At 52.6% G+C, this 57,466-nt stretch carries 59 protein-coding genes, 1 other RNA gene and 1 pseudogene (2 of these 61 cut by a window edge); 28 read left to right on the top strand and 33 right to left on the bottom strand.

The annotated features are described in order from the left end of the window. The 3 genes from RAC89_RS04870 to galE all read left to right on the top strand — a co-directional run. Positions 1-238, top strand: partial view of a Gfo/Idh/MocA family protein gene (locus tag RAC89_RS04870; RefSeq protein ID WP_284640968.1) — the final stretch only. 1,055 nt of this gene lie to the left of the window's left edge; only the last 238 of its 1,293 coding nucleotides appear in the window; its start codon lies off the left edge, out of view; its stop codon occupies positions 236-238. Between the two features lie 168 nt (positions 239-406). Then, on the top strand, positions 407-1,321 hold the full coding sequence (locus tag RAC89_RS04865; protein WP_306612142.1) for a DHH family phosphoesterase: 915 nt from the start codon (positions 407-409) through the stop codon (positions 1,319-1,321). A 192-nt stretch (positions 1,322-1,513) separates the two neighbouring features. Further along, positions 1,514-2,524 (top strand): UDP-glucose 4-epimerase GalE, encoded by a 1,011-nt coding sequence (galE, locus tag RAC89_RS04860; protein ID WP_306612141.1) that lies wholly within the window; start codon positions 1,514-1,516, stop codon positions 2,522-2,524. Positions 2,525-2,542: 18 nt separating this feature from the next. Here galE and RAC89_RS04855 read toward each other — a convergent pair whose 3' ends face one another. Further along, positions 2,543-3,703 carry a THUMP domain-containing class I SAM-dependent RNA methyltransferase gene (locus RAC89_RS04855; protein WP_306612140.1) on the bottom strand — a complete coding sequence of 387 codons (1,161 nt, stop codon included), beginning with the start codon at positions 3,701-3,703 and terminating at the stop codon, positions 2,543-2,545. Positions 3,704-3,841: 138 nt separating this feature from the next. Here RAC89_RS04855 and RAC89_RS04850 point away from each other — a divergent pair, with 138 nt between their 5' ends. Next, positions 3,842-4,480: an O-methyltransferase gene (locus RAC89_RS04850; protein ID WP_306612139.1), complete on the top strand. Its 639-nt coding sequence runs from the start codon at positions 3,842-3,844 to the stop codon at positions 4,478-4,480. Positions 4,481-4,560: 80 nt separating this feature from the next. Here RAC89_RS04850 and lepB read toward each other — a convergent pair whose 3' ends face one another. From lepB to RAC89_RS04815, 7 genes are all read right to left on the bottom strand, one after another. Continuing rightward, positions 4,561-5,052 (bottom strand): signal peptidase I, encoded by a 492-nt coding sequence (lepB, locus tag RAC89_RS04845; protein WP_306612138.1) that lies wholly within the window; start codon positions 5,050-5,052, stop codon positions 4,561-4,563. Between the two features lie 27 nt (positions 5,053-5,079). Next, on the bottom strand, positions 5,080-5,286 hold the full coding sequence (locus RAC89_RS04840; protein WP_306612137.1) for a hypothetical protein: 207 nt from the start codon (positions 5,284-5,286) through the stop codon (positions 5,080-5,082). Between the two features lie 56 nt (positions 5,287-5,342). After that, positions 5,343-6,551: an MFS transporter gene (locus RAC89_RS04835; RefSeq protein ID WP_306612135.1), complete on the bottom strand. Its 1,209-nt coding sequence runs from the start codon at positions 6,549-6,551 to the stop codon at positions 5,343-5,345. Positions 6,552-6,761: 210 nt separating this feature from the next. Next, on the bottom strand, positions 6,762-7,514 hold the full coding sequence (locus RAC89_RS04830; RefSeq protein ID WP_306612133.1) for a metallophosphoesterase family protein: 753 nt from the start codon (positions 7,512-7,514) through the stop codon (positions 6,762-6,764). 50 nt (positions 7,515-7,564) lie between these two features. Beyond that, positions 7,565-8,533 carry an ABC transporter ATP-binding protein gene (locus RAC89_RS04825; protein WP_306612132.1) on the bottom strand — a complete coding sequence of 323 codons (969 nt, stop codon included), beginning with the start codon at positions 8,531-8,533 and terminating at the stop codon, positions 7,565-7,567. Positions 8,534-8,569: 36 nt separating this feature from the next. Further along, complete coding sequence (locus tag RAC89_RS04820) at positions 8,570-9,364, bottom strand: ABC transporter permease (protein ID WP_306612131.1); 795 nt, start codon at positions 9,362-9,364, stop codon at positions 8,570-8,572. Further along, positions 9,361-10,137: an ABC transporter permease gene (locus RAC89_RS04815; RefSeq protein WP_306612129.1), complete on the bottom strand. Its 777-nt coding sequence runs from the start codon at positions 10,135-10,137 to the stop codon at positions 9,361-9,363. The genes RAC89_RS04820 and RAC89_RS04815 overlap by 4 nt, the downstream gene beginning before the upstream one ends. Positions 10,138-10,487: 350 nt before the next feature. Between RAC89_RS04815 and RAC89_RS04810 the strand changes: the two genes are divergently transcribed. Together RAC89_RS04810 and RAC89_RS04805 are read left to right on the top strand one after the other, a co-directional pair. Then, positions 10,488-11,879 carry a CapA family protein gene (locus tag RAC89_RS04810; RefSeq protein WP_306612127.1) on the top strand — a complete coding sequence of 464 codons (1,392 nt, stop codon included), beginning with the start codon at positions 10,488-10,490 and terminating at the stop codon, positions 11,877-11,879. 435 nt (positions 11,880-12,314) lie between these two features. Continuing rightward, entirely contained in the window at positions 12,315-13,409 is a 1,095-nt protein-coding gene (locus RAC89_RS04805; protein ID WP_306612126.1) for a citrate synthase/methylcitrate synthase, read from the top strand. A gap of 46 nt (positions 13,410-13,455) precedes the next feature. Here RAC89_RS04805 and RAC89_RS04800 read toward each other — a convergent pair whose 3' ends face one another. Beyond that, entirely contained in the window at positions 13,456-15,165 is a 1,710-nt protein-coding gene (locus RAC89_RS04800) for a glycoside hydrolase family 2 protein (protein WP_306612125.1), read from the bottom strand. A 153-nt stretch (positions 15,166-15,318) separates the two neighbouring features. Between RAC89_RS04800 and RAC89_RS04795 the strand changes: the two genes are divergently transcribed. Continuing rightward, positions 15,319-16,152 (top strand): helix-turn-helix domain-containing protein, encoded by an 834-nt coding sequence (locus RAC89_RS04795; RefSeq protein ID WP_306612124.1) that lies wholly within the window; start codon positions 15,319-15,321, stop codon positions 16,150-16,152. 64 nt (positions 16,153-16,216) lie between these two features. After that, a complete protein-coding gene (locus RAC89_RS04790) occupies positions 16,217-16,846 on the top strand; it encodes a fumarylacetoacetate hydrolase family protein (protein ID WP_306612123.1) in 630 nt (209 codons plus the stop codon). Positions 16,847-16,912: 66 nt separating this feature from the next. On the opposite strand, the gene RAC89_RS04785 is transcribed toward RAC89_RS04790, so the two are convergent. Next, complete coding sequence (locus RAC89_RS04785) at positions 16,913-18,094, bottom strand: HD domain-containing phosphohydrolase (protein ID WP_284640951.1); 1,182 nt, start codon at positions 18,092-18,094, stop codon at positions 16,913-16,915. A 149-nt stretch (positions 18,095-18,243) separates the two neighbouring features. On the opposite strand from RAC89_RS04785, the gene RAC89_RS04780 reads away from it, so the two are divergent. Continuing rightward, positions 18,244-19,080, top strand: a complete 837-nt coding sequence (locus RAC89_RS04780; protein WP_373430004.1) for a DUF92 domain-containing protein — start codon at positions 18,244-18,246, stop codon at positions 19,078-19,080. A gap of 183 nt (positions 19,081-19,263) precedes the next feature. Here the strand turns inward: RAC89_RS04780 and RAC89_RS04775 are convergent, their stop codons facing one another. The 4 genes from RAC89_RS04775 to RAC89_RS04760 form a co-directional block, all read right to left on the bottom strand. Continuing rightward, entirely contained in the window at positions 19,264-21,723 is a 2,460-nt protein-coding gene (locus RAC89_RS04775) for a beta-propeller domain-containing protein (RefSeq protein WP_306612120.1), read from the bottom strand. A gap of 122 nt (positions 21,724-21,845) precedes the next feature. Beyond that, positions 21,846-22,133: a LapA family protein gene (locus RAC89_RS04770; RefSeq protein ID WP_306612118.1), complete on the bottom strand. Its 288-nt coding sequence runs from the start codon at positions 22,131-22,133 to the stop codon at positions 21,846-21,848. A 303-nt stretch (positions 22,134-22,436) separates the two neighbouring features. Further along, complete coding sequence (gene pepF / locus RAC89_RS04765; RefSeq protein ID WP_306616047.1) at positions 22,437-24,227, bottom strand: oligoendopeptidase F; 1,791 nt, start codon at positions 24,225-24,227, stop codon at positions 22,437-22,439. A gap of 217 nt (positions 24,228-24,444) precedes the next feature. Beyond that, the gene (locus RAC89_RS04760; RefSeq protein ID WP_306612116.1) at positions 24,445-24,627 is read right to left on the bottom strand and encodes a hypothetical protein; all 183 of its coding nucleotides are present in this window, start codon (positions 24,625-24,627) and stop codon (positions 24,445-24,447) included. Positions 24,628-24,778: 151 nt separating this feature from the next. Between RAC89_RS04760 and RAC89_RS04755 the strand changes: the two genes are divergently transcribed. Beyond that, on the top strand, positions 24,779-26,464 hold the full coding sequence (locus RAC89_RS04755; RefSeq protein ID WP_306612114.1) for a thiamine pyrophosphate-binding protein: 1,686 nt from the start codon (positions 24,779-24,781) through the stop codon (positions 26,462-26,464). Between the two features lie 48 nt (positions 26,465-26,512). On the opposite strand, the gene RAC89_RS04750 is transcribed toward RAC89_RS04755, so the two are convergent. Next, on the bottom strand, positions 26,513-27,310 hold the full coding sequence (locus tag RAC89_RS04750; RefSeq protein WP_306612112.1) for a TerC family protein: 798 nt from the start codon (positions 27,308-27,310) through the stop codon (positions 26,513-26,515). 281 nt (positions 27,311-27,591) lie between these two features. Then, positions 27,592-27,783 carry a hypothetical protein gene (locus tag RAC89_RS04745; RefSeq protein ID WP_306616046.1) on the bottom strand — a complete coding sequence of 64 codons (192 nt, stop codon included), beginning with the start codon at positions 27,781-27,783 and terminating at the stop codon, positions 27,592-27,594. A gap of 265 nt (positions 27,784-28,048) precedes the next feature. Here RAC89_RS04745 and RAC89_RS04740 point away from each other — a divergent pair, with 265 nt between their 5' ends. Beyond that, positions 28,049-28,759, top strand: a complete 711-nt coding sequence (locus RAC89_RS04740; protein WP_306612110.1) for a class I SAM-dependent methyltransferase — start codon at positions 28,049-28,051, stop codon at positions 28,757-28,759. Positions 28,760-28,845: 86 nt separating this feature from the next. Further along, a complete protein-coding gene (locus tag RAC89_RS04735; RefSeq protein WP_284640943.1) occupies positions 28,846-29,043 on the top strand; it encodes a cold shock domain-containing protein in 198 nt (65 codons plus the stop codon). 173 nt (positions 29,044-29,216) lie between these two features. Here the strand turns inward: RAC89_RS04735 and RAC89_RS04730 are convergent, their stop codons facing one another. The 6 genes from RAC89_RS04730 to RAC89_RS04705 form a co-directional block, all read right to left on the bottom strand. Next, positions 29,217-29,864 carry a nitroreductase family protein gene (locus tag RAC89_RS04730; RefSeq protein WP_306616045.1) on the bottom strand — a complete coding sequence of 216 codons (648 nt, stop codon included), beginning with the start codon at positions 29,862-29,864 and terminating at the stop codon, positions 29,217-29,219. Positions 29,865-30,036: 172 nt separating this feature from the next. Beyond that, positions 30,037-31,131: an efflux RND transporter periplasmic adaptor subunit gene (locus RAC89_RS04725; RefSeq protein WP_306612107.1), complete on the bottom strand. Its 1,095-nt coding sequence runs from the start codon at positions 31,129-31,131 to the stop codon at positions 30,037-30,039. 16 nt (positions 31,132-31,147) lie between these two features. Then, positions 31,148-32,539 carry an ABC transporter permease gene (locus RAC89_RS04720; protein WP_306612106.1) on the bottom strand — a complete coding sequence of 464 codons (1,392 nt, stop codon included), beginning with the start codon at positions 32,537-32,539 and terminating at the stop codon, positions 31,148-31,150. Next, positions 32,536-33,228, bottom strand: a complete 693-nt coding sequence (locus RAC89_RS04715; RefSeq protein WP_306612104.1) for an ABC transporter ATP-binding protein — start codon at positions 33,226-33,228, stop codon at positions 32,536-32,538. Before RAC89_RS04715 ends, RAC89_RS04720 begins: the two co-directional genes overlap by 4 nt. 158 nt (positions 33,229-33,386) lie before the next feature. Next, entirely contained in the window at positions 33,387-34,577 is a 1,191-nt protein-coding gene (locus RAC89_RS04710) for an MFS transporter (protein WP_306612103.1), read from the bottom strand. Further along, positions 34,578-35,939 (bottom strand): multi antimicrobial extrusion protein MatE, encoded by a 1,362-nt coding sequence (locus RAC89_RS04705; protein WP_306612101.1) that lies wholly within the window; start codon positions 35,937-35,939, stop codon positions 34,578-34,580. Positions 35,940-36,142: 203 nt separating this feature from the next. Here RAC89_RS04705 and RAC89_RS04700 point away from each other — a divergent pair, with 203 nt between their 5' ends. Genes RAC89_RS04700 through pfkA form a run of 4 tightly spaced genes read left to right on the top strand, consistent with a single transcriptional unit; the run spans position 36,143 to position 39,186 of the window. Beyond that, entirely contained in the window at positions 36,143-36,460 is a 318-nt protein-coding gene (locus RAC89_RS04700; protein ID WP_306612099.1) for a hypothetical protein, read from the top strand. Between the two features lie 37 nt (positions 36,461-36,497). After that, positions 36,498-37,109: a hypothetical protein gene (locus tag RAC89_RS04695; RefSeq protein ID WP_306612097.1), complete on the top strand. Its 612-nt coding sequence runs from the start codon at positions 36,498-36,500 to the stop codon at positions 37,107-37,109. Positions 37,110-37,146: 37 nt separating this feature from the next. Next, entirely contained in the window at positions 37,147-38,172 is a 1,026-nt protein-coding gene (locus tag RAC89_RS04690) for a tetraprenyl-beta-curcumene synthase family protein (RefSeq protein WP_284644916.1), read from the top strand. A 48-nt stretch (positions 38,173-38,220) separates the two neighbouring features. Then, positions 38,221-39,186 (top strand): 6-phosphofructokinase, encoded by a 966-nt coding sequence (gene pfkA / locus RAC89_RS04685; RefSeq protein WP_306612096.1) that lies wholly within the window; start codon positions 38,221-38,223, stop codon positions 39,184-39,186. A gap of 74 nt (positions 39,187-39,260) precedes the next feature. On the opposite strand, the gene RAC89_RS04680 is transcribed toward pfkA, so the two are convergent. Then, a complete protein-coding gene (locus RAC89_RS04680; protein WP_306612094.1) occupies positions 39,261-39,701 on the bottom strand; it encodes a peroxiredoxin in 441 nt (146 codons plus the stop codon). A 158-nt stretch (positions 39,702-39,859) separates the two neighbouring features. Here RAC89_RS04680 and RAC89_RS04675 point away from each other — a divergent pair, with 158 nt between their 5' ends. From RAC89_RS04675 to RAC89_RS04660, 4 genes are all read left to right on the top strand, one after another. Continuing rightward, positions 39,860-40,066, top strand: coding sequence for a DUF3906 family protein (locus RAC89_RS04675; RefSeq protein WP_306612092.1), 207 nt, complete (start codon positions 39,860-39,862; stop codon positions 40,064-40,066). A gap of 92 nt (positions 40,067-40,158) precedes the next feature. Further along, a complete protein-coding gene (locus RAC89_RS04670) occupies positions 40,159-40,692 on the top strand; it encodes an NADPH-dependent FMN reductase (RefSeq protein ID WP_306612090.1) in 534 nt (177 codons plus the stop codon). 95 nt (positions 40,693-40,787) lie between these two features. Further along, positions 40,788-41,489: a uracil-DNA glycosylase gene (locus RAC89_RS04665; RefSeq protein ID WP_306612089.1), complete on the top strand. Its 702-nt coding sequence runs from the start codon at positions 40,788-40,790 to the stop codon at positions 41,487-41,489. A 90-nt stretch (positions 41,490-41,579) separates the two neighbouring features. Beyond that, positions 41,580-42,788: an MFS transporter gene (locus RAC89_RS04660; RefSeq protein WP_306612087.1), complete on the top strand. Its 1,209-nt coding sequence runs from the start codon at positions 41,580-41,582 to the stop codon at positions 42,786-42,788. Positions 42,789-42,863: 75 nt separating this feature from the next. Here the strand turns inward: RAC89_RS04660 and tatA are convergent, their stop codons facing one another. From tatA to RAC89_RS04635, 5 genes are all read right to left on the bottom strand, one after another. Then, the gene (gene tatA, locus RAC89_RS04655) at positions 42,864-43,097 is read right to left on the bottom strand and encodes a twin-arginine translocase TatA/TatE family subunit (RefSeq protein ID WP_306612086.1); all 234 of its coding nucleotides are present in this window, start codon (positions 43,095-43,097) and stop codon (positions 42,864-42,866) included. Positions 43,098-43,217: 120 nt separating this feature from the next. Then, positions 43,218-43,412 carry a hypothetical protein gene (locus tag RAC89_RS04650; RefSeq protein WP_284644914.1) on the bottom strand — a complete coding sequence of 65 codons (195 nt, stop codon included), beginning with the start codon at positions 43,410-43,412 and terminating at the stop codon, positions 43,218-43,220. 166 nt (positions 43,413-43,578) lie between these two features. Then, the gene (locus RAC89_RS04645; protein ID WP_306612084.1) at positions 43,579-44,415 is read right to left on the bottom strand and encodes a YitT family protein; all 837 of its coding nucleotides are present in this window, start codon (positions 44,413-44,415) and stop codon (positions 43,579-43,581) included. 45 nt (positions 44,416-44,460) lie between these two features. Further along, positions 44,461-45,189, bottom strand: coding sequence for a DUF4247 domain-containing protein (locus tag RAC89_RS04640; RefSeq protein WP_306612083.1), 729 nt, complete (start codon positions 45,187-45,189; stop codon positions 44,461-44,463). A gap of 24 nt (positions 45,190-45,213) precedes the next feature. After that, the gene (locus RAC89_RS04635) at positions 45,214-45,744 is read right to left on the bottom strand and encodes a DUF4178 domain-containing protein (RefSeq protein WP_284640927.1); all 531 of its coding nucleotides are present in this window, start codon (positions 45,742-45,744) and stop codon (positions 45,214-45,216) included. 290 nt (positions 45,745-46,034) lie between these two features. Between RAC89_RS04635 and cshA the strand changes: the two genes are divergently transcribed. The 4 genes and pseudogenes from cshA to RAC89_RS04615 form a co-directional block, all read left to right on the top strand. Continuing rightward, positions 46,035-47,621: a degradosome RNA helicase CshA gene (cshA, locus tag RAC89_RS04630; protein ID WP_306612081.1), complete on the top strand. Its 1,587-nt coding sequence runs from the start codon at positions 46,035-46,037 to the stop codon at positions 47,619-47,621. A gap of 134 nt (positions 47,622-47,755) precedes the next feature. After that, positions 47,756-48,571, top strand: coding sequence for a YesL family protein (locus RAC89_RS04625; RefSeq protein ID WP_306612080.1), 816 nt, complete (start codon positions 47,756-47,758; stop codon positions 48,569-48,571). 78 nt (positions 48,572-48,649) lie between these two features. After that, a non-coding RNA gene (gene ssrS / locus RAC89_RS04620) (6S RNA) lies at positions 48,650-48,831 on the top strand. Between the two features lie 10 nt (positions 48,832-48,841). Then, positions 48,842-49,183, top strand: a pseudogene (locus RAC89_RS04615) (transaldolase family protein); the annotation flags it as partial. Positions 49,184-49,289: 106 nt separating this feature from the next. On the opposite strand, the gene xylB reads toward RAC89_RS04615, so the two are convergent. Then, positions 49,290-50,822: a xylulokinase gene (gene xylB, locus RAC89_RS04610; protein WP_306612078.1), complete on the bottom strand. Its 1,533-nt coding sequence runs from the start codon at positions 50,820-50,822 to the stop codon at positions 49,290-49,292. 426 nt (positions 50,823-51,248) lie between these two features. Here xylB and RAC89_RS04605 point away from each other — a divergent pair, with 426 nt between their 5' ends. Continuing rightward, positions 51,249-51,638 (top strand): DUF1499 domain-containing protein, encoded by a 390-nt coding sequence (locus RAC89_RS04605; RefSeq protein ID WP_284640922.1) that lies wholly within the window; start codon positions 51,249-51,251, stop codon positions 51,636-51,638. A 94-nt stretch (positions 51,639-51,732) separates the two neighbouring features. Here the strand turns inward: RAC89_RS04605 and tpx are convergent, their stop codons facing one another. Then, positions 51,733-52,251, bottom strand: a complete 519-nt coding sequence (gene tpx / locus RAC89_RS04600) for a thiol peroxidase (RefSeq protein ID WP_284640921.1) — start codon at positions 52,249-52,251, stop codon at positions 51,733-51,735. Positions 52,252-52,356: 105 nt separating this feature from the next. Here tpx and gltC point away from each other — a divergent pair, with 105 nt between their 5' ends. Next, positions 52,357-53,256 (top strand): glutamate biosynthesis transcriptional regulator GltC, encoded by a 900-nt coding sequence (gltC, locus tag RAC89_RS04595; RefSeq protein ID WP_306612075.1) that lies wholly within the window; start codon positions 52,357-52,359, stop codon positions 53,254-53,256. Here the strand turns inward: gltC and RAC89_RS04590 are convergent. Continuing rightward, positions 53,249-53,398: a hypothetical protein gene (locus tag RAC89_RS04590; protein WP_306612074.1), complete on the bottom strand. Its 150-nt coding sequence runs from the start codon at positions 53,396-53,398 to the stop codon at positions 53,249-53,251. The genes gltC and RAC89_RS04590 overlap by 8 nt on opposite strands. Before the next feature lie 130 nt (positions 53,399-53,528). On the opposite strand from RAC89_RS04590, the gene RAC89_RS04585 reads away from it, so the two are divergent. Beyond that, positions 53,529-55,346 (top strand): ABC transporter substrate-binding protein, encoded by a 1,818-nt coding sequence (locus RAC89_RS04585; RefSeq protein ID WP_306612073.1) that lies wholly within the window; start codon positions 53,529-53,531, stop codon positions 55,344-55,346. 63 nt (positions 55,347-55,409) lie between these two features. Here RAC89_RS04585 and RAC89_RS04580 read toward each other — a convergent pair whose 3' ends face one another. Continuing rightward, positions 55,410-56,090 carry a zinc metallopeptidase gene (locus RAC89_RS04580; RefSeq protein WP_306612072.1) on the bottom strand — a complete coding sequence of 227 codons (681 nt, stop codon included), beginning with the start codon at positions 56,088-56,090 and terminating at the stop codon, positions 55,410-55,412. A 62-nt stretch (positions 56,091-56,152) separates the two neighbouring features. Further along, on the bottom strand, positions 56,153-56,584 hold the full coding sequence (locus RAC89_RS04575; protein ID WP_284640916.1) for a MerR family transcriptional regulator: 432 nt from the start codon (positions 56,582-56,584) through the stop codon (positions 56,153-56,155). Between the two features lie 354 nt (positions 56,585-56,938). Between RAC89_RS04575 and RAC89_RS04570 the strand changes: the two genes are divergently transcribed. Beyond that, positions 56,939-57,466, top strand: partial view of an ammonium transporter gene (locus tag RAC89_RS04570; protein ID WP_306612071.1) — the 5' portion only. It continues 867 nt past the right edge of the window; 528 of the gene's 1,395 nt are visible here — the first part of the coding sequence; it begins with the start codon at positions 56,939-56,941; its stop codon lies beyond the right edge, outside the window.

Genomic DNA, 57,466 nt, shown 5'->3' with positions numbered 1-57,466 from the left:
TGTGCAGCCGATGTTCGGTGCTCCGTACGAGGTGCAGGTGGAGGAAGGAAAAGGCGGTCACGGCGGCGGCGACCCTGTGCTGCTGAATGACATCTTCGGTACCCCTGTAGAGGATAAATTCCGCCGTGCAGCGAATCATGTGGATGGCGCCCAGTCAATCTTGACCGGCATTGCGGCGAACCGTTCCATTCGAACAGGCCAAGCAGTAAAAGTGGATGATTTGGTAAAGTTTCACTAAAGTAAATTTAATGTCGAATGAAATCGAATAAAAATCCCGCGCCCCGATGCATTTCAAGCATTCGGGCGCTTTTTTTTCATCCGAGCCCCTATTGTACCGGGAATGTGCAGCGATTATAATGGAATGGTACATAAAACTAGTGCTGTGGAACTAAGGGGAGGAACCGCTGTGCGTTTGATTACTCGTTCCGATTTCGACGGATTGGTATGCGCGATGCTGTTTAAGAAGCTCGGTATGATTGATGAAATGAAGTTCGTTCATCCGAAGGATGTGCAGGATGGGCTGATTGAAGTAAATGAAAATGACATTCTGGCTAATGTTCCCTATGTTGCCGGCTGCGGCCTTTGGTTCGACCACCATTCCAGCGAGATCGAGCGCAACGCGGAGCAGGTCGGCGTGAAGGGCGAGGTACGCATAGCACCGAGTGCGGCCCGCGTAGTATACGATTATTACGGCGGCAAAGAACGGTTCGGCGATATCGACGATATCATGGAAGGCGTGGACAAGGCCGATGCGGCGCAATTTTCCGCCGACGATATTTTGAACCCGAAGCGATGGGATCTGCTGTCTTTCATCATGGATGCACGTACGGGCTTGGGACGTTATCGTGATTACCGGATCAGCAACTATCAGCTGATGGAGGATTTAGTGGATCACTGCGCAACCATGACGATCGAAGAGATTCTGGAGCTTCCGGATGTGAAGGAACGCGTCAACCGTTACTTCGAGCTGGATAAGGAATATAAAGCGATGCTGCAGCAATATACGCGAACGGACGGCAATGTCATCATTACGGACCTGCGCGGGGTGGAGACGATTTATCCGGGGAACCGCTTCATGGTGTATGCGCTCTATCCGGAGCAGAACATCTCCATCTGGGCGATCGACGGAAAGGGCAAGCAGAATGCCGTGTTTGCCTGCGGCCACAGCATCATTAACCGCGGAAGCAGGACGGATATCGGCACCCTGATGCTTCAGAACGGCGGCGGCGGCCACAAAGCGGCGGGAACCTGCCAGGTGCCGTATGAGCAGGCGGATGCCGTGCTTGAGCAGCTGATTGCAACGATGAAAGCGAACGGGTAAGCAGCTTGCGGGAACCTTGGCTTAGCGCCTCTTGATGAGGGGCTGAGCTGAGGTTTTTTGTTTTCTATACCGCAATGCCTTCTATTTCACCGGATTGGGGTTCCCTTATTCGGTGTATAAACTAACATTGAACTGATGGAAGCGATCGGTTATTGTAGAATTAGATTTGGAAAAGAGCGGGAGGCGTTGCATTTGGCAATCTTGATCACCGGGGGAGCAGGCTATATCGGAAGCCATACGTGTGTTGAGCTGCTGGAAGCGGGTTATGACATCATCGTAGCTGATAATTTCATAAATAGCAAAATGGAAGCTATGCACCGGGTTCGTGAAATTACGGGTAAGGATTTTCCGGTTTATAACGTGGATTTGCTCCATCGGGAAGGTGTGGAAAAGGTTTTTGCGGAAAATGGGATTGAAGCCGTCATCCATTTTGCCGGACTTAAGGCAGTAGGCGAGTCGGTCCGGCAGCCGTTACGTTATTACCATAACAATATTACCGGTACACTGATCCTTGCGGAGACGATGGCTGCGAGCGGGGTGAAGAAGCTGGTATTCAGCTCATCCGCGACGGTCTACGGGATGCCGGAGCGAGTACCGATTGCGGAGGATTTCCCGCTAGGGGCAACGAATCCGTATGGCCGGACGAAGCTGATGATCGAAGAGATCCTAAGGGACCTCTATGTGTCCGATCCGGAATGGAGCATTTCTCTGCTGCGTTATTTTAATCCGATCGGCGCCCATCGTTCCGGTCTGATTGGGGAGGATCCGAACGGTATTCCGAACAACCTGATGCCATATATTACGCAAGTGGCTATCGGAAAGCTGGAGAAGCTTGGTGTCTTCGGCAACGATTATCCGACGGTGGACGGCACGGGCGTAAGAGACTACATCCATGTGGTTGATCTCGCTATCGGGCATGTAAGGGCTGTGGAGAAGGTCTTGGGCGGCAGGGGAGTGAATGCTTATAACCTGGGAACCGGCCGAGGATATAGCGTTCTTGAGATGGTAAAAGCGTTCGAAAAGGCGTCCGGCCGTAAGGTGCCTTACGCTATAGGTCCAAGAAGACCCGGTGACATTGCCGTATGTTATGCCGATCCGGTGAAGGCGAAGGAAGAGCTCGGATGGACGGCAACGCGAGGGATCGAGGAGATGTGCGTGGACTCGTGGCGCTGGCAGTCCCGGAATCCGAAGGGCTACGAATAGGGAACAACCCGCAAAGCCTTAGGCTTGCGGGTTGTTTTTCTTCCAGGCGTTAAGACCGCCAGGAGCAAAATACTGATATAGGGCGCATTCAATTCGGCCGTTGAACAGCTTCCGCTTCTTGTCCGCTTTCCGCCCGACATAATGCTCGAGCTGCTTGCTGGGGCTAAGGATGAAGGCGGACCAGGTAGGCAGCTGCGTATAAAGATTACCGAATTGGCGCAGGGCTCGTTCCACTTCTTCCCGGTCGCCAAGACGCTCGCCGTAGGGAGGGTTCGTAATAATGCAGCCGTAATCGCCGCGCGGCTGAGCCTTGCCCACGGGAAGCACTCGCAGGTCGAGCTCCTTCGCGAGTCCGGCCGCCTTCGCAGCCGCTTCCGCTACCTCGATCGCCGATTTGTCGATGTCGGAGCCGATAATTTGCAGCGGAACATCGTCGCGCACGAGATCGAACGCTTCCTCGCGCGCCTGCTCCCACAGCTCCTCCGGCAGGATCGGCCATGCCTCGGAGGGGAACTTGCGCCGCAGCCCCGGCGCGAGGTTCCACGCGATCATCGCGGCCTCGATCGCAATCGTACCCGACCCGCAGAACGGGTCGTAGAGCGGGCGCTCGCCTTGCCAGCGGCTGAGCAGGATCATGGCCGCCGCCATCGTTTCCTTCAGCGGCGCTTCGGTCACAAGCTTGCGGTAGCCGCGCTTGTGCAGGCTCGGGCCCGTCGTGTCCAGCGTCAGCGTGGCCACGTCGTTCAATAGCGCTACTTCGATAACGTAACGGGCTCCGGTTTCCCGGAACCATTCCGTCCCGTAGCGCTCCTTCATCTTCTCCACAATCGCTTTCTTCGCGATGCCTTGGCAGGCAGGCACACTCGACAGCTGCGATTTGTGGGATCGGCCCTCGACGGGGAATTCCGCGTCTTCGGGGATCCAGTCGGGCCAATCCAGTGCTTTTGTCCCTTCGAACAGCTCATCGAAGGTGCGGGCCTCGAATTGCCCCATTTTGATCAAAATGCGGTCCGCTGTGCGGAGCCACAAATTGCAGCGGCAGATGGCCGCTAAATCCGCGGTAAAGGTAACGCGGCCGTTCTCGACCGTCATTTCTTCATAGCCTAAGTCCTTGATTTCACGTGCCACCACGGCTTCTAGGCCCATGGGGACGGTGGCAATTAATTGTATTGTAGACATGATCGGGTCACTCCAAAGGGTTGCAGGTTGAAGTCTGGCAGGAAAAGCCATACAATCATTTAGTATAGGACATCCGGCGATGGAACACAAACCGTCCGGAATCGGAAGCGACTTATGTAACCTGGGAGGTAACCGCAAATGGAGACATTATCGGCAGAGCAGTATGTGGAATCCTTGATCAAGGAAGACGAACAGCTGGAGCGAGTAAAAATGGATATTCGGGGGAAGGGCATGCCGGAAATTTCGGTAGCCGCCGGATACGGCACATTACTTACCCTGCTGGTCAAAATGACACGCTCCAATCAAGTATTGGAAATTGGAGCGCTTGGCGGGTATAGCGGCATTTGCTTAGCAAGAGGGCTTGGCAACGAAGGGAAACTTGTATCGCTCGAGCTGAAACAGGAGTACGCGGATGTGGCCTTTGCCAACTTGAAGGAAGCGGGTCACGGCCATCAGGTAGAGTACCGGGTAGGCGAAGCGCTGGACAGCTTGAAGCAGCTGGAAGCGGAAGGACGGCGCTTCGACCTGTTCTTCATTGATGCGGATAAAGGGAATTACCCGAACTACCTGGAGTGGGCCATTCGCTTAGCGAACCCGGGAGCGGTCGTCGTTGGCGATAACACACTGATGCGGGGCAAAACGACGAATCCGGCGGAGAAGGGGAATGCCGTTACCAAGATGCGGATCTTCAATGAGATGATCGCGCAGGATCCTCGGCTTGAGGGCGTGCTGCTCCCTGCGTATGACGGGCTGGCCATTGCCAGAGTACGCGGGTAGCTTGTAGGGACTCGGGGGGACTCTGCGAGTCTGAATGGAAACACCCTAAGCAGCCATAGATGTCTGTTTAGGGTGTTTGCTCATTTAACGGGCCAGCCGTTGATATTTACGATTTTCCCAGTGATGCTGGAAAGCTTTACAAAACCGATATCCCGGCTATCCGCGCTATTGGACCGGTTATCTCCGAGTACGAAGACAGTGCCGTTCGGAACGGTACTTTCACTGTAGTTTCTTGTATTAAAGGGTCGGCCTTTTTGCTTCGCGGCAGCAATGGCTTCCTGGAGATAGGGCTCCTCAAGCTGCTCTCCGTTCACATAAACCCTATCACCATCAATTTTGATTCTCTCACCGGGCAGGGCAATAATGCGTTTTACATAATCGCGCGAAGGTGTTGCGTGAAATACAATCAAATCTCCTCGTTCAAAATCATGGCTCTCATAATACGATGTATCAATGATAATCCGATCCTGAGCGAAAAGGGAGGGCTCCATGGAGGGGCCTTCCACAACGAACGGCTTCAGGTCCTGCGTATAAATTGAAACGGCTAATAATAGCGCATAAAACAGCTTCATGGTTTGCTCCCTCTCAATATGGTTCCTCTAGGAAGCCTTCCTCCATAATTCCGCCGGAGGGAGAGACTGACTCTCCAGTCCCGGCAGCGAGGCGGACGGTTCGGATTCCCCGCTATTGCTCCCTTGAATGACCTGACTCCTGGATTCCTTGACCTCGAGCTGACCGTAATAGATAAACATCAGCTCGGCACACAGCAGAATGAACAGTACCTTCTTCACATTGATTCTAAGCAAAAGCAAGCACCTCCGAACATATTCATTCCACTTGGATTCCGTTAGCATCCGCTCCGTCAAGCGTCTGAAGCGGGCTTCCTGCCGGCATGAAGCGAGCGTTGTGCCCAGACGGCATTGCACAGGAGCAGAACACATGTCACGACGAAAATTCCTTTAATGCCGATATAACCGCTGACCGCGCCGCCGAAAATCGGCCCTGCCATATTACCGAGGCTTAGCGCACTGGAGTTAAAGCTGTAGGAGCGGCTTTCCATCCCTGTGGGTGTATATTTACGGATGAGCGTTTGCACCGAGGGAAGCAAGCCGCCCATAAAGATGCCCTGCAGGAAGCGTGCGGCAAACAGCTGCCAGATGTTCGTGACCAATGCCTGAGGGATGAAAGCGATGGCTGCGCCTATAAGCGCAATGACCAGAATCCTCTGCTGGCCGATCCGATCCCCGAGCCTTCCTAAGAGAGGAGAGGCAATCATGTTGGAGAAGCCTGTAATTGAGCCGACAAGCCCGGAAAAGAACGCGAGATATTCACCCTTGCCGTGAAGCTCCTGAACGAATAGAGGGATCTGCGGCATCGAGCTGAGTAAGGCGAACTGAATCATAAACGTAACCGTGTAAAGCGAGGGCAGCTCCCGAATTTTAACGAGCTGGGAAAAGCCGGAAAAGATCGATTTGCTCTTGGTGACCGCTGCCTGAACGGCATCAAAATTTTCCTTTACCAGGAGCATGGTCAAGATAGAAGCTGCGCACAGCAATCCTCCGGTAATGTAAAAGATAGGACGGAAGCCGATCCATTCGGCCAGGAGTCCGCCGATGAGCGGTCCCAAAATGGTGCCGGCCACCCCTCCCGACTGAAGTGTCCCCATGGCGAAGCCCATGTTTTGCTTAGGCGTGTTGGTGGACATCAGCGCTACCGAAGCGGGGACGAAGCCGGAAACCAAGCCGTTCGTCATGCGGAGCAGCAGCAGGTGCAGAGGGGAAGCAGCGAGCCCCATAAGCATCATGACAAGAGCCATGCCGAAGCCGGAACGGAGCAGCATCATCTTGCGTCCATACCTGTCTGCCAGGCCGCCCCAAATCGGTTGAGCGATAAACGACGTAACAAAATTCCCGGCAAAAATAAATCCGGCCCAGATGGCCACCGTATGCGGATCCGTGATGCCCATTTCTTGAATGTACAGCGGGAGGAACGGAATGATCATCGTCATTCCCGCCATGGCCAGAAAGTTTCCGAACCAAAGGACGATTAAGTTAATTTTCCAGCGAGCCAAATCGGTTCTCCTCTTTCCTGTTGCAGGTCCAATATGTTTGGATTTGAACCAATGGTTAATTATTACATCCGAATGTTGCTTTCCCTATTGTACCATAAACAGGCCGCGATCGTACAATGCCAGCCAAGTTAAAATCGTACGCGGTACAGGACGATGTTCGCCATCGCCGGTAAGGGGCCGCGTGGAAACATATGGATTCCATCATCCTTTTCAGCCCTCCATTGCGGTCTGCTGCTCGTATCGAAACCGCTCCAGATTGGGAAGTCCCACTTGCTCGGCGATGGCTATGGCCTTGCTGACATCATAGGGTACCCGAACCATGGAGACTGCGAACGGCCCCGGCTCACGGCAATCACAGAGCCCTTCAAGGATCACATAGCTCGCCTGTGCGATGCCGTCATAAGGTGCACCGACGCTTCCGGTATTGAACAGCATCAAGCCTTGCTTGTCCTTCGATTTGAACGTACGATGGAACGAAACATGAATGTCCGCATACCCGACCACATCCGGTGTTACCCCATCCTCACCGGCAAAACCACCGGTTGCCTCCGTATTTTCGAACAGGGCGAGACGCTCCCACTTGTCGGCTTTCTTCAATACCCTATGATATACGCTCTTCGCTGAAGCATGGAACAGCCGAACCCTCTTGCCGCTAAGCCAAAGATCTGCACAAAAGGGAAGAGTGCGTAAATATTCCAGTCGTTCCTTTCCCAATCGGTCTTGCTGCCATAGGCCGGCCTCCTTATCCTGGGGCTCGTTAATCCCAAGGTCCCAATTGCCCTGAACCGTAAGCTCACAAAGCTCGCGAATCCGGTCCACGGCTTCTGCCGGCTGAGGGCCTTTGCCCACCAAATCACCCAAGCAAATCACTCGCTTAATTCGGTGACGGCGTATGTCCGCCGCCACCGCCTCCAAAGCGGGAAGATTGCCGTGAATATCCGCTATAATGGCTATTTTCACCATACGGGCAATCCTCCTACATTCATTATTCTATCCTCTCATTATGCCAGAACTTAGTAGATCTTGTGAATGACCTCTTCAAAATCCGGCTCTTCCATATGTACGTCCATGATCGTTCCGTGCTGCTCCAGCCTGCGTAGCACCTCCATCGCCTGCAGCTCGGATCGGTTACAGTGAACGGTAAGCTCCGTGCCCGAGTCCGATACGACCTGGAAACCGATCTGCAGGTCCGGGGGGATTTGCACCCTTGTTGTAAAGGTTACCTTCAGAATCGTAGGAAGGCCGATCCGCTCTCTCAGGTTATGGATCGTGCCGTCATAAGCGAGCCGGCCGTGATTGATCACCATCACTCGCTGACAGAGCTCTTCGATGTCATCCATATCGTGGGTGGTCAGCAGGACGGTTTTCCCGAATTCCCGGTTGACTGTTGAAAGTAACCGGCGAATGTTCTTCTTGGCTACCACATCGAGACCGATGGTAGGCTCATCGAGGAACAGCACCTCGGGATCGTGAAGCAGTGCAGCCGCCAGGTCCGCCCGCATTCGCTGTCCGAGGGAAAGCTTGCGCACCGGGGTATCGATAAATTCCTTAAGCCCGAGGAGCTCGCCGAGCTCCTCCAGACGTCTCTGTTTATCCTGCTTCTCCACCCGGTACATGGCTGCCAATATATCGAAGGAATCGCGGACGGGCAAATCCCACCACAGCTGGCTGCGCTGGCCGAATACGACGCCGAGTCTTCCCACGACATGTCTGCGTTCCCGATGCGGACTCCGGCCGCCGATCAGCACTTGGCCCGAGGAAGGATGCAAAATGCCCGTTAGCATCTTGATTGTCGTCGATTTGCCTGCGCCGTTCGGACCGATATAACCGACGAATTCACCTTTGCCGATGGTGAAGCTGATATCCTGCACCGCCGTTTTGTGGGCTAGGTTCCCGGATATATAGGCGCGGATGCGCGCCAGCCGGCTTTTATGGGCCGGGGGGATACGGAAGCTTTTATGTAAATGTTGGACTTGAATCATGGGAAAAGGAACGCTCCTCTCGGGGCCGGCTGACCGTCAGCTGCCCGTACTTTGGTATTTGGTCAAGCCGAGCTGCCAAAAACGGTACATGAGCAGCAGAAACACGAAAGCAAAAGCCGTCACCGCCGGCAGCACCCACCAGCCGTACATTCCCCTGACCACGTAAAGCGTCGGAATATAGTTGGCCATAGCGGTCGGAACGAGGGTGAGCAGGATCCCCTTGAGCCAACCGGGATACAGATCCAGCGGATATTGCACCGCGGTTCGCGCTGCATCCTCGGTTACATTTTGCAGCTCGCTGGTCCTTGTCATCCAGAAGCCAAACGTCACGGTACCCAGTCCGATGGCAAAAAGCAAAACGGCTCCGGTTGGAATGACCGCCAAAATCGTGAGCGGTATGGCCCACCAAGAGACTTGCCCGATCTCCAAGAGATGGCTGAGGGACAAGGTAAGGATGATGCCTCCCTGAATGAGCTCCCCGGGCATCAGCCGAAAGTTCTGCGTCATCAGCGTGAGCAAAATCGGCAAGGGGCGTATCAGCAGACCGTCAAGGTCGCCCGAAATCAAATATTTTTCCAGATGGTGTACGTCGTTGGCGAACATGCGGAACAGCATTTTGGAGAGCATGATGGTTGCGTATAAATAGCCGATCTCGTAGAGGCTCCAGCCGAGAATGCGGTCAAACTTCCATAGGACGAGGGAAATCAGCAGAAAATCCATGGCATTAACGATCGCCGCCAGCAGCGTAGAGAACCAGAAGTTGAACGTATATTGCATCCGGCTCCGGACGCTGGCGCGGATCAGCAGCAAATACATTTGGAAGTAGTTCATCCGCCCTGCACCTCCACTTGACGTCTCGCCCAAGCGGTTGCGAAGAGGCACAGCAAGGTGAAGCCGGCTCCCCATACAAGCCCGCCGAGCATGCTGGTCACGGGCTCTAACCCGAGATAAATTTTACTTGGAATAAATTGCAGGTAAGGATAAGGAGTCCACCGGCTAACGACCTGCAGCCATCCCGGGAGCCATTCAATAGGGATGAGAAAGCCGGATAGGACGGTCGAAACCGAGTAATGCACCCAATACAGCCATTGTGATTCCGTGGTCCACAAGGACGTAATGCCGATCAAGTAGTTAATGCAGATGCTGATGTAAGCGGCGGATAGAATGGCTCCGATGAAGCCAAGCCAGGTGGAAGCGTCCGATGGAACCGGAAGAGAGAGGGTGAACAGATAAAGAAGGTAGATAGGCATGGTTTTGTAAAGCAGCTGGTAGGCGATCTGTCCCCATTCACGGCACATGAGCTGGTAGAACAGGTTGACCGGCCGAAGCAGCTCGATGGCGATTTGTCCTGTTCGGACGGAACGTTCGATGGCCAGGCCATGAGTGACGAAGATTGTGACCCACAGGAAGGCTTGATTAAGGGCAACGTAGTGAACGACGCTCCCGACGGTGTACCCCTCCATAGCCGAGGATTCTCCGATCCCCCTCCATATGGAGACGTAAATAAGCCCGAAGACCGCACTGGCCAAGGTGTTGATGGCATGAGAGGCGCGGTACTGCAGGTTGCGGGAATACGTCTTGCTTGCTAATACGGGAAAAAGCATAGACACCTCCGAGGAATGGTTTGCGTTTGCGCAGGTAACGGCTGCGCGAGTCGCAGTAAGCGGTTTCCTATCTTGGGGTATTCATGCGGTGAAATTGGCGAGAGGATTTCTATGATAGCAAAAATGGATTGATCTGGCAATTACTTTTTTTAATCAATTTTTAAGTTTGTCGACTCATGACCGGAATGGGCGAATTTGGTATAATGGGGTGCACGATGAGGTTGGAAGCAGCTTGTTATGCAAAGGGGTAGATTGCCATTTTATCACGATCGGAGAAGCAAAAGGAGCAGAAGGAAACAAAGTTCCGCAAGACGTTATGGATCAAGGCAAGCGTCATCGCCGTTCTTGCGGTGGGTGCCTTCGGATATTTGGTTTCCTCCCTCGATCCGCCGGGTCAGCAGGCGGAAGCGGAAGCGAAGAGCGGAGTCACGGCTGGGGGGAAGGCACCAGCAGCAGGTAACCCTTCAACGGTGAGCGAGAAGCCGATTTCGGATGTGCCATCCGTACCCAAGCCCCCGGAGAAGGTGAATTTGACGTTTGTCGGCGATATCCTTTTTGCCAGTAAGGTGGAGGATTTGCTCAAGACGAACGGGTATGCGTACCCTTACAAATACGTCAAATCGTATTTGGAAAAAGCCGATATTACAATAGCCAATCTGGAGTCGCCGATTACGGACAGGGGCAAGGCGGAAAGCAAGGAGTATGTATTCCGCTCACCGGTACAGGCGCTTCCCGAGCTCAAGAATGCCGGCGTCGATGTATTGAACCTGGCGAACAACCACATTATGGACTACGGGCAAGAGGGTCTATTGGATACATTCGATCATTTGGACACCCATCAGTTTCTAAGAATCGGTGCCGGACGTAATATCGACGAGGCCTTTACCCCCGCGATCGTTCAGCATCAGGGGATGAAAATCGCGTTCCTCGGATTCAGCCGCGTGATCCCGAGCACCAGCTGGTATGCGGGCAAAAATAAACCGGGCGTAGCGGAAAGCTACAGCACCAAAATGGCTTCCGAGGCCATCCGGAAGGCGAGAGCGGAGGCGGACCTGGTGGTTGTCATCGCTCATTGGGGTCAGGAGCGTAAGGATCGTCCGGTCAAGGAGCAGGTCGATTTGGCTCACGCCTATATCGACGAGGGTGCAGATCTCGTCGTGGCAAGTCACCCGCATGTATTACAGGGCTTTGAGCAGTATAAAGGCAAATGGATCGCTTACAGCTTGGGCAATTTTATTTTTACTACTAATGAGGTGCCGGCGACTTGGGAAAGCATGATTCTGGAGGCGTCTTGCACGAAGGAGAGAACGTGCGAGCTGCATATGATTCCGATCATGACCAAGTGGGCGCAGCCGATTCGGATGGTGGAGGATCTTGGGCTTAAGCTATTCGAGAGGCTGTCGCGGGTTTCGTACAACGCTAAGATCGACGAGCAAGGGAACATTCGGGTCGGGCCTGTGAACACGGGATTCCTGGCACCGGCCGTGGAGGCTGTGCCGCCGACGGTGAAGACGCCTCCGGCCAAGAGCCCGAGCAGCGGTGTGAAATCGACCGAGACGAAGCCTACGGAATCAAAGACGACCGATTCAAAGTCAACGACACCTAAGACGGAGGGGAAAAGCACGGCGCCGGCCCAGTCGACTTCCACGTCGAAGCCTGCAGCCACACCGCAGAAGGAACAGAGCAAGGCTACGGCTCCTGCCCAGCAGAAGCCCGCATCGGAATCGACTGGGGAAAGGTAAAGGAAGGATCGTCAGGAATGCTGTGATAGGCATTTCTGGCGATTTTTTGTTTTACTGTTGCTCGCCCTTTGATGGCCATATGTGATGGGTAAGGGAGGCAATGCTGCTATAGTGCTCAAATCTACGACTCAAGCGAGACTTGACCACGTGATTTGTGCGGAGAGGCATCTTTGAGAGAGCGCAATGGCTGAAAACGCGGCAAATGGCCCGGGAATGTTGTATTTACGCAGAAATCTATGTGCTTTGTTTCAGAGCCGAGAAAAAAGTTGTATATTCTCAGAAATTTGCTGTTGATACGCAGAGATTTCAAAAAAGGAGGTCGTTAGGCAGTTTCGTAATAAGTAATAATTATCACACAAATAAAAACATATAAATTTACATTATTACCAATATGAGTTATTGTATTATCCAATAAGACTCTTGGAGGGATGCATAATGATTGTGCATAAAGGGTTAGAAGGGATTGTTGCGGGGGAGTCGTCGATCAGTTTAGTGGATGGAGAGAAGGGGTGGCTGGTGTATCGAGGTCATTGGGCGAGGGAGCTGGCGCAAACGAACAGCTTCGAGGAGGTCGCGTTCCTGCTCTGGAAGGGGCGATTGCCGAATCCCGAGGAAGCCGTTCAATGGAAAGCGCAATGGAAGGAGCTGCGCGAGCTCCCGGCTTATTTAAGGCAGCTCATTGACGCGATCCCCTCCGACAGGCCGATGATGAGCGTCGTCCAATCGGCGGTGGCTGCCATCGGTTGCGCTCCGGAGTGGCCGCCGACGCTTGAACAGGCACTTACTCTCACAGCGATCGTTCCCACGATCATTGCTTATCGGTATAGGCAGCTGGCGGGTCTCAGCTGGACAGGACCGTCAGCGGAGCTCGATCACACGGCGAACTACTTGTACATGCTGCATGGGGCCCGGCGGCAGGACGACCATGTTCGGGCGCTGGATGCCTATCTTGTTCTGGCTATGGAGCATGGCTTTAACGCGTCTACCTTCGCGGGGAGGGTGATTGCCTCAACGGAAGCGGGCATGATCCCGGCAGCAAGCGGAGCGATCGGCGCGATGAAGGGCCCCCTTCACGGAGGAGCGCCTTCGGCCGTTATCGAGCTGCTTGAAGCGATAGGCAGCAAGGAGAGAGCCGAGGCGCAAATCCGCGGCATTCTGGAGCAAGGGGGCAAGCTTATGGGGTTCGGTCACCGCGTTTACAAAACGAGCGATCCTCGTGCCTTGGCGCTGCGCGAAGTAACCAAGCGAGTCGCCTCGGACGATTGTTGGTTTAAGCTTGCGCTATATGTCGAGGAAACGGCACTCCGTTTACTGGAGGAGTATAAGCCCGGACGCAGGCTGTGCACCAATGTCGAGTTCTACGCTGCTGCGATTATGAAAGCGATCGGGATGCCTGCGGAGCTGTTCACGCCGACATTCACAGCCAGCCGCATGGTAGGCTGGACGGCGCACATCCTGGAGCAGTCCGTAAATAACCGGATATACCGTCCTCAGTCAGCCTACACGGGGTCATTCCCGTCAAGCGGCTAAGATAAAGAAAGAGGTCTCTCCCTCCCGGAGGACCTCTTTTCATCCCTTATTTTTCCCCGCTGCGATAAATCGCCCTGACTTCACGGAACGATTGCTTCGGCTTGCGGTACTCGTTGACGAGACCCTTATTGTTAAAGCTTCGCGCTCTGTCGCGGAACGCGCTCTTGTAGCTCTTCAGATCCCCGCGTACATCGGCGAACTGCCATACATAGGTTCCCACAATGCGAGGGTCCTCACGGAAAATCCGCAGCGCCTCCGTGACGATATGCGCCTGATAATCTTCACTGAAGAGACGGGGCTCCCAGCCCGTGTCTCCGTAAATCCCAGCACCGCCGAACTCCGTCATCAGCACAGGACGATCTCCTGCGCCCAATGCTTCCGCACGCGCATGGAACTGCTCCAGCATATCCCGGAAGCCGGCCACCTCGCCCTCATACCAGCCGTGGTACTTATTGATACCAATGACATCGAACAGAGGCATCACGATATCTTTGAGAGGATGCATGGTCGCATAGGCTACCAGACGGGACGAATCTTTACTCCGAACGAGCTTCACCAGCTTCTCGGATATATCCAGCCCCTCCTCGCACGTGGTGTCAATTTCATTATGGACGGACCAGAACACGATGCACGGGTGATGGAAGTCCCTTTCGATCATTTCATCGACCATCGTATGGGCACGCTGCTGGAATAACGGGTCAACGGTCACTTCCTTCGGCATGAGAGCCCCCCACATCGGGATCTCGCTCCAGAAGACAAGTCCCTGCTCATCGAGCAGGTCGATCCAATATTTGCTTTGCGGATAATGCGAGCCGCGAACCGAGTTGCAGCCCATTTCCAAAATGATGTCGAGATCCTTGCGCATCAGCTTCGGAGGGAAGGCAAAGCCCCATTCCGGGTGCTCCTCGTGACGGTTAACCCCTTGCAAATAAACAGGCTCACCATTGATGCAGATCTGATGATCGCGAACCTCAATGCGGCGGAAGCCGATGCGATCATACAGATCGTCCCCAGGGATAGCGGCACCGATGAGGTACAGCTCCGAACGCCCGACATTCCATAGACGGACCTGGCTCCATTGCTGCTTCACGGACACGGCTACGGTTTGTCCCGCCGGCACGAGGACTTCCTCCTGATGGATGATTTCCCGGTCCGCCGTTAAGCTCAAAGGCACCTTCCGTTCCTCTTTGTCCAGGGAGCGAAGCTGAAGGCTGAAGCTTACCTCCGCATTGCTGCCCTCTAAGGTGTAGTCGACTCGCAGTTTATCGATGAACACCTTCTCCAGCATCTGAAGCTCCACTGGCCGGATGATACCTCCGTAATGAAACCAGTCGACGGGGTCGATCGGTATCGTTTGCTTCGTCAGCGTACTGTCTGTTCGCACGATCAGCTCATGCTTTCCGGCAGCGGCATTCTCTACGATAAAGTGAAACGGCGTATACCCCCCATAATGGTAGCCTAAATGCTCACCGTCGAGATACACATCCGCATGACCAAGAACGGCATGGAAAATCAGCTTCAAAGGCCCGGCTTCCGCCAGTTCGAGCTCCGTCCGGTACCAGGCCACACCTTCATACTCAAAGAAGCCCATTTCGTTATTCCAGCAGGAGGGAACCGTCACACGCAGCTGCGGGGACGGAAACTGTCGGAACCAGCCGTCCTGTATGCCGATATTGTTCGGGTCTGTAATGAAATCCCATGGACCGCTCAGCTCTTTGGTCGAGCGAATCACATGTTCGGGGAATGTACGTATCATAGGGGATGACCTCCAGGAAATATCGTTATATGAACCCTATGGTAGCACGGACCCCAAGAGAGCTGAATGGAAAAACCGAAAATCTTCTTGTATAAATCGCTTCTCCAATATTATAGTAGAAACAGACTGGAGCCTTATGAGGAGGCGCAACCGATGGCTTATGATCTCAATCGACTTACTTTGCACATCCAATGGGTGCTGGACAAGCCAACGCTGCCGGGCTGGATGGATACGCGCAACAATATCGGTGCCCATACCTTTTACTGGATTCATGAAGGGAAGGGCACCTTCACTACGGATCGCGATTATGAGGTGGAGGGAGGATACTTAGCCTACATGAAGCCTGGCCTGCGGATGTCGATGCGCTCGGATGAAGCGTTCCCATTGCAAATGACGATGGTCCTCTTCGATTGTGCGAGTGTGGGTTATGATGTCACGTGGACCGGGGTTGCTCCGCTGAAGGCGCTTGAGCTGCCCTTTCTACGGAAATTCGGGACGGAGCAAGCGAAACGAATCGGAGGCCAGTTTCGGCATATTGATAAATGCTGGGTACCCGGCGGGGCAGGCGGAGCCATGCGCTCCAAAGCCGCCTTGCTGGAGCTGCTCCACGATCTGCACACACAGCAGCACTCAGGTGAAGCCAAGCCGGATTCCGCGCAGCAGGCACTGGAGCTCGTTAAGGAACAGCTCGAGACAGGCTACCGTACGGACATCAAAATCGAAGAGCTGGCGAAGCAATACGGCATTTCAGTTTCCTACCTCCGCAAAAGGTTTCAGCTGTCGTTAGGCATGAGTCCGAAAGCGTATCACAATCATATTCGCAATGAGCATGCCTGCCGCTACCTCATGTACTCCGATTTGCCGATTAAGGAAATCGCTCAGATCTGCGGTTATTTGGAGGAATATCATTTCAGCAAATCATTCAAGAAAATGAACGGACTATCCCCGACGGGTTACCGGGCCCGCTATCGGCCGCATCCTCGTTGAGATTTTAAACAGGATGGCGTATAATCGGGGCGAACCTATTACTCGGAAAAGGAACGTGCTTCCCATGTATGAATCGATTCGCAACATTTACTGCGTGGGGCGGAATTACGGCCTCCATGCGGCGGAGCTCGGCAACGACATCCCGGAGGAGCCGATGATCTTCACTAAGCCGACTCATGCTCTGACACCGATGAACGGCAGTGTGATTGAGCTTCCCGGAGATCGTGGAGAAGTGCATTATGAAGCGGAGCTGGTGCTGCATATTGGGCGGAAGTATGAGCAGGGGCTGACGGTAGATCAATTGGTCGATCGCATGGCGCTCGGGATTGATTTTACGCTAAGAGACGTACAGACCATCATTAAGAAAAAGGGGACGCCGTGGCTCCCGGCTAAAGGCTTCCTGAGATCGGCTCCGATCAGCGAGCTTCGCCCGTTTCCCGGCTTCGAGAAAGTGAAGCAGGTTCCGTACACCATGCAGAAGAACGGAATCGAGGTACAGCGCGCCGATCTGAACGATATGATTTTCAACCTGCAGGTGATTGTGGACTATATTGCCCTTCATTACGGCTTGGGAGCAGGCGATATCATTTATACCGGTACGCCGGCCGGCGTAGCGGCCGTGAAGTCGGGCGACCGGCTGGAGCTGTTCTGGGGTGAGGAATCGTTCGGAGAGATGACCGTCAAGCTTATATAACCACCTCAAAGAAAGACCGTCGGACTCACCTTTCACAGCGAGTAAGACGGTCTTTTGCTTTGCGTATTATTTTTCCGCTTCCAGCGCAAGGTCGGAATATTCATCACGAATCTTGAGAATCTTCGGCAGCTGCTCCATGAACACATCGACGACCTTCGGGTCGAAATGCTGCCCGCGTTCTTCCTTAAACAGATTCAGAATGCGGTCAAGCTCCCAGGCGGCTTTGTAGACCCGTTCACTGCCGAGTGCGTCGAAGACGTCCGCAATGGCGGTAATTCGCCCGTAGATGTGAATCTCATTACCCTTTAAGCCGCACGGATAGCCGCGTCCGTTCCACTTCTCGTGGTGCTGATAAGCGACAATAGCTGCCGTTTTAAGAATATGACGCTTGGAATTCTTGAGCAGGTTGTAGCCGATCGTGGTGTGCGACTTCATGATGTCGAACTCTTCGTCGGTAAGCTTGCCCGGCTTCTTGAGCACAGAGTCCGGGATCGCCACTTTCCCGATGTCATGCATGGGAGATGCCATCTTCAGCAGGTCGGCCTCCTCCTGATTCATTCCGAGCCCAAGCGCGAGAATATAGGAATACTCGGCCACGCGTTTGACATGGTTGCCCGTTTCCTTGGAACGGCTTTCGCCGATTTCCCCCATTGTAAAGATGATTTCCTTCTGTGTTTCTTCAATCTCGTTGGTGAGCAGCGCAGACTCCAGGGATTTCCCTGCGTAGGAGGCTGCCAAGGCTAAGTGCTCCAAATCGCGCTGGCTGAATTCCGCGCTTTCCGTCAGCTTGTTGACGGCTTGATAGGCTCCCATAATCTCTCCTTCGTTGTTGCGGAAGGGGATGACCATCAGTGCCTTTGTGCGGTAGCCGGTCTTCTTATCCGTAGCGAGAGCGCCGCTTTCAAGCACATCGCGGAATTCTTCGTTCGTGTAAGCATCATCAATAAAAATCGGCTCGCCCGTCGTGACGGCATGGCCGACCAGGCCGGCTGTGCTGGGGATTCTAAGCTGAGGCACCCCGTGCGCGACAGTAGAGAAGAGCTCGTTCTTATTGCGGTCGAGAAGCCAAACCGTGCAGCGGTCGGAAACGACCATCTCCCGTCCCATATCCGCCATGAGCATCAATAAGTTTTCCAGCTTCCGTTCGTTGGCGATCTTCGCCGTATAATCGAAAATGACACGAAGCATTTCTTGCGAGTCCAGATCCTTCTTGACTCTTGTCCGTACTAGTTCATAAGCCTCATGCACTCGGAACCACTCCCCGATATCACATTTTTCCATATGAACAAATCATATTATAATGTTTGTAGTCCTGTAAACCATCCGTTTGCTTAAAATAAGTGTTTTATCACACAAAATTCGACGAAATTTGCCGATGGGAAGGGGATGTAGCCGTGTTGGATATCGTGGTCGGCTTGCTTTGCAGCGGATTGATTGCAGGGGCCGCTTATTTAAAAAAATCATTGTCCGCTTCGGGGTTTGCCGCCGCTGTTGCGGTAGGCACGTTGTTGTACGCCTTCGGCAGTCTGGCATGGTTCGGAACACTGATTTTTTTCTTCATCACCTCCAGTGTGCTTTCCAAATGGAAGCATGCTAGAAAGGCTGCTGCGGAAAGCGGCTATGCTAAGTCAGGCCGACGGGATGCAGGCCAGGTACTCGCTAACGGCGGCATCGGCGTACTGCTGTGCCTTGGGTATGCCATGTGGCCTCATCCAGGGTGGTGGGCGGCTTTCATCGGCGTGATGGCAACTGTAACGGCGGATACATGGGCAACGGAGGTCGGAGGCTTGAGCTCAGCACCGCCGAGGTCTATCATTAGCCTGAAGAAGGTGGAGCCGGGCACCTCGGGCGGAGTGACGCTGTTAGGGCTTTTGGCTTCGGCGGCAGGGGGGCTGTGTATCGGGGCGGTCGCATGGCTGCTGATCGCGGTGAACCCGGCACAGCCGGCAGCCGGCGTGCCTGTTGATGGTGCGGCTGCAACGCTCATGCTGATCGGGCTGGCGGGCGGGCTGGCCGGCTCGCTGGCCGATTCCTGGCTGGGGGCGGTGTGCCAAGTGATGTACCGATGCCAGGTCTGCGGCAAGGACATAGAGAAGAACCGCCACTGCAGTGCAGCGGCGGTTCGAACCCGCGGGTTTGCCTGGATGACGAACGATGCGGTGAATGCGATCAGCTCCGTAACCGGAGGGATAGTCGCCATCGCTTTGTACGAATCCCTAGGCAGCCTGCTGTAACCGTAAGTCTACTCGTCGTATTTGCGCGAGTAGGCTTTTTTGGTCACGTATAAAGTTGCCCATGAAACGAGCACACACACAATGATCGCTACGACAATGATGAAAGTAACCATGAGAATGCCTCCAGATCGGGTAATCGTTCTTCCGTCATTGTACCCGATGCATAGGCAAAAACCAAGTCCGTTACGGCAGCGTGATTTCGCCTATCTCCTTCAGCGTAGTTAAGTCATTGGCTTTCAGCAGACTTTGAGAAGAACTGTAGAGTGTGTCGCCGATATAGAGCAAACGTTCGATATTGCGATTGCTCGGGTACCAATGGTTGCCCGCTTTCAGCAGCTGATCTTCGGTAAGGTGGGTGACTTTGCCGCGCAGCTCGAAGCCGTGCTCCGGATCCAGGCGGTATACATAGGCGCCTTGGAACGCAAATTGCCCATAGGAGCCCGCCTGGCCCTTATCCGGTGCCTCATATACCGTCACTGGGAACGCCAGTAGCTGCTTCTCCTTGGAAAAGAGCAGCGCCTTATGGTTCTGGAGCAGCTCCGAGTAGGTGCCGCGCACCCCGATAACTTCCTTGTGGAGCTCCTTAGGATTCGCGACGTCGGATACGTCGAAGATAGCCAGCTTCATCCCCTGCACCAGTGCCGTTGTCTGTGCCGTATCGCTGCGGCCCTTCACTGGAACTTCTTCCACGTCCTTACCGAAGCCGATGACATGATTCTCATCATACGGATGGAGGTACTCGCTGAAGCCGGGAATTTTCAGCTTGCCGAGCACGGACGGCGACGCAGGATTCTTAAGATCAATGACAAATAGCGGATCGACTTGCTTGAAGGTAACCATATAAGCGCGGTCCCCGGCATATCGGACGGAGTAGATTTTCTCTCCCGGCGCAAGGTCCTCCAGCTTGCCCACGGTGTTCATCGCTTCATCAAGGACATACACGTTGTTCTTCGAGGTGTTTTCGTCGGTTCGCCACATATCCCCTTTGGTCGTTGCGATCCGGAAGTACCCGTCATGCTCATCCATAGAGAACTGGTTCAGCACTTGTCCGGGCACCTTGCCGCGACCTTCATAACGTGTTGCTCCATCCGTTAGCCCGAACTTGTAGATGACGCTGTTCATTTCCCGCATCGGGGCGAGGAGCTTGCCTGACGCCTCCGGCTTCCGGTCGATTGCGATAGGCTCCGCTTCGCTCACGGTAACATACAGGTGCTTCTCGGATGCATATACATTATGCCCAGAGCCGAGGTAGCTTGCCACCGTCATTTTCTGAGACGGCTGATCAAGATGGATGCCGCCGACGAGCAGGTAGTTCGGCTCTACGGATTTCGGAAAGTAACGAATATCCTCAAAGCCGATTTTGATAAAATCATCCCCAGCGGCGGAGTCGCGGTAGGAGGGGGTGGATAAGGCTTGCTCCTTCTCCGCCTTCGTAATGGCGGAGAATGCCGCATAATAATTGTAAAAGGACTGATTCGTGATCAAGTACAGAGAGGAACCGATTTTGCGGGAGGTAACATAATAGCCTTCCATCTCCGTTTCACGTACCGGCTTTAGACTTGTGCGGTCGCCCAGCTCATAGACGATCGCCTTTGTCGTGGATAATACGGGTCTCACCATGATGTCCGGAACAATCCGAATTTTTTCAATGGCTTGAGCCTTTTCCGTCGATTGGATAACGGAAGCGGGCTCGACCGCTGCATCGCTTACTACAGCGGGAGTCGATGCGCCCCCGGAAGCGGCTGGCTGAGCGATCGTTTTCTGATAATGGGTATTGCCGATCACGACCAAATGCCGGTCATCCACATAAATCTCACGAGGCTGAAACTGCGGGTCCGAGAATTCCACCGTGCTCAAAACCTTCATGCTTTCCGCAGGATACGCTTGTGTGACGATAATTCGACTGCGATTTACCTGATAAATGTAAGTACCGTCCGTTTTGATGACATCGGCTTCATCGACGCCTTGCACTTGAACATTGGTAGCGGAATAGCCGGCTGTGGATTTCTCGTTGACGGAGACGGAGTCCGATACAGCTCCTGCGGCAGCCTGCGGAGCCGTGGCGGCCGATTTCGATGTCTCCGCAGCAACCGGCATTCGGATGGCCGGGGCAGCATAGCCCATACCTCCGCCATTCTGACGCGCTTCCTCCAGAAGCTCCTCCATTCGCTCTATCGAGCCAACGGTAGGTAAGCTTTTGTCCGCGTCAACGACGGCAACACTTTGATTCAAGCCGTCCCAATACACATTAAAATCAAATGATTCGCTGAAAAAGCGCAGGGGAACCAGCAGCTTCCCGCCCTCCGCCTGAATGGGCGCTTCCTCCAGCAGGACTTGAGTGCCCTGTCTTGTTGCCGTTGCGCTCCCGGCGGTCAGCTGAATGCTGCGATCTCCTTTCACAGCGGTCGCCGTATGCGTGTCTTCCTTCCACTCTACCGTTACCCCGAGCGCATCGGATAAGTCACGCAGCGGCACCATGAGAGTGCTTCCGACAAGCCGAGGCTTGGCGCTGAACTCTACAGGGCTTCCGTTCAGGCTCAATCGAACGCTTGAACCCGTTTCGGCTTCGATGGGCGAGGCCGGTGCACCTGAGGTCAGCAGGGCGAGTGCCAGGCACGCCGTAAGCATGGTTCGTTTTCTCACAAAAAAATCCCTCCCCTAGTTTGAGCTATTCACTTCCCAAAACGGAAACCACTGGGAAAATGTTTCATGCTCCACTGTGCTTGACCTAAAATTTATTGGAGCGGGAGGGGATCTAGTTTTCGTTATTCCGTACTAGTAACATGTTCCGGGCTAGGCGGAGTGACTTCCTTCTCCTGAAGCTGCTTTTCCAGCACTCGTATGCGACGCTGCAGCTTATACTGCCGAATAAGTCCGATAAAGCCGAAGATGATCCCGCCAAGCAGGGTAGAACCGAGGATAACTAAAATAAGCGGGATATAGGCTTCGGTGAACAAAAAGTTAACGCGAACGCTTTCCACATTAATTACGGCGAACATGGCCGTTATGATGGCAAAAAGAAATGCACAAACCAACACCACTTGTGCTTTCATGACATTCCCCCCTCTCTAATTGGAAAAAAAGGCTGAAGCCCGTGACCCGGACTCAGCCTGGTTATTCTACAGCACTTAAGGTGATTAGATCACCTTAAGTGGGCTTGCATAATGATCTCTTCCAAGCTATAACGTTAAAAAATCACCTTACAGCGCCAAAATGAACGATTCTTGAGGGAAAAAAGGGTTGTAAAGCTATAATCACCTTATATGCCATCAAGCTCGGAAGCTGCGGGCTCTAAGGCTAAATAATCACTTTACAGATAACCGCCGGCTCCGCAAGGTAAGGGAAGCGGTAAGCTTTTACTTCGCCAGCTTTTCCATCTCCACCAGAAGCTCCTTGAACACATCCATAGCCTGTTTGATCGGCTCCGGAGAGGACATATCCACACCGGCCTTCTTCAGGATATTGATGGAGTAGTCGCTTCCGCCGCTCTTCAGGAAGCCCAAATAACGGTCTACGGCCGGCTGGCCCTCCTCCAGAATTTGCTTCGCAAAGCTCGTCGCTGCGGAGAAGCCCGTTGCGTATTTGTACACGTAGAAGCTGTTGTAGAAGTGCGGAATGCGCGCCCATTCCATCTCGATGTCCTGGTCTACCGCCATGTCCTTGCCGTAGTATTTCAGGTTCAAATCGTAGTACACCTGGCTCAGCAGCTGCGGAGTCAATGACTCGCCCTGCTCCGCTTTTTCATGGATGATCATTTCAAATTCGGCGAACATCGTTTGACGGAATACCGTTGTACGGAACTGGTCCATGTAATAGGTGAGCAGGTACATTTTTTCCTTCGGATCGGTTGACTTCTTCAGCATATAATCCATAAGCAGCGCTTCATTCAGCGTCGATGCCACTTCTGCCAGGAAAATCGTATATTGCGCATAACGGTAAGGCTGATTCGTGTCGGAATAGTAGGAATGGAGCGCATGGCCCATTTCGTGCGTCAGCGTGAACATGCTGTTCAGGTTGTCCTTATGGTTGAGCAGCACGTAAGGATGCGTACCGTATGCACCCCAGCTGTAGGCACCGTTGCGCTTACCTTCATTCTCATAGACATCGATCCAGTGATTCTTGAAGCCCTCCTGAAGCACCTTGAGATAATCTTCGCCAAGAGGCTGCAGACTGTCCTTCACGGTTTCCTTCGCTTGATCGAAGCTGATCTCCATATCGTACTCTTCCACGAGCGGAGCGAACAGATCGTACATATGCAGCTTGTCGACCTTGAGCAGCTTGCGGCGGAGCTCCATATACCGGTGCATAAGCGGCAGAGACTCATGGATCGTATCGATCAGATTCGTGTACACTTCCTTCTTGATGTTGTCGCCGAACAGTGACATCTCAAGCACGGAAGGATACTTGCGCGCTTTGGCGTAGAATACGTTCTTGGTTACATTCGCCGCGAGCGTAGCGGCGATAGTGTTCTTCTGCTTGGCGTAGGTGGCGTACATCGCTTCAAAAGCATTTTTACGCACCTCGCGATTTCGGCTTTCCAGGAACTGTATGTAGCGGCCGTGTGTCAGCTCGACTTCTTCGCCTTTTTCATTTTTCACCTTCGGGAATTTCAGGTCCGCATTGTTCAGCATACCGAAGATCGTTCCTGGGGCTTGGGCCAGATTGCCGACCTGGGCGAGCAGCGCTTCTTCATTCTGGCTAAGCACGTGCTGCTTCTGGCGAATCAGCTCCTCCAGCGTTCTTTTGTAAAAAGCAAGCTCCGGATTCGCAACCAGCTTCTGAAGCTGCTCGTCGCTTAAGCTAAGAATTTCCGGGGAAATAAAGGAAGTGGCTTCGCCGACCTCCACACTCAATCTTTTCGATTTATCGGATAAGGCCTGGTAGGTAGGGTCCGCCATGTCTTCATGATGCTTCATATTGGCATACACGTAGAGCCGTTCGGTAGACAGGGAGATGCGGTCGTCGAGCTCGAACACCGTTTTAATAACCGCCGGGTCACTCAGCTTGCCTTGATACTGCGATACTTCCTTCAGCTCTTGCTTCACTTGCTCGTATTCCTTATCCCATGCCGCTTGATTCGCATACAAATCCTCGAGTCTCCAGCGGTTTTCTACAGGTACTTCGCTGCGTTTCAGCACTTGATTCATCGGAGCCCTCCTTGGTTTGATCGATGGTTTGGCCTGGCTGATCTCCGGCGAGGCCATAGTTGAGGCCAACGTGCCGGAAAGCAGCATGCCGGTCAGGACTAACGGTACCACACGCATGTTTCGCTCACGCTCCTCCGGTATTTTTCCTAGTTTTACCGGAGCGAGGCTTAAATATTAGTATATGAAAATCATAGCGTGAAGTCTAATTTGTCAATGCCTACATCGGGTTCGTAATAAAGCTGTAAATCATCAGAAAAAAGGACATGGAGATCATCACAAGCGCAAGCAAAGCCAAGGGCCGTTTCACCCCGGGAGGAAGCGTATCCTTCTTCCAAATTAAGATGAGGGAAAGAGAGAAGGAAATGATGATAAACGTGATGATGGAACCGGCGTTGCTCATAGGATCACCTCAAGGGCTTAATGGTTGTGGCAAACAAGTAATTACCAAAATTAGGACAGCCTCTACCTCTTCGCTTCCGCGACTCCGAATTCCTGCTTGGGGAAGGCTAAACTACGCAGATAGGAAAATTATGACGAACCTGAGGTGACACATGATGACGCAAATGACAATATCCCCTCCTGCCGCCGAGCCTGTGAACGCCGGGCAGCCCAAACCTTCCGAGCAGTATACGGTTGCGCAGTTTTTGTTAAGACAACTGCAGGCTTGGGATGTCAAAAGGATCTACGGAGTCATAGGCGATGCCAATTTAAGTGTACTGGATGAGCTTGGAAAACAGAACGACATTCGCTACATTCCATGTCGTCATGAAAGCGCAGCTGCCTTGATGGCTTCAGCAGAAGCGAAGCTGACCGGGAAGGTGGCCGTATGCATGGCCACCAGCGGTCCCGGCATAGCCAACCTGCTGAACGGATTAGCTGATGCTGCAAGTGATTATGCGCCCGTACTCGCCATTACCGGGCAGGTGAGCACGTCCCAAATCGGCACGCATGCCAAGCAGTATATCGATCAGCAAAAGCTGGCCGCCGCGATCGCTAAGCCCTCGGAGCTGGTAGGGCATCCCGATGCGCTGCCGGAGCTGCTGCAGCAAGCTATGACACAAGCATTATTAAACGGGCAGGTAACACATCTCTCCATCCCCAAGGATCTTTACGAACGGAAGGTACAGGGGGTAATCAAGCCGTATGAGGAGCATCTTCATCAGCCTCTCTATGCTCCCGGCGAGGAGGTAGAAAAGCTGGCTGTTCTTATCGCGCAGGCGGAGAAGCCAGTGCTGCTGATCGGCCGCGGTACTGCTTCGGTGAAGGCGTGGGTACGGCAGCTTGCCGAGAAGCTGTCAGCGGCTGTGGTGACTACTCTCCCGGCCAGACCGTTGTTTCCTAACGACCATGAGTTATACGCCGGGGGATTGGGGCAGGCAGGAAGTGAAGCGTCCTCGATCCTGCTCGCAGAAAGCGACTGTATTCTCATGCTGGGGGCCACCTGGTGGCCGGACGATTACGTGCCGACGAAGGCGAGAATCCTTCAGGTGGATAAGAATCGTGCTGCGTTAGGAGCGGGCCATCCCTTGACCAAGGGGGTTGTAGGGGATTTGGAGCAAATCGTTCCGCAGCTCCTGCAGGATGCCAGATTGTTTGCGGCATCGAGGGAGATTTGGAAAGCAAGAGTTGTCCAGGTGACGAATGAATGGAAGGCTCGGCTGGAGGAGGAATGCTCCGGAAACGCGGAACCGATAGCGCCGCAGCGGGTCATTCAGGCCATAGCCGCACAAGCTCCCGAGGAGGCGATTGTGGCCGTTGACACAGGGGAGCATACCTTGTGGTTCAATCGGATCTTCCAAACCAAGCCGGGGCAGGAGGTATTGCTCTCCGGACGCTGGCGGACGCTTGGCTTTGCCCTGCCGGCAGCGATTGCGGCGAAGCTAGCGGAGCCGCAGCGACCGGTCATTGCTATCGCAGGGGATGGGGGAGCCGTGCAAACGCTGCTGGAATTCCAGACCGCAGTCGAACAAGAGCTGCCTATTGTATTTGTTGTCATGAACAACAGCTCCTACGCAATGGAGAAGAACCGTATGGAGAAGGCCGGAATGAGCACTCTCGGCAGCGTCATCCGCAACCCGGACTTTGCTAAGATTGCGGAGGCCTGCGGCGGGATTGGAAGGAAGGCGATTCATATGCAGCAGCTCGAAGAGAGCCTGGCGATGGCGATGAAGTCCAGGCTTCCCGTGCTGATTGAGGTGGTAACCGCCTCGACACCGGTTCCGCATACGAAGATCTAAGGCACAAAAAGACCTTTACCAGTAATTAGGTAAAGGTCTTCTTGGCAATTAGCTTTCCATTTTGACGAGGACCAAACGACCTTTCTCGTCACGGCTGGCGCGGAAGCTGTCTTCCGGATGGATCTTCGCCTCATCCACAAGCTCTTGAGGAATGGTAAGCTGACCATGCTCATTAAGCGATACGAGCGAGCCGTTCATCTTCTTCCAGTAGCCTGCGGCCAGAATGCCTACAGTGACCAGAATAACGATCATCCATTTCAAAGCGGTGTGTTCAGCGAAATAATCCTTCACGAGCAAATCGCCAGTCAGCATTTTACCGGCAGTGAAGGCCAGTACGCCGGATCCGATATACACGATCCATGGATATTTCTCCACCCAGGCGATGAAGAGCGTGCTGCCCCATACCATAATCGGTACACTGATCAATAAGCCGATGATGACAAGCCAGAAGTCTCCATGAGCTGCGCCGGCGACCGCCATAACATTGTCGAAGCCCATGACCGCATCGGCAACGATGATGGTCTGGATCGCGGGCCATAGCTGGGGCTTGGCCTCAATATTGTGCTCCTTCTTGTCAACGAGAAGCTTGTAGGCGATCCAGATGAGCACCACGCCTCCGATGAGCAGCAGAGCCGGAAGCTTAAGGAGCCAGACTACAGCGAGGGTAGCGAGCGCCCGAATGACGATGGCGCCGACGGTACCCCATAGAATCGCGTTTCGCTGATGCTCTTTCGGGAGATTCCGCGCCGCCATTCCGATCACGATCGCGTTATCTCCGGCCAAGACGAGGTCGATTAAGATGATGCTGAGTAATGCAGTGAAAAATGCCGGTGAAAACCACTCCATGTACGACACACTCCTTCAGTTGATTTGTTGAACTACATAAAAATGACCTCTACCAATTATGGTAAAGGTCATTTAAACGCAGAAAAGACCTTTACCTAATAATGGCAAAGGTCTTGCTAACAACGTGGACGTTGCCAATAAAGCCGGAGTTTCCCTTGCGGGATTCCCGAATTGACGACTTTACTGTAACAGCTACTCCCCTTTGGAGGACATCTTATGTAATTGACATCATTGTACTGAGTAGACAGGCTCTTTGTCAACCCTTTTTTGAGCAGAAAGGACTAAACGCTGCGGAAAGCTTCCATGATCGCGTTATATTCGTCTTCATTACCTGTGAAGTCTTCCTTGCGAAACCGCTGCTCCGCCCAGTGCATCATAGCGGGTCTGCTCAGAAAGGTATGGCAATCCTCACCCCATTGATCCGAAATTTCTCTTAAAATGAGCTGCTTGCCGTTCTCTTCCACGGTGAGCATGTTCCATTTGTCTTTTTTGTAGATGACGTGTTTTTGAATGCCGTGTGCCACTGATTCATTACCCCTAACTTGTATAGTTATAGCTAATTTATCATGTCCGATGCCAGAAAAGCAAAATACTATGCGCCTGAAAAAATAATATTGCCACTTCTTCAAGCCATATGGTATGATCTACCAAAGCTTCAGCACGGACCGGAGGGTCTGTGGGAGCTTGAGCCAGGGTCATGTGATGACCATAGCTAGCTGAGAAGAGGAGAGATGAGACATGAGTCAAGTGAAGTATGAACAAATCGGTGTTGCCATGACATGCCGCTCCTATGAGGAGTATATCCGGATGTTTGCACTGAATTCGTCTGCAGTCAGCACGGGCCCCATTCTTGATGTGGCGGCCGGGGCTTCTTCGTTCGTCGCTGAGGCTTACGCCAATGGGACGGAGGCCGTAGCCGTCGATCCGCAGTACGGGAACGGCTTCGAGGAGATCATAGACCATGCCAGCCGTGAGATTGAAACCTCCACCGCCAAGCTGGACCGGCTGAAGGAGCATTTAGACTGGACGTTTTACGGCGATCTGACACGGCACAAGGCTATGCGAGAAGCATCCTTGCATCGTTTTGCCGAGGATTTCCGCAGCGGTAAGGAGCAGGGGAGATACGTGGCGGCCACGCTGCCCCAACTGCCCTTTGCATCCGATACCTTTGCCCTTGTGGTAAGCAGCCATTTTTTATTTTTGTATCATGAACAATTCGATTATGAATTCCATATATCGGCGATTCGCGAATTATACCGGGTTTGCCGTCCCGGAGGGCAAATTCGTATGTATCCGGTAATGACGCTCGGCTTCGAGCCTTATCCCTACATGGATCGTTTGCTGACAGATGTGAGAGCCTTTGGAGGAAAGCCGGTGATCGGTGCAACGGGGCTGCTGTTTATCCCCGCATCCGTCAATTATTTGCGTATTGACAAGGCCCATGAATAAAACGAAGCAAGTTGATTTATCCTTATAATGGTGATATACTTGACACATTCGCCCTTGATGGCGATACATCTAGGAGGTTGTTTTCATTGAAAGGTACAGTAAAATGGTTTAACGCAGAAAAAGGCTACGGATTCATTCAAGTAGAAGGCGGCGACGACGTATTCGTTCACTTCTCCGCAATCCAAGGCGACGGCTTCAAGACATTGGATGAAGGTCAAGCGGTTGAATTCGAAATCGTTGAAGGAAACCGTGGTCCTCAAGCGGCTAACGTTATCAAGTTATAAGATAGATGCTCCTCTATAGGAGCTCTTATATCATAGCACAGCCCAAAGAGCGGTTCCCTGGAGTTACCTCCGGGAGCCGCTTTTTTGTGTTGCTTTTGAACAGCACGCGGTTGCGATATGAAAAAAACCGGCTATCGCTATGACAGCAACAGCCGGGGTACTGTTATTTGTTCCTATTCGATAATGGTCAAAATGTCGTCGATCTCTTTGCGGGCCAATCGGGCCGGACGCTCCGCCGGATGTCCCAACGCAATGACCATGTTGATCTGACACTCCGGGCGAATATTCAGCAGCTCCCGCAGCTGCTCTTGCGCCAGCAGCACCGGTCCGGTCATCGGACAAGTAGCGAGGCCGCGGGCATGGGCCGCCAGCATCAGGTTCTGCGCGGCAAGGCAGCTGCTTTTGATGCCTTCCTCTTCCCACACGGCATCGGATACGAAGCCGATCGGGTCGAAGATCCGCTCACGGAACTTGGAGGCATAAGGAGTCGCCAAACAGACGATCAGCACAGGGGCTTGAGAGAAAGCGGTGGCATACGGACCGAACGATTTGACCAGCAGTCGTCCTTCCTTGGACAATCCCTTCTGCTCGGCCTCTTCGCCTTTTTTATGAAGCTGTTCCCAAGTCACGCGTTCGATCTCTTGAATCAGCTCGCGGTTCTTAACGGCAATGAACTCCCAGGTCTGAGAGTTCGTATCGCTCGGTGCATACCGTGCGCAATCGATAATTTCGCGTATATCCTCCAGCGAAACTTCCTGCTCCGTATATTTCCGGACACTGCGCCGGTCAAGTACGATGTTCTTGAATTCATCATAGTGAATAGTAGAAGTAGTAGTGCTGGTCATTCGTCTTCATCCCTTCAAAGGCTGTCATGATCGCATTAGTTTAGTACCAGGTGTTAAAAGTTACCCTTCATTATAAACGATATGTATGACAGCCCGCAACCTTTTAACACATCCAATCATACATCGAGAGGAGCGCGTGAACATTCGATCACTGAAGCACAACGGTTTCCCCCTCCTGCAGGCCGCTAAGAACTTCCGTTTTGTCCGGCGTTTCCAGCCCGATCTGGAGAATCCGCTTCTCCAGTCCTTGCGTGCCCTCAACCATGACGTAATATTGCTCCTTATCCCGTTGGATGGCCAGGGTAGGGATGACCAGGGTGCCTTGCTTCCGGTCCGTTTCGATGGTCGCTGTAAGGCTTAAGCCCGCAATCAGCTGCTCATGGGGTTCAAGCGAAATGACGACCTCAAACTGGGCTGCAGCTGCATTCGCGGCATCGGAATCGGAAGCGGTTTTGGCAAATTTGGACAGACGTTCCACCTTGCCTTGCAGCTTGACTCCCTTCAACGCCTCGACCTTGACCTGAACGGGCATGCCAACCTTTAGGCGGAACAGATCATATTCCCCAACCATGCAGAGCAGCTGAAGCTTAGTAATATCGACAATTTTACCGATACGTTCGTTTTCCTTGACGGATTGAGGCTCCTTCGTATCGTTAAACAGGAAGATACCCTCCTCCGGTGCAAGGAACTCAGCGGATTTCAGCTTTTCCGTTTTTTGCGATAGCTGCTTGTAGTTGTGTTCAAGGGTCAAGCGGCTAATGTCCTCCTGCATCCTGCGAGTCTCCGCTTGCGCGAACCGCTGCTTCGCTTCCGTTTCCCCGACAGAGGCAGCGGCAGCAGTGGAAGTCCCTCCCGTGCTGTCCTGAAACTCGGCAAGCCGGAGATCCATCTCTTGCTTCTTATTTCCCGCATGAAGCTGCGCGATTTCACTTTGCATAAGGGAATCGTCCAGACGGAACAGCACATCGCCTTTTTTCACCTGAGCGCCGTCGGTTACGGACCAGCTCTTCACGTCCGCGGTGAAGGGGGCATTCACATAGGTTTCCTTCTGATAGGAGGATTTCCCTTTGACCTCAACGGTGCTGACAATATCCTCCCGTTCCGCTTGAAATCGCAGGGCGTTCGCTGTCTGCAAGGAGCTCTGAGGCGGAGGACTTGAAGGGTGGCTTTGTATGTATAGGGTCGCCGTCACGCCGACAACCGTAATCACGGCTAAGGAGGTAATCCATGTTTTCTTTTTCATCGTTTCTCTCTCCCGGTTAGTCTCGTTTAATAGCGGTAAGCGCGTCGGTTTTGGACGCTTTGACGGCCGGATAAATGCCGGACAGCACTCCGGTCAATACGGCGAAGAACAGCCCTAACGGCAGGATCCAAGGACTGATGAACAAAAACTCCTGATCGGCTCCCGGCCGGGGAGGGGAAAAGTGCAGGACAACGATGTTGATCCCCCAGATGACCCAATAGGACAGGAGGATGCCGGAGAAGCCTCCAAGCAAGCCCAGCAAAGTGGATTCGATCATGAACATGTTACGAATTTGCCTCAGGTTCGCTCCCAGCACCTTCATAATGCCGATCTGGCGCCGTCTCTGGTAGGTCGACATGGTCATGGCTACTACGATGGAGATCGAAGCGACGAACAGAATGAACAGCCCTACGCCTCCGAACACAAGCCGAAGGATTACCAGCTCGCCGGCCATTCTCTCCTCCCGATGGATGTTCGTCTCCACCGAAAGGCGAAGCTTCTGAAGCAGCTGCTCGACCTCTCGTACATGCTTGCTGTCATCAATTTTCAGCTTGACCTCGTTGTAATCGCCGCCGGCCGCTGTGCTGCGGGGATTCTCGACAGCCTTGCCCCCGTTCATAGCCAGCATGGCGTCCTGCAGACGCTTGCCGAGGGCGGGGGAGACGAAGGCCGTCTTCTGGTTCATGATGACGTCGTCAGGGACGCCTTCGGGCTTTTTCAGCACGCCGACGACACGAAGAGGGATGGGAGTGCCGCTGAGTTCTCCCACTCCTTGCAGATGAATGCGCGGCGTCAGAATAAGCTGCTTCTGATACAAGGGATAAGCGATCAGCATCTGCTCCCGCCATCTCTGCTCGGCTTCGCGACCGGCCGGAACCGGATTCGCTTGTCTCCCGGAAGCTGCAGATTGTTGGTCTCTAAGGCCCATGGTTGCACCGTAGCTGAGAATAATGGTGTTCTCGAGCTCAGTGGGGCCTCCCTGATGCATTTCGTAGCCGAAATCGTCGAGCGTATCCAATTCGGTCGCATAAAGCTCATAAATATTGCCTCTCTTGCCATCCACCTCGAACTCATAACCGTTCAAGGTTTGGTACGAAGCGAGCGCCTTCACATGCGGCAAGGTACGCATCAGCTCAACCTTGGCCTTGGTCAGCTCGTAGGGCTTCGAAGCGTTCGGGTCGGCGCTTCCGTCAGCCTCCAGGTTCTGTCCGCTGCGGACCGTAATTTCATCCGTCTTTAAATAGAAGCCCATGGATTTACGGCTGTAATGATTGACGGATTCACCGAAGGAGAGGGCGACGATAATGGATGCAGAGCCGATGGCGATGCCCATGGCGCATAAGGCGGTTACCACAACCCTGCGCTTCAGCTGATCCCAGCCAAGCCGTAAGTAGTCACCGAATTTCATTCGCCGTCACCTTCCCACGATGCGTCCTCGACCAGTCGGCCGTCACGCAGCTGGATAACCCGACGGGTCCGTTTCGCTACCTCAAGCTCATGCGTCACGATGACGAAGGTAATGCCCAGCGTCCGGTTAAGCTCCAGCAGCAGGTCAATAATTTCCTTTTCGGTCTTGGTATCGAGGTTTCCTGTGGGTTCATCCGCGAATACGATCGCCGGCTCCGTAATCAGCGAGCGTGCAATACTGACGCGCTGCTGCTGGCCGCCGGACAATTGGGAAGGGAACATCTCCGATTTGTCGCCAAGGCCGACCTTTGTCAGCAGACTCAGCGCTTTCTCCCGCCGCAGCTTGGATTTCATCCCCTGGAACACAAGCGGCAGCTCGACATTCTCCCGGACCGTAAGATGGGGAATCAGCTCGTAGGCTTGGAATATAAACCCGATATGCGCTCGTCGAAATTCGGCAAGCTGATTCTCATTCATGGCTTCGATGCGATGACCGGAGATCTTAATGCTGCCGCGTGTCGGCTTCATAAGCCCGGCCATTAAATTCAGCAGCGTTGATTTGCCGGAGCCGGAGCTTCCGAGAAGAGCGACGATCTCGCCCTTGTGCACCTCGAAGTTGATTTCTTGAAGCACCGGCGCCGGGTCGCCGGCAATAAGAAATTCGTGCGATAATTGTTCTATGGCAAGCACATAACCCCTCCGATTCTAGTTCTGGTTGGTGTTAGACTAGACGTGGTACGCAAGGAAGAGTTGCAGGAAATGGGTAAACTTAAGAAATTGTTAAGACTTGGTACCAAAAAAAATACCCGACATCAGCATCAGGCCGATTGTCGGGCAGAGAAGTATAATTAGGAGCTCGAGGCTTCCTCAGCGGGCTCTTGATCCTTAAGCACCATATGAAGCACGATAAAACCGATCATAGCAATAAAGGCCAGAACAGAGCTTACACTGTACACCGTATGAGGTCCCCAAGTATTAAAGACCCATCCGCCCACCAATCCGCTGAGCAAGCCGGCCAGACCGGACCAGGTGACGGCGAACAGCGCTTGACCGGAGGCGCGAAACTGATCCGGCACGAGACGCTGAATGTAACGGATGACCGTGAACAGGAAGATACCGAAAGACAAGGAGTGCAGCAGCTGAATAAAAATGACAAGACCAGGGTCCGTCACCCGGCTCATCAGCAGGAAGCGTACGGTATAGACAAGACTGCACAGGATCAGCAGCGGAAGCTCCTTGAAGCGGTGGCCGAACCTGCTCAGCAGGAAGAAGATCGGAATCTCCGCGAGTGCCGAGGACATCCAGGACAGACCTACAAGAGATGGGTCCGCTCCTAGACGCTGCAGGAACAGCGCCAGGAAATTATCATTCATACGATGGGCGACGGAGACGGTTAATACGATCAGCATAAAGGTGAGAAAGGGCCGGGAAGATATGATGGGCAGCAGATTGCTGAAGTCCGGCTTGTTGCGGCTTCCTTCTCCTGCATCCTTAAGTCCTAGAGAAAGCAGGAAGGAGAGACCGATGGTAAATAGGCACAGGTACACGATCAGGTCCGTCCCCATTCCTTTCATCAGCTGTCCGAAGACTAGGGCGGCAAAGGCAAAGCCGATGGAGCCCCAAACCCGGAAGGAAGCGAAGCTTTTGCCCGTGTTGCGTATGCTCAGAAGCGTTAGGCTATCTGTAAGGGATGTCACCGGCGATTGAAAGAAGAAGAATACCGACATCAGTACAAGTAGCAGGGTATAGGCATCGCTTTGAAACACAAAAAAGGCCAGGATCCACTGGCCGATCAGGACCAGGATCAATATTTTTTTGACAGTCCGGTACTTGTCGCTCAAGAAGCCCCAGAACAGGTTCGAGCCGATCCCGATCAAGGGGCCGATCGAATAAATCGCTCCGATCTGCAGGGTGGAAAGCCCGCGTGACTGGAAATATAACGGAAAATAAGAAACAATGACGGCCATCGTCATATAGCAGGAAAATGAAAACGTTCGAAGCACGGTAAAAGAAGAAAACAAAGTATTCCGACCATTCATTTATTGTCCACTCGATTCTGCATTCATAGCATTTTTCGCCGTCGCCGGATGAGGCAGTCTTCCTTCCGTCCGTCCGGCAAGCCAGATCACGTACATCACCACGGCGACCTCGGCCAGCACGCCAAGCGATTGCGCGAAGGCGCCGATACGTCCGTTCCAGCCCGGGAACAAAAGGGAGGTCACAAGCAGCGTAATGAGCGTAATGCCGACATTCGAAGCTTGAGACCACACCATGACCTTCGTTTGTCCCCGCAGCATCAGCAGACCGTTGCCGAAATCCAGAAGCGGGAAGATCAGCGTCATGATCATGAACACCTTCAATGTCGATAAGCTGGCTTCCTGCAGCCGCTCGTTAACCCCCATGACATGCTCCAGAAACCAAGGTCCTGCGGAGGTATAAGACAGTATGGCGATGAGCAGGCTGGGAATAAGCCACAAAATAAAGAAAAAGCGCCGCACGGAAGCTGCGTCCTTGCGGTAAAAGTTCATTACAATTTGATGCGTATAGGAGAAAAAGCTCATCACCAGCTGCGCCAGGCTCGCCGCTATAGCGAAGGAGGCAATGGCCAGCTTGATGTCCGTTGTTTTGCCGAGAAAGGCGTTAATGGAAGGCCCGACAATAACGGCGAGCAGCGACGAATACAGCAGAGGCCGGTAAAAATGAAAAATTTGAGATGGCTTGCTGACGTCGTGATCTTCCTTCACTTCCGGAATCGAATTCCTCAGTAGGGATCTCCCTTCCCAGAAGCTGACGGCGGCTTCGACGGCCATACCTGTAAGGAAAATGATGGCCCCAACGGTCCCGCTCTCGACGCCTTTATGGATAAAGTAGAGAGAAAGCAGGTACATGCTGAGCAGCCTGACGATCATGCCGATGGTAAGCCATTTGGTACGAAGGTTATAGATGATGATCCCATGATAGAGACAGCGAATCCCCGAGAAGATGCTGACGAACATGAGAACGCGGTACACCTCCAGCATCGGCTCGACCATGCTCTCTTCCGCGCCGAAGATATGGCGGAAGATCCAGGGGCCGAGAGGCGAATAGCTGATCGTTAAGCCCAAACCGAAAATGGCTCCGAGCACGCTCCAGCCTACGATGGACATGGCCCGAAATGACCGGCGGTCACGAACGAGTGCCGAGCAGGTCTGCCGAAGCAGGACGGCCGGGCGTTCGATAATCCCCAGAATGCTAAGCGGCAGCGCATAGCTGGCGATGACGATCTCCGGTTGGGCGGAGCGTGCCAAGGTACTATTGATGATGACATGGGAGATCGTTACCAGGCTGGCCGAGATGCCAAGCGGTATGAAGAAGGCGAGCAGCTGCCGGAACGAGATCCTTGTTGCTTGTGGCTCAGTCATGCTGTTGTCCCCCGCATTAAGTAAATGGTATACGCCGTATCGTTAACATTCCTAACATTATAGCACGAACGAAGGAATCGTGAGTGAAAAAAATTCGGACTGCCACTGGCTTCGGACAGGGGGTTCGTGATACATTATTATAAATAAACTGCTATAAGCCTTGCGATCCTTCCGTTCGGCGGAAGGTAGAAAGGAGATTTACCATGTCTTATACCTTTGATCTTGACCGGCGCCTGGGAATTCCGCTCCCGCATCTGCTGAAGGATTGGGAGGATTACTCCGAGTATGAGCAAGCGGATATTTTGCTGCAGTGGGAGAGAATCCGCGGTACGATTCCAGAGCAGATCAAGAAGCTGGAACGGATTATTATCTTGAAGCAGGATCAGCTGAACGGCGAGGATCACTTTCCGACCTCCTGCCGTTTAAACAGCGAAATCGCCGAGCTGGCCAGCACCATCAACGAGCTGCATTTGTGGTTTCGAGTGAATCAGGATATCTCGTCCGGCAGGACGCATCAATAGAGCAAATCTCGGCAGCAGCGTAAGGAGGGCATTACGTTTGAGTTGGACCGAAACGTTACACAGGCTTACAGGGTCACTGACCGCTCACAAGCCTTCGCTATACCCGGCTGAGGAATGGGACGATTTGAATGATATCAAGATCGGCAAGCTTTCTGTCGACGGGTTTCAAGGAGAGCAGCGCACTTACGCCCTGGCTGTGAAAGCAGGCCTTCATCTGTTTAACGAAAGCCTGGATGCCTCGCATGAGCTTTCCCAGAGCCTTCATCATCCTACAGGCAGCTACTGGCACGGCATCATGCATCGCATGGAAGGAGATTACAGCAACGCCAAGTATTGGTTCCGCATGGTCTCCTCCTATCCGGTTTATGAGAGATTGGCGAAGGATGCCTCTCAGTACTTGAAAGAGTGCAGCCTGTCGGACGTTTCGAATGCGCTTATTCGTGAGAAGCTGGAGAAGCTGAGCGGCGCATCGGAATGGGACCCCTACGCATTCGTTGATCTGGTGGAGCATCAAGTGACTGTCGCCCGCGAGGCGGTGGCAGAGGAGCTGCTGCAGCATATCCAGTGGCTTGAAATGAGGCGACTTTTGCAGTATTCTTACGCTCAAAGCGGCGGTGGAGGTCAGTTGATTGAACTTCCAGAGCACTAGCCTACAGCCTAAGGCGCCGGGAAATCCGCTCCGTCTGATGTATTGTGTGTACCGCTATATCCTGCCCGGAGTTCGGGAGCAGCTCGCCTCCTGGAGGGAGCTGGCCGATCGGATGCCCGACCCGGAGCTGCGCACGCAAGCGATTGCCAGTATGACCAGCAAGCAATTCCACTGCGAAGGCGGGGCTGTCTATGCCGCGGCCCATTTGCCGATGCGGCATGTGCTGATCCCGCTCATTGTTGCGTTCCAAACGATCAGCGATTATTTGGACAACCTGTGCGATCGAAGCACCTCGCTTGACCCGGTTGATTTTCGCCGGCTGCATCAATCGATGCTGGATGCCGTAGACCCCGCGGAGCCTCTTCATGACTATTATGAGTTTCGTGAAGAGAAGGACGACGGCGGTTATCTGTATGAGCTGGTCAAGACGTGTCAGGCCAGTATTCGGATGCTGCCCTCCTATTCCGTTGTTGCAGAGGAAGTAAGGCATTTGGTCGGACTGTACTGTGATCTCCAGGTGTACAAGCATATTCGCCATGACCTGCGTGAAGCCGCGCTGGATGAATGGTGGAGCAAGCACGCATCGGCCTATCCTGCCATACGCTGGAATGAATTCGCCGCCGCTACCGGTTCGACGTTAGGGGTTTTTATGCTGTTTTTGGCGGCATCCCAGCCTAAGCTTCAGCCTGACTCGGCAAAACGGATTCATGAAGCTTACTTTCCTTACATTTGCGGCTTGCATATTTTACTTGATTATTTGATTGACCAAGAGGAGGATCTGATCGGGGGCGACCTGAACTTTTGCAGCTATTACGGGGGCATGGATGAAACGGTGGACCGCATTGCGGAGATCGTTCGTCAGGCCCATGCGAAGGTGGATCTGCTGGAAGCGCCTAAATTCCATAGGATGATTATCGAGGGCTTGCTAGCCTTGTATTTGTCCGATCCCAAGGTCAGCAAGCAAACTCAGGTGAAGCGCATTTCAAGGCAGCTGATGAAAGGAAGCCCGATGATGCGGATGTTTTTCCTGGTAAACAGCGTATGGATCCGGAAGACGTCTTAATTTATAGAATATACAGAATGTGCTATTGCACAGAGGAGGAGCCTACTTATGACAGTGAAAAAGATTGCCGTTCTTACCAGCGGCGGAGATTCGCAAGGAATGAACGCCGCTGTTCGCGCCGTTGTGCGCAGCGGCTTGTACCATGGACTGGAGGTATTCGGGGTTCAGCGCGGCTACGCCGGTCTGATCAATGACGACATTCGTCCTATGGATTTGCGAAGCGTCGGCGATATCATCCAGCGCGGCGGAACCATTTTACAAACGGCGCGATGCAAAGAATTCACTACACCGGAAGGCCAGCAGCTGGGTGCGGAAAATCTCCGTAAGCACGGCATCGACGGTCTGGTGGTCATCGGCGGCGACGGCTCTTACCAAGGGGCAAACAAGCTGAGCAAGCTCGGCATCAAGACGATGGGGCTGCCGGGTACGATCGATAACGACATTCCGTTTACCGACTTTACGATCGGGTTCGATACGGCGGTTAGCATCGTTGTAGACGCCATCAATAAGCTTCGCGACACGATGAGCTCTCACGAGCGTTCCTCGGTTGTAGAGGTCATGGGCAGACATTGCGGTGATATTGCCCTGTATGCAGGTCTGGCGAGCGGAGCCGAAACGATTCTTGTTCCGGAGGTGCCTTATGATCTGGATGAGATATCGAAGCGAATGGCCGAAAATTTCAAACACGGCAAGCGACACAGTATCGTTATCGTAGCGGAAGGCGTGGGCAAGGGCGAGGACATCGCTCGGGGCATTACGGAGCGTAATGGGATTGAGCCGCGCGTAACCGTGCTTGGTCACATTCAGCGCGGCGGTACGCCTACGCATAACGACCGCGTTCTGGCCAGCAGTCTCGGCGACTTTGCCGTGCGCAAGCTGATCGAGGGAGATTCCGGCAAATCCTGCGGTATCATAAAAGGCGAACTGGTCGCAACGGATATCGACAAGGTGGTTCATACGAAGAAGGATTTCAACATGGAGCTGTATGAGCTGAGCAAGCGTTTGTCTCAATAAGATAGGCTGATAAGAGAAAAGGAAGCAGGCCGGTGGGGTAGGTCCCATACGCCTGCTTCCTTTTTTGTGCACGACTATTTGTTACGTTCAAGCACCGCTAGGATTTCTCCCGTAGGACGGTTGCCTTTCTCCGCATAAAGAATGCGGCCGTCTTTCCCGATCACATACACTACGCGCTGCTGACCGAACAATCCGAGGATTTTACCGACGTCATAGAGCTGGCGGATCGCTTGATCGCGGTCGACTACTAGCGGAAAATCATACAGAAATTTCTTGGCAAAGGCTTGATGCTCCTCTAAAGTGCCTGGATTGATTCCCAGCACCAAGGCGTTATAATCTGCATACAGCGCTGCGGAGTCGCGAACCGCACATAACTGCTTGGTGCAGATGGGGGTTTCATCCTTCGGGTAAAAAATAAGTACAATCGGTTGCTTGCCCAAATATTCCTGAAGAAGGATCTGGCCCTTCGTGCTGTGTGCTGTAAAGGCAGGTGCGGCTTGACCGACGGACAACATAGGGAAGTCCCTCCTTTTTTCGACCGGCTCGCAGCCGGCTTTTCCCATCATGACTTCATTGTATAGAAACACATGCATGCGGGCAAGCCGAGGCTTGCTTCTTCAAGATTTTTCCGTTAGGATGGGGGAGCAGTCCATCGACCCAAGGAGGACATTCTATGTATATGTATAAAATGGAAGCCGAGCTTCGGACCCATTCCATCCATGTGATCGTGATGGCCGAGAATGACGCTCAAGCCTTCGAATACTTGGAAGAGCTGCTTGTTCGGCATTACGTGAAAAGCCCGGAGGTGACCGAGGCAAGTATTATCGAGAAGAAGCGTGCGGTCAAGGGCTCGGGTTATGTGATTGAGGCCTCCTCTTAAACAGCAGCATTCGGAAAATTTTGGATTGACTTACTTATACTTATTATACTAAAATGTATGTCAAGTTAACGGAGAGCAAAGGAGAGGGACTTATGAATATTATCATATTAGCGGGAAGCAACCGGAAGGCGGCAACAAGCACTTTGCTTTCCCATTATATTGCATCGCAGCTGAAGGAAAAGGGGGTTACGGCCCGGGTGTTTGATTTGTACGAAAAGCCGATCCCCTTTTATTCACCGGATACGGAATCGTCCGACGCCAATCTGCTGGAGATGAAAGAAGCGCTGCTTCGCGCCGATGGCATTGTTCTTGCAACGCCTGAGTATCACGGGAGCATGTCCGGCGTTCTGAAGAACGCGCTTGATCATGTCGGCTTCGATTATTTTGACGGTAAGGCCGTGCTTTCGGTCAGCTCTGCCGGAGGAGCGGTCGGCGTCAGCTCGCTTCAGCAGCTGCAGACCATTGTACGGAATGTTCACGGGATCAATTGCCCCGAATGGATTTCGATTGGTGGCGAGCAGCGTGCCTTCAATGACAACGGTGAGCCGGCGGATGCGAAAACAAAAGCTCGGGTTGAAAAAACAATCACTTATTTTGTAAAGCTAGTACAAACGGTTCGACATTAAGTGTATAATAACGACAAAAAGAATGTCTGCCGGGCGGCATGCCTTGAAGGGCATTTTTTTTGTGCACATTAAAGAGTTATCGGAGTGAGCTTACGATGGGTGTGGATTTGGGAAATGATTGGTCGGCCCTATTGCAGGAAGAGTTTCAAATGCCTTATTACTTGGAGCTTCGGGAGTTTTTGAAGAAGGAGTATTCGCAGCAAACGATCTATCCGTCCATGCATGATATTTTTAATGCGCTTCGGTACACAAGCTATGCGGACACGAAGGTCGTAATCCTTGGTCAGGATCCTTACCACGGCCCGGGACAAGCCCATGGACTCAGCTTCTCTGTACAGCCGGGCATCCCTCTGCCTCCCTCCTTGCAGAACATGCTGAAGGAGCTGCGGGACGACCTAGGCTGCACCATGCCGGATAACGGCTGCCTTGTGCCATGGGCCCAGCAGGGGGTTCTGCTGCTGAATACGGTATTGACCGTTCGGGAAGGTCAGGCTGCCTCTCACAAGGGCAAGGGCTGGGAAACGTTCACCGACCGGATCATTTCACTGCTGAACGAACGGGAACAGCCGGTCATCTTTATTCTGTGGGGGAGCCATGCGCAAAGCAAGCTGGGTCTGATCACCTCAGGCCGCCATCATGTACTGAAGTCGGTCCACCCAAGTCCGCTTTCCGCACATCGCGGCTTCTTCGGGAGCAAGCCTTATTCGCAAGCAAACGCCTTGCTGGAGCGCATGGGACGAGACAAGATTGAGTGGCAGCTGCCGAGTCTCCATGCCGCCAAGATCGGATCTGCTTGATCTTTCGCGTTTTGTGTCGAGATTTAATTATAGACGAGATAAATATCCCCGGGAGCCGGTGCGATCCATTAGGAAAGTGGTGCGAGACCTGTGAGTACATCCGAGAAAGAAGCATCAGCCTCAGAGCCTTCAGAAGCCGAAGTGTCCGGTATGGCCAAGCAGCTATGGACACTAAGGGGTTTGAATTTTTCATATTATGCAACAACGGCGGTGCTTCTGCCGTTCCTGCCGATTTATTTTCTCAATCAAGGCTTTACATCAGCTCAAATCGGTATCCTCATGACGATCGGACCGTTCGTAGCGATTTTTGCCCAGCCGTTCTGGGGATATATGAGCGACAGGTATAACTCCCTCAAGAAAATTATTTTCCTGCTGTGGGCACTTACCATCTTGTCCAGCGTCGGCATGTTCTTTACAACGGGGTATCCGTATGCGTTGACCTTTACTTTGCTGCTGTACTTCTTCATGCTCTCTTCCGTTCCGTTATTGGACAGCCTGACGATCAAGTCCGCGCTGCAGGCAAGGAAAAGCTACGGCTCCATAAGGCTATGGGGCTCCATCGGCTTCTCGTCAACGGCCGTGCTGTCGGGTTGGCTGCTGGGCTTATTCGGAGGCTTAGGGAGCATGCCTTATTTGTATTGGTCCATTTGGCTGCTTCCGATTTTGCTTGTTTTCTTCCTCAAAGATGAGAAGGGACCGGGACAATCCATCGATTTCCGGCTGCTGGCCGGCGTATTGAAGAACAAATCGTTCTTATGGTTTCTGCTGCTCGTCCTCCTGATCATGATTCCGCACCGAATGAATGACGGCTTGTTCGTGCTTTATTTACAAGACCGCGGCGGTACGGACACGATGGCAGGGCTTGCATGGGCGCTTGCGGCGGTAAGTGAAATCCCTACCTTTGCCTTGTTAGGCCGCTATATGCATAAGTTCAATGAGCTGGCCTTGCTGTTTATTGTTTCCGTGTTATACACCGTTCGATGGGTGCTGTACGGATACATTACGGATCCTTTCGCTTTGATGTTCCTGCAGGCTACGCATATGATCACCTTTGCCGTATTTTGGCTGGTTGCCGTGCACTACGTGGACCGGATGGTGCCGGAGGAGCTTCGCTCTACAGGGCAAGCCATGCTGTCTGCCGTTTTTCTCGGCGTTGCGGGCATTACCGGCGGTTACGTCGGCGGCCTCATTAAAGATACTTGGGGCGGGGAGGATATGTATTTCTTTGGAGCTGTCTTAACGGCAGTCGCCGCTGTTCTGCTGCTGTTCACGCATCTGCGAAACGGGAGAAGAGTCTAGAGCCTCTTCCATACCAAAAAGCCCTCCATCATCCTGACCGGAAAATGGAGGGCTTCATGTTTGCTGCGAAAACGATTATTTCGGTTGGTTCGTATTCTGCACGGTTGGGGGAGCTTCATTCGAAGTGGTGAGCTCCTTCTTTGTTTCCTTGTCTTCTATCGTAGAGCTATTGCCTGCGGTTGCATCCTTAAATTCACGAAACATTCTGCCGAAGCCGCGTCCGAGCTCGGGAAGCTTACTGGGTCCGAACAACAGCAGCGCCACAACGACGATCAGTACGATATGCATTGGGGATAATAATCCACTCATGGGGTACACCTCCGGTAACAATACTTATTTTCTATCATACCATTAACCGAGCCAAGCCTGCTAATGAATTTTTACGAAACATTTACAATTTCGATTATGAAGGAAGAAAAACGCCTACCTTCAGTGAAGATAGGCGTCCTTCTGATGTTCCGAAATGCTGTATTGAATGATTTCCATGGCATCCTCGGCCTCTAAAGCCTCTAGACCGTGGCGAAGCACGATCTCGGATTCCAATTCCGAGCGTTTAAGAAATGGGTACAACTCCGGCGTTAATTTCATCACAATGATTGACAACTTAACGGTTTCCACAAGCATCACCCTTCCCATATCATCATCTGGTGTTGATAGATCAGGAGCCTCTTACGGAAGTGACACAGGTAAAGCCGAGCAGCAGAGGATGAGACATGTAGTGCCGGTGAAGCTTCTTACATTATAACATAAAATCCGAAACTATGTAGGGGCTACGATTATTAAATATTGGTTAGGAGCTTCGACGGAATAGCCCCATGACCCCGACGGTTTCGACAATATTGACGAAGGCCTGAGGATCCCATTGCCGGACGAGGCGCTGCAGCTCAAGCAGCTCGTAGCGTGTCGTTACCGTCATCAGCATATGCTGAGGCTGTTTGGTATAGCCGCCTTCCGTTTGGATCACCGTAACGCCCCGCTGGATCTTTTTCATTTTTTGCATCAGCAGATCCTTCTTGCGTGTGACGATGAACACCGTGACCTTCATATGTCGAATATGAATCGTATCGATCATTTTCCCGGTAATAAAGATCGAGAGCATGGAATACAGGGCCAGATCCCAGTTCTGCTTGTAATAACCCAGAGCAATGATGACGATTCCGTTTAACCCGGTCAGGAAGGTGCCGAGAGAGAAGTCCCGCTTTCTGGTAAGAATCGAGCCGATAATATCAAACCCGCCGGTGGAGCCGCCTGCACGCATGGAGATGCCTGTACCGACGCCAATGAAGACGCCGCCGGTGACGGCTGCGATCAGCAGGTCCTTGACCAGCGGGGTTTGGGGCAGCAGCTCCATAAACCAAGTGGTGAGAGCTACGGAAACAACGCTGAGCAAAATAAAACGGCGCCCGATCGTGCGAAGTCCCCATAATAGAATGGGAAGGTTGCCGATCAAAAACAGAAGGGCAATATTCCAGCCCGTTAAATAACCGACGAGCATCGAGATGCCGGACAAGCCGCCGCTGAGCATTTGATGGGGAATGAGAAACCAGTTAAAGCTTGCGGCGATGCATGCGGACCCCAGCGCCACCACAACGAGAGGACCTAGGGACGATTGCAATAAACGAAACAAGGGAAACACCTCCATCCTTAGTATGAAGCGTTCCCCTTGTTTCAATCATTTTTTCTTAAAAGATCCTGTACGCTTGCTTGTGCTAGGCTTGCTGGCGCTTGACGAAGGCGCTTTGTAGGTCGGTGTGGAGCCGTCGCTTCGTCTTACCTGTCCGGTGCTCTGGCTTGGTGTCTTGCTTCCGGAAGGCGTGGAAGAGAAGCTGCCTTTTCGTTCGGTTGTCGCCGGCGCGGCAGCAGGACTCTTCGACCCGGAAGAGCTGCCGGAGCTACCCGAAGGATAAGGCACGGATTGATACTTGCCGTAATCCTGGTACCTTTTGGTGGAAGTGTAGCCTCGGTAGTCGTACTTGCCGCCACTGTGCTTGCCGGACCAGTCGCTTCCGAAAACCGATTGGATGAGAGCGGCCGTCAAGTAGCCCTGCAGGAAGGAGGAATCGTAATTTTCCTTGGCATATTCAACCGTATCCACTTCAATTAACGTATTCTCCTGCTGATTCGGGTCCTTCTGTAAATGAATGATCTTGCTGTCATACACAAGGAACATTTGCTCGGTGCTTTCCTTGCTGATTTCCTTAGGCTTTTCCTGCTCGGCCAGCGTGCCGGCCACGGTGACAACATCGGTTCCTTCGGCAAGATAAACCTTGGCCGTGCTTTTCCCTTGACCCTGAACATCAATTAATGAATAGTGCTCTTTGATATAGTTACCTGTATCGCCGCAGGCGGTGAGCAGCGCAATCACCAGCAGCAAGGCTATCAGACGGTATCCGTGCTTCACCTAGAGCTCCTCCTTGTAGGCAATTTAAGTTCCCTTCATAAATTGAATCTGAGATGCGGGCGTCCGCTGACCCAGCATAGCGACATATTTGCCGTCCTGCCATTGCAGGAAAAAATAACGGTCCCCGCTGCCGAAGTATCTCCAGATCATTACTTCGTCGTTTGAACGAAAGTCGGTGCGTCCTTCCGTACGGATCATGTCCTTGCGATAATGCTCCAGCTCGAACAAGCTGCCGTCACCCAAATCCAGCTGGGTAGGGACGTCGTTCGGATCATCTAAGGACCCTTCGACGAATTCGCATAAAAAACTGTCGTACGTTCGACCTTTTTCAATCAGCAAGCATGAAATTTGTTTGCCGTTTTGAATATAATAGATAAAGCGGTGCGGCTCGAAGCCGCGATCGAAATATATCCCTTTCCCGGATACAACGTATTCCTCGAGGTCTACACGGACGATGTCACCGACCCGGGATTCTTCGATCGGGTTACTTTGCCGGGCAGGCGGCTCCTGCTGATTGCTTTTGATTAGGGAACTGACTCGTTTCCATATCGACATATAGAACGCTCCTTTGCGTGGCTTCCGTGACTTTCGCTTGTACAGCGATCCTTCAACATACATTATACTACGAAGATGACCCTCTTGCGTTTCGAATTGAATTGGCGCTTGTTGGATTATGTCTTGGGTATATGTTATAATACGGAAGATATTCTTAAGTACGGCTTTGACAGTTTCGCTTAAGTCTGTGCGGATGAGCGGTTCATGTGGAGATAAGAATGAAGTACGATAGGAGTCGCGCTTAAGGGTATATATAAAAGAGACCCCCTCTAAAAGGAGAATGAAATCATTTGAAAACATTTAGTGAATTTGGTTTAGAGCCGAAGGTATTGCGTGCCATCACGGAGATGGGCTTTGAAGAATCCACGCCGATTCAGGAAAAAGCGATCCCGGTATCGATGGAAGGCCGCGACCTCATCGGACAAGCGCAAACAGGTACTGGTAAAACGGCTGCCTTCGGTATTCCGCTTGTAAACAAGATTGACGTGAAAGAAGATCGTATCGTAGCACTCATCATGTGTCCAACACGCGAGCTGGCCATTCAGGTTGCCGACGAAATCGAGAAGCTGGGCCGCTTCAAGGGAATTCGCTCCCTTGCGATCTACGGCGGTCAAGATATCGTTAAGCAGATCCGCGCGCTTCGCAAGAAGCCGCAGATCATTATCGGTACTCCAGGGCGCTTGCTCGACCATATCAACCGCAAGACGATCAAGCTGGATGACGTTCAGACCGTTATCCTTGACGAAGCGGACGAAATGTTGGACATGGGCTTCATGGACGATATTCAATCGATCCTGAAGCTGGTGCCGGAAGAGCGCCAAACGATGCTGTTCTCCGCTACGATGCCTGCCAACATCCGTAAGCTGGCTGACCAGTTCCTGCGTAATCCGGAGCATGTATCCGTTATTCCTAAGCAGGTTAGCGCACCGCTGATCGATCAATCGTACATTGAGCTTCATGAGCGCCAGAAGTTCGAAGCGCTGTGCCGCCTGATCGATATGGAAGCACCTGAGCTGGCGATCATCTTCGGACGTACGAAACGCCGCGTGGATGAGCTGTCGGAGGCTCTTCAGAAGCGCGGTTATACGGCGGAAGGTCTTCACGGCGACCTGTCCCAGAATCAGCGTGATAACGTTATGCGCAAATTCCGCGACGGTAGTATCGATGTGCTTGTAGCTACGGACGTAGCTGCCCGCGGTTTGGACGTATCGGGCGTAACACACGTTATTAACTTTGACCTCCCTCAGGATCCGGAAAGCTACGTTCACCGTATCGGACGTACAGGCCGTGCAGGGAAGGAAGGCGCAGCCTATACTTTCGTCACACCGCGCGAGATCGACCACCTGTACTTTATCGAGAAGGTGACTCGTCACAAGATCAAGCGGAAGCCGGTGCCGACCTTAGCCGAGGCGATCGAGGGCAAGCAAAAAATGACGGCGGAGCGAGTTCTGGATGTGCTTCAGAACGACGAGCATAACGAGTATAAAGGTCTTGCGATTTCCTTGCTCGAGTCCCATGATTCCGTTCATTTGCTGGCGGCTGCTTTGAAGCTGCTCACAGGGGACAAGAAGGAAATCGAGATCGAGCTGACTCCGGAGGATCCGTTGCGCGCCAAGAAGAGAAGACCGGACGTGCGCAGCGCGGGCAGAAAACCATCGGGCCCTTACGGCACGGCAGGCGGCGCTCGCGGCGGTTACGGCGGCGGCGGCGGCTACCGTGGCGATCGCGGGGGAGATCGCGGCGGTCGTCGTGACGGCGGCGGCTACCGTGATCGCGATTATCGCGGCGGCGGCCGTTCGGAAGGCCGCGGAGAGCGCAGCGGCGGCGGATATTCCCGTCCGTCCAGCAACCGTTCGAATGAAGAAACCTTGGTATAAGAAAGACGGAAAGGCGAGGCTGCGGTTTAGAGCCTCGCCTTTTTTCTTTTCTTTGAAGGTTTCTTGCAGGCTCGGCTACCTTGGAGCGGCAAAATACGCTATAATAGACGATATACCTGAAGGAGGGCATCATATTGGAATTTCGAGGCATAATGGGCGGGTTTTACCGAATATCCGAGTGGATTATGCGTCTCTCGGTCATTAACGTCTTATGGATTATCTGCGGTATTCCGTTCTTCCTGCTGGGGCTGATTTTACTGCAAGCCCAGACGACGGAACAAATTCTGCAAACGTTTCTATTAATGGCGATCGTCGCTCCTTTCTTTCTGTTTCCGTCCACTGCAGCGATGTTTACCGTCGCCCGTAAATGGCTGACCGGTGAGGAGGATGCTCCGCTGTTCAAAACCTTTTTTCGCGGCTACAAGGAAAACTATGTGCAGGCTATGCTTGGCGGGTTGATCTATGTTCTGCTCGGGGTCATTCTGTATACGAACTTTAAGTTTTACGGTACACAAGCGGGTGCTTTCGGCGTCCTGCGCTTTCTCGTGATATCGCTTACGGGGCTCTTGTTCATTTCGGTATTCCATTTCTTTTCGATATTGTCGCATCTTCACATGAAGATCTGGCAGATCATCAAGAATGCGCTGCTGATTACGATCGGCAATCCGGTTCGTTCGATTTCCATGCTTGTGCTGAACGGCGTCATCATGTATTTCAGCTTTACGCAGTTTACCTTTCTGATCCCATTTTTTATGGGCAGCTTGGTAGCGGTAGTGTCCTTCTGGCACTTTAACCTGATCTTCGGCAAGCTGCAGGAGAAGCAGCAGCAGCTGGCGGACAAGGAAGCGGAAGCAGCCTCAGAGAAGGAGCTTGAGGAGCCGGCGGAAGTCGTCTCGTCGTCGGAGAATAAAATCAATCCTGTGGATCATACTAATACCGATAAACCGTAAATTGCCGTGAATCCCAGCAACTGATGCGGACTCGGAGGTTTACTTTCAACCCGGAACACCCTATAATAGGGATACAACAAAATCCTGCGATGTACGTAACGGTCTTAAAGTTGTTTTGAACCAATGACTGTTTCTAGGGAGACCTACATCGAACCGTTGCTGACCTGCCCTCGAAAAGGGACTTCAAATTCGGTTCTGCGGACACCCACCTGCGAGAGCGGGTTTGAAACACTAGACCGGACGGCATTCGCGGGTTTTTTTGTGCGCATTTATTTTGCAACGGTGAAGGTAATTAGCCGATAGCGAGTAACATGCCGATCAGTGCGGAGTCATTTGAATGCCGATGAGATGGTGGAGCAGGGACAAAAGCTGGCTGAGCTGGGTGAAGGCATCATCGTCAAGGTGCCGATGACTGCGGACGGTTTAAAGGCCACCAGGCGCCTCTCAGAGCTCGGAATCAAGACGAACGTAACGCTGATCTTCAGTTCGCCTCAGGCGCTTCTGGCGGCAAGAGCGGGCGCGAAGGAGATCAGTCAAATTTTCAAGGTACATAACTTTTCCTCCGAAATCATAACGGTAAGCGTACGCACAACTACGTATGTGATTGAAGCGGTTTTCTGGCGGATTGGAAAGCGGCGAACCACTCGAGCTTCTAAATAAAAATGAAAAACCCGAGCCCCTGATGTGATAGGAGCTCGGGTTTTTGCTGTGGGGAAGCTCAGCTTTCGTTCACCAGGTCGCTGAGCTGGTGGAACGTATCCTTTAGAGTCGGATACAGCGTCCTGTAAACACGGTAGTAAGCCTCATAGCGCTGACGATTGGCGTCATTCGGCTCAACGCGGTCTACCACCTGGATCCATGCCTCGCAGAGGGAGGAGATGTCCCGCTGAAGAACGCCAGAGGCTGCCATCACTGCCGCACCATAGGCCGGGCCGTCCGTGGAGTTGACCGTCACGACAGGATAGCCGAAGATATCGGCGATCATTTGGCGCCAGAACAGGCTTCTGGCACCTCCGCCATTCACGCGAAGCTCCTTAATCTCAATGCCGGATTGCTTCACAAGCTCCATTGAATCCCGTAGCCCGAACGTGATGCCCTCAAGCACGGCACGGGTCAAATGCGCTTTCGTATGGCGCAGGTTGAGGCCGATAAATCCGCCGCGGGCCTTCGGGTCCGGATGCGGTGTCCGTTCTCCCGTAAGATAAGGAACGAACAGCAAGCCTTCACTGCCTAACGGCGCCGTTTCAGCCAATGCCGTTAAATACTCGTAAACATCCCGGCCTTCCGCCTTGGCCTGCTCCAGCTCTTCGTAGGCAAAGTGGTTCTTCCACCACTGGAAGGAGCCCCCGGCGGCCAGCATTACGCCCATGCGGTGCCATTTGCCCGGCACGCCGTGGCAGAACGAGTGCAGACGGCATTCCTCGTCTGCCTGATAGGTGTCGTCATGTACGAAGACGACACCGGAGGTGCCGAGCGCGACGGACGCGATCCCCTCGCGCACAACCCCAACGCCGACCGCGCCGCAGGCTTGGTCGCCGCCACCGGCTACGACCGGCGTTCCGGCCGTCAGTCCGGTCAACGCCGCTGCGGCCGGAAGCACGTGTCCGGCCACCTCGTTGCTTTCGAAGAGCGGCGGGAGCCATTCCGCAGGAAGGGCCAGCCGCTCCAGCACCTCGGAAGACCAGCGGCGGTTCGCTACATCCAGCAGCAGCGTGCCGCTGGCGTCGGCCATATCCATGCCGAACGCTCCGGTCAGCTGCAGGCGTACATAATCCTTCGGCAGCATCAGATGCGCTGTCCGCCGGTAATTTTCCGGCTCGTGATTCCGCAGCCACACAGCCTTCGGTGCCGTAAAGCCGGTCAGCGCTTTATTGCCCGTCAGTCGTCCGAGCTCTTCCTTTCCAACGACATGCTCGATCCATTCACACTCTTCCGCCGTCCGTTGGTCGCACCAGAGTAAGGCAGGGCGGACCACATTCAGCTCGGCATCGAGGAAGACGGAGCCGTGCATTTGCCCGGAAAGCCCGATGCCGGCTACTTCCTCGCCGCGGACTTGATATTTCTCCAGAAGCTCGCGGATACAAGTGCTGCTTCCGTTCCACCAGTCCTCCGGCTGCTGCTCCGCCCAGCCCGGCTGCGGCTGCAGCAGCGGGTATTCCACGCTGTGACTGCCCTTAACGGTACCTTGCTCATCCACGAGAATGCACTTGACGGCAGAAGTCCCTAAATCAATCCCCAAAAAATAAGACATATCGGTTCACCCCACGAAGGATACTTACTTTGTTTAATGAATAAACAAATGTTAGTTTATACTATTCGCAGTGAACGATGAAAATCCTGCTTCTCCCCGGAGCAGATACAAATTTATTTTTTACCATGAACAAGCACTGCTTCACCTAAAGTGGAATGAAGAAATCCATCTTGTCGTTTCGGATAAAATTCGTTGGCATAGCCCTATGCCTCGTTCGATATACTCTAAGTAATGAAAAAAACCAGTGAAAATCGTTGGCTTACTTCTCCATTACCTCTTTCTCTTACATGAAAACAGTGATATGATAAAAGATAGTGTTACCGGATAGGCATGACGTACTAGAAACAAATAACTTCAATGGGTGTGCTTACCTTATCTTTTCGTTATTTTCAGGGGGAGCATGCAAACTAAATAGGAGGGAAAGCTTTGCTGAAGCGTACCTTGATCGGACTGATTCGCAGTCATGAAACTACCGGAGAGAAAGCGAAGGATCCGGCGCTCAAAACCCGCTATTATAAAATTTCGATGGATCAGGCATGGGATGAAATCATCAACATGTTCAAGAAGCTTAATGGGTACAAGCTTCTTCATGAAGTGAGAAGCGTAGGGGAGATCGTGGTCGAGAAGAGAACGATCACAGGCAGGACACAGGATATTACGCTGACCCTATTTGGCATCAACCCCCTGAAGACGGCGGTTGATATTTATTCCGCATCGCGCGGCTCATTAGGTGATCTGGGCTCCAATTATCGGACGATTCTCGACATCTACAAGCACATCGACAAGAAGCTTGCTGCATATAAAATCAATGATTAATCTGTCTGAAACGAAAAAACAGCACGGAAGACGAGGCTTCCGGCTGTTTTTTTGTGCAGAAATGCTCGGTTGCGCAACGCGTGCGCTGCCGATATTAAACGAGCTTCTTCACAGCTTCAATCGCTGCTTCGTAGTTCGGATGCTCGGTCATTTCGCTTAGGTACTCTACGTATTGAATAGTATCGTTAGCGTCGATTACGAAAATGGATCTCATATCGAGAGCCAGCTCTTTAATCAGCACGCCGTATGCCGTACCGAAGGAATGCTCTTTGTAATCGGACAAAGTAACAACTTTATCAATGCCTGCGGCACCGCACCAGCGGGATTGCGCGAAAGGAAGATCCACGCTGATCGTCAGGACAACAACATTATCGCCGAGCTTTGCTGCTTCTTCGTTGAAACGGCGAGTTTGGGCATCGCACACGCCTGTATCCAAGGAAGGTACTACGCTGATCAGCTTCACTTTTCCTGCATAGTCAGCAAGGGAAGCTGTTTCAAGCAAGTTTTTGTTCACTTTGAAGTCGGGAGCCTTGTCGCCGACTTTCAGTTCCGGTCCGACGAGAGTGATCGGATTGCCTTTCAGCGTTGCTACGCCTGTACGCTCTTGTGCCATAGTTACGTTGGCCTCCTTATAAGTACCTGAGAATGATTGGTATTTCACCGTTACTTATTATAAACTTAACGCAAGGAACTTGTCCAATTTGAGAGGAAGATTTACTTGGAATTAAGACAGCTTCAATATTTTGTGAAGGTGGCCAGGAAACAGCACGTCACGCAAGCGGCAGAGGAGCTTCACGTGGCGCAGTCGGCCGTAAGCCGCCAAATCCACCAGCTGGAGGAGGAGCTGGGGGTTCAGCTGTTCATTCAGAAGGGGCGAAACCTGCAATTAACCTCGGTCGGCAGACTGTTTCTCGACCGGGTGGAATCGATTCTGGCCGATCTGGAGCGGGCGAAAAGTGAAATTCATGAATTCCTGAACCCGGAGGCCGGAGAGATTCGTATCGGGTTTCCCCATAGTCTTGGCATCTATTTACTGCCAACCGTCGTCGCAGAGTTCCGAAAGGATCATCCGAATGTAAAGTTTCGGCTCCGCCAAGGCACCTATAACAGCTTGATCCGCGATGTAATGAAAGGCGAAATCGACCTGGCCTTCATTTCACCTTTTCCCGAGAAGCATGAGCACGTGAGCGGGGAGCTGCTGCTGCAGGAGGAGCTTTACGCCATTTTGCCGCAGAGTCATGTGCTTTCCCAGCATCAATCGATTCGCCTGGAGCAGCTGAAGGATGATTCCTTCGTTATGTTTAGCGAGGAATACTCCTTGCGCTCCATTGTGTTTGAGGCGTGCGCCAAGGCCGGATTCGTGCCGCAGATCGGGTTTGAGGGGGAGGAGACGGATACGATTCGCGGCTTGGTTGCCGCCGGGATGGGGGTTAGTCTGCTGCCTGAGATGGCGTTAACGGAAATCAGCCAGCTGCAGCCGGCGAAGGTTCGTGTTATCGAGCCTCAGGTAACGCGAAGCGTGGGGCTGATTCAGCGGACAGGGGAACGGATTCCCCTCGTCGCCGAAGTGTTTCGACGGTTTCTGCTCGATTTTTTCCGGGATCGTAAGCTTACATAATCGATAGCCCGGTGCTGATAACGATAGTAAACCATGAGACAAGCGGAGCCTGTAAACTGGGGGTTCCGCCTTTTTTATTACGCCCTTCATATTCTCTTGAGTTTTGTTGCATTTCCATTTCCAATTGTAACGGTGACAGCATGGCGAAGCGCCTCCTTCATAATCCGAATTTATATTTTCTAGGTTTAATTTCATTATAGCTTGCTAAAGGTGAATGAAAATTGTAGCATTAATTTTAAATCTTCATCTTTTGGGGAATGGAGGGTTGGAGAGTGGATGATTACTATTTAAAGCTTCGCAAGCAATATACGGCCGTGGCAGAGGAGGAGCCCTTTGAGATCACCCTGCCGGAGCTCACAGATATTTTTCAGTGCTCGGCCAGGAATGTCAATTTGGTGCTCAGACGTATGGAACAGGAAGGCTGGATTCGTTGGGAGCCCGGAAGAGGGAGGGGGCACCGGTCCAAGCTGACTTTTTTGATAAAGGCCGAAACCGTAGCACTACAAACAGCCCAAGCGTATGTGAAAAAAGGTGTCATTCAACAGGCCTTCGCCTATTTGGAGGAGCAGGCGCATCTGCCCTACGTAAAGGAGCAGTTCGCCTATTGGCTGGATACGATGTTCGGCTATCGGCCGGAGGTGCGCAACGAACAGACGCTGGATACGCTTCGGCTGCCTTATTGCAAGCCGATTCCGTGCTTGGACCCTGCACATTTGACCTTTGTCATTGAATGCCAAATGGCCAGGCAAATTTTTGATACGCTGGTGAACTATAACAATGAGACGGACACCATTGAGCCGGGCTTGGCACATTACTGGAACAGCAATTCGCTTAACACGGAATGGACCTTCTATCTCCGCAAAGGGGTATATTTTCACCATGGTAAGGAGTTGACCGCTAATGATGTCCGCTTTACCATTCAGCGCCTGCGCGGCGAGGAAGGGAACTCGCCCTTCCGCTGGCTCTTCGAAGGAGTGGAGGAGATTGTGTCCCTAGATAAGTATACGGTGCTCTTTCGTCTTCGGCGGGCCAATCCGCTGTTTCTCCATCATTTAAGCCTCGATCGGGCTTCCATTGTTCCTGAGGATGCGGTAACGGAGCTGGGAGATGTCTTTCGCCGCCAACCGATAGGAACCGGGCCTTTCAAGGTCGTCCGGCACGACGAGAATATGATCGTTCTGGAGGCGTTTACGAGGTATTATGACAAGAGAGCGCATCTGGATCGGATTGAGGTATGGTTCACACCGGAGCTGGAACGGAAGGCAAGTCATCTGGAGCCGGTATCCTACCAGATGCGCTATCACGTCGGCAAGTCCGCAAGCGAGGTCCCAAGTGGCTGGAATGTGGTGGAGACGATCGGCCGCGATTGTACGTTTCTTACTTTTAATTTGAGGCGGGAAGGGTGTCACCAGCGGCTGGGCTTCCGTAAGGCTTGTCTGCACGGATTGGACCGGCGCGCTCTGATTGAATCGATGAAGGGGAGGGAAGGAACGGCCGCCATCGCTCGCTGGTTTTATGATCAATTGGGTGAAAGAAGCGATACGGATGAGCAATATGATCCGGTGTATGCAAGGAAGTGCCTGGAGGAGAGCGGTTATACGGGTGAGAGGCTGCTTTTCGCTATATCGTCCTCCTTTCAGGAGGTAGCGGAGGAAATTCTGCGGCAATGGGGTGAGATGGGCATTCAGGCGGAGCTCCTTCTGATTCCTTACGAGCATGAGGAGAGAGCGAGGCTTCTTGCCGAGGCTCATGTAAGCATGTCTTGTAATGTGATGGACCATGATCCCGAGCTGTCCATTATCGAGATTTTCTTGGCGGATAACAGCTGTGTCAGACCTTATCTGGGTAAAGATGTGCAGCAGCAAATCGAATGGTTGATCGACAGGCTGTACCAAGAGGGTTCCTCCTTAACGAGAAAAGACTATCTGCGCAAGGTACAGCAAATAATATCGGAGCAGTCCTATATATTGTTTTTGTTTCATACAAGCCAAAGGACCGTTCTGCATCCTTCGTTAAAAAATATATCGCTCAACTCGCTTGGCTGGGTGCACTTTCGGGATTTATGGTTTGAGCCCTCCTTCGAGAGCTGATAATTGGAAAAAGCCGTCCGGCCTCATGATTAAGAGGTGCTGGGCGGCTTTTTGGTGTTGTACTTAATCGTCGGATCGATTGAAGATCCAGATATATTCTAAGAGCTGGAGCACGGAAATCAAAGCCGCGGCTACATACGTAAGGGCGGCTGCATTCAGCACCTTGGAAACCCCGCTCTCCTCGTGATTGCGGATGAAGCCTGCTGCAACCATGTTGTCGCGTGCACGGGAGGAAGCGTTGAACTCAACAGGCAGCGTGATCAACTGGAAGGCGACGGCTGCACTGAACAAGATGATACCAAGCAAAATCAAGCCGGAGAACTTAAAAAGGAAGCCTCCGAGCAGAAGAAATGGAGCAATCCCCGACGAGAAGTTCACGATAGGAAACATCTTGTGTCTGGCAACCAGCATCGGATAGCTGACCTTGTGCTGAATGGCGTGGCCCACCTCATGAGCCGCAACCGATACGGCGGAAATTGATCTTTCATAATAGACGGGCTCGGACAGGCGAACCGCTCTGGCGATAGGGTCGTAATGGTCTGTCAGGGCGCCGGGCACAGCTTCTACAGGCACATCGTAAAGCCCGTTCTCATCAAGCATGCGGCGGGCTACTTCGTAGCCGGTGAGACCTGATTCTACAGGTACGTCGGAAAACTTGTTGAACGTTCCGCGAACGCGGAAGCTGGCCCACATGCTAAGTCCGAAGGCGGCCAAAATCAGGATGGTCCACGGTGTGAATAACATTGCTCTACACTCCTTTTATTGTATTGAAGTAAGAAAAGCTTCCTTTTAATGAAGCTCGTCGGTTACGAAAGGGGGCCTTTCCCGATCAGAAGAAGCAGTGCTTCAATACAAGCTGCAGTCGGACGGGTCAGCATCTTATTCAGATTCTTAAGCTGCGAGGGCTTAAGCTTCTCCAAGAGCGGTCCGATTTCCTTCGCTTCCTTCTCAAGCTGCTGAAGGAGGTGAGATAGTGATGTCAGCTTATCTGTCACGATCTCGTCGTGACTTACTTTGTCCAACTGCCGAATGTTCAGCCTGATCTCCTCAAGGGTAAATTTATCCCTTTTCATCTGTTCAATACGTTTCAGCCGTTTCAAGGTTTCATCATTATATAGTCGATAATTCGTGTCGGAACGCTTCTCCGGTTCTATGAGTCCGAGCTTCGTATAATAGTCGATCGTTCTGGGGCTGACCGCCGATAAGCGTGCCAGCTCACCGATTCTGTATAGCTTCATATCCCCATGGTCTTCCACCTCATTTTATGTACAAGATACATTCTTTAGTATCATGATATCGAATTGAAACCATACAGTCAAACGTTATACTTCAGAAAAATAAGGCAGGTTCATGACATCGTCTTAAACCGAACTCAAAAATAGTTTGATGTTAGATTTAGTCTGTTAAAATTTGATAAATATTGAAAAAGTCGCGAAAAAGCCGAATTATGTCTGTTTCATGTTAGGTTATTTTTCGTTTTTCAATATATTTTCGTGTAAAACCTATTGTCAAATACACTTCCCCTGTATATAATGACAATAAGATTTTCAAAAGATGTTATATAAACTAACATTAAAGAAGGAAGTGGTCACATGTTTAAGAAATTGCTCATGTCAATCGGCCTCATGTCCCTGCTGGCTCCCAGCATGGCATTCGCTGCAGAAGAGGGTCCTACCGTTACTCAGCTTCAAGGAGCAGTTGACGCCGTGTGGGTCATGCTGGCAGCCATCCTGGTTATTTTCATGCAAGCCGGCTTCGCCCTATTGGAAGCAGGGTCGACTCGAATGAAGAATGCCGGGCACGTTGCCGGAAAGACCGTATTCACCTTCGGCATTTGTGCCATCGCCTTCTGGGCCATCGGCTTCGGATTGGCTTTCGGTGATGGGAACAGTTTTGTAGGGATGACCGGATTTTTTGTAAACGGTACGGAAGAGCAAGCCGCCGCAGCCTACGGCGCCTTATCCGCCTCCGACGTTCCGATCGGAATCAAGTTCCTATTCCAGCTGGCCTTTGCCGGAGTATCTCTTGCTATCTGCTTCGGCGGCTTTGCCGAGCGGGCTAAGCTGTCCATCTACTTTATCTTCGGAATTTTGTTTACAGTATTGATTTACCCTGTTGTT

The sequence above is a fragment of the Paenibacillus sp. GD4 genome (assembly GCF_030846225.1).
In the GTDB taxonomy this organism is placed as follows: domain Bacteria; phylum Bacillota; class Bacilli; order Paenibacillales; family NBRC-103111; genus Paenibacillus_G; species Paenibacillus_G silviterrae.
The sequence above is the reverse complement of the archived record's forward strand: the minus strand, read 5'-3'. Positions and strand labels throughout refer to the sequence as shown.

Bases quoted from the DNA above. Each gene is read 5' to 3' on its own strand.
- RAC89_RS04855 (WP_306612140.1), bottom strand. From the start codon at position 3,703: ATGTCTACAATACAATTAATTGCCACCGTCCCCATGGGCCTAGAAGCC.
- RAC89_RS04850 (WP_306612139.1), top strand. From the start codon at position 3,842: ATGGAGACATTATCGGCAGAGCAGTATGTGGAATCCTTGATCAAGGAA.
- lepB (WP_306612138.1), bottom strand. From the start codon at position 5,052: ATGAAGCTGTTTTATGCGCTATTATTAGCCGTTTCAATTTATACGCAG.
- RAC89_RS04830 (WP_306612133.1), bottom strand. From the start codon at position 7,514: ATGGTGAAAATAGCCATTATAGCGGATATTCACGGCAATCTTCCCGCT.
- RAC89_RS04825 (WP_306612132.1), bottom strand. From the start codon at position 8,533: ATGATTCAAGTCCAACATTTACATAAAAGCTTCCGTATCCCCCCGGCC.
- RAC89_RS04820 (WP_306612131.1), bottom strand. From the start codon at position 9,364: ATGAACTACTTCCAAATGTATTTGCTGCTGATCCGCGCCAGCGTCCGG.
- RAC89_RS04815 (WP_306612129.1), bottom strand. From the start codon at position 10,137: ATGCTTTTTCCCGTATTAGCAAGCAAGACGTATTCCCGCAACCTGCAG.
- RAC89_RS04805 (WP_306612126.1), top strand. From the start codon at position 12,315: ATGATTGTGCATAAAGGGTTAGAAGGGATTGTTGCGGGGGAGTCGTCG.
- RAC89_RS04800 (WP_306612125.1), bottom strand. From the start codon at position 15,165: ATGATACGTACATTCCCCGAACATGTGATTCGCTCGACCAAAGAGCTG.
- RAC89_RS04795 (WP_306612124.1), top strand. From the start codon at position 15,319: ATGGCTTATGATCTCAATCGACTTACTTTGCACATCCAATGGGTGCTG.
- RAC89_RS04790 (WP_306612123.1), top strand. From the start codon at position 16,217: ATGTATGAATCGATTCGCAACATTTACTGCGTGGGGCGGAATTACGGC.
- RAC89_RS04770 (WP_306612118.1), bottom strand. From the start codon at position 22,133: ATGAAAGCACAAGTGGTGTTGGTTTGTGCATTTCTTTTTGCCATCATA.
- pepF (WP_306616047.1), bottom strand. From the start codon at position 24,227: ATGAATCAAGTGCTGAAACGCAGCGAAGTACCTGTAGAAAACCGCTGG.
- RAC89_RS04760 (WP_306612116.1), bottom strand. From the start codon at position 24,627: ATGAGCAACGCCGGTTCCATCATCACGTTTATCATCATTTCCTTCTCT.
- RAC89_RS04755 (WP_306612114.1), top strand. From the start codon at position 24,779: ATGATGACGCAAATGACAATATCCCCTCCTGCCGCCGAGCCTGTGAAC.
- RAC89_RS04750 (WP_306612112.1), bottom strand. From the start codon at position 27,310: ATGGAGTGGTTTTCACCGGCATTTTTCACTGCATTACTCAGCATCATC.
- RAC89_RS04745 (WP_306616046.1), bottom strand. From the start codon at position 27,783: ATGCTCACCGTGGAAGAGAACGGCAAGCAGCTCATTTTAAGAGAAATT.
- RAC89_RS04740 (WP_306612110.1), top strand. From the start codon at position 28,049: ATGAGTCAAGTGAAGTATGAACAAATCGGTGTTGCCATGACATGCCGC.
- RAC89_RS04725 (WP_306612107.1), bottom strand. From the start codon at position 31,131: ATGAAAAAGAAAACATGGATTACCTCCTTAGCCGTGATTACGGTTGTC.
- RAC89_RS04720 (WP_306612106.1), bottom strand. From the start codon at position 32,539: ATGAAATTCGGTGACTACTTACGGCTTGGCTGGGATCAGCTGAAGCGC.
- RAC89_RS04710 (WP_306612103.1), bottom strand. From the start codon at position 34,577: ATGAATGGTCGGAATACTTTGTTTTCTTCTTTTACCGTGCTTCGAACG.
- RAC89_RS04705 (WP_306612101.1), bottom strand. From the start codon at position 35,939: ATGACTGAGCCACAAGCAACAAGGATCTCGTTCCGGCAGCTGCTCGCC.
- RAC89_RS04700 (WP_306612099.1), top strand. From the start codon at position 36,143: ATGTCTTATACCTTTGATCTTGACCGGCGCCTGGGAATTCCGCTCCCG.
- RAC89_RS04690 (WP_284644916.1), top strand. From the start codon at position 37,147: ATGTATTGTGTGTACCGCTATATCCTGCCCGGAGTTCGGGAGCAGCTC.
- pfkA (WP_306612096.1), top strand. From the start codon at position 38,221: ATGACAGTGAAAAAGATTGCCGTTCTTACCAGCGGCGGAGATTCGCAA.
- RAC89_RS04680 (WP_306612094.1), bottom strand. From the start codon at position 39,701: ATGTTGTCCGTCGGTCAAGCCGCACCTGCCTTTACAGCACACAGCACG.
- RAC89_RS04675 (WP_306612092.1), top strand. From the start codon at position 39,860: ATGTATATGTATAAAATGGAAGCCGAGCTTCGGACCCATTCCATCCAT.
- RAC89_RS04670 (WP_306612090.1), top strand. From the start codon at position 40,159: ATGAATATTATCATATTAGCGGGAAGCAACCGGAAGGCGGCAACAAGC.
- RAC89_RS04665 (WP_306612089.1), top strand. From the start codon at position 40,788: ATGGGTGTGGATTTGGGAAATGATTGGTCGGCCCTATTGCAGGAAGAG.
- tatA (WP_306612086.1), bottom strand. From the start codon at position 43,097: ATGAGTGGATTATTATCCCCAATGCATATCGTACTGATCGTCGTTGTG.
- RAC89_RS04650 (WP_284644914.1), bottom strand. From the start codon at position 43,412: ATGCTTGTGGAAACCGTTAAGTTGTCAATCATTGTGATGAAATTAACG.
- RAC89_RS04635 (WP_284640927.1), bottom strand. From the start codon at position 45,744: ATGTCGATATGGAAACGAGTCAGTTCCCTAATCAAAAGCAATCAGCAG.
- xylB (WP_306612078.1), bottom strand. From the start codon at position 50,822: ATGTCTTATTTTTTGGGGATTGATTTAGGGACTTCTGCCGTCAAGTGC.
- tpx (WP_284640921.1), bottom strand. From the start codon at position 52,251: ATGGCACAAGAGCGTACAGGCGTAGCAACGCTGAAAGGCAATCCGATC.
- RAC89_RS04590 (WP_306612074.1), bottom strand. From the start codon at position 53,398: ATGCTGTCACCGTTACAATTGGAAATGGAAATGCAACAAAACTCAAGA.
- RAC89_RS04580 (WP_306612072.1), bottom strand. From the start codon at position 56,090: ATGTTATTCACACCGTGGACCATCCTGATTTTGGCCGCCTTCGGACTT.
- RAC89_RS04575 (WP_284640916.1), bottom strand. From the start codon at position 56,584: ATGAAGCTATACAGAATCGGTGAGCTGGCACGCTTATCGGCGGTCAGC.